Here is a 46698-nt window from a genome sequence, read left to right as displayed (position 1 = left end):
GCCTGTTTCAAAACTTCCCTCACACCTTTTTCCAGCATAGGATGAAACATGCAATATCTAATAGTCCTTTGAAAACCACATTAAGTCTTTCATATCTACTTGCCAGTTTTCTGAATCCCATCTTCAACCATGCAAAGAATCGTTCGATAGTTCCTCTTTTTGAATAAGAATCTGGATCAAATCTAGTAGGTCTTCCTTTTTTTCTTCTTTTACTGTTCCTAGTATTGATCGGTATACTGCTTTTGATAGCTCTGGATCTTAAATACTGCCTTATGGCAGTATTATCATAAGCTGAGTCTGCTAATACCTCAAAGGGTCTTGTTCTTGGTTTAGCTGTTGTATTGATCTTAATAAGTTCCATTACTTGAATGAAAGGCTTGGTATCATATTCATTTCCAGGAGAAATGATGATCGGAAGAGGGAATCCATTACAACTTACACTAGCATGGATCTTTACACCTTTTCTTTTTTTGTGACCGTTGTAATAGGAGTCTTCTCCCCTTTTTTTGTTTCAACGAAACTGCTATCAATACACACAGTATCTATTGAAAACTTACCTTTATGATAAGCAAAATCTCTAAGAGATTCCATTATCTTATCCCATATTCCGGCTTCTGACCATCTTTTTAATCTTCTCCAAGATGTAATCCCAGAATCATAAGAAGGTGGTAGATCCCTCCATCTACAACCTGTTATCAGGACATAGAGAATACCGTTGATGATCTTACGGTCATCAACTCTCTTTCTTCCGGTTATCGGTTGTGGAGGCAGGAATGTTTTAATAAACTTCCATTTTTCATCAGAGAGTTCTTTAAAACCCATTCAAATCCCCATACAATTATTGGATAAAGGTCTATTTATACTTATGAAACCAGCTCATTTATAATCGTAATAATATGACTTTGCTAATTCTGAAGGTCAAGATATGATCAGTAAATCAGAACACTTTTTTATTCTGGATCCCATACGAATTTATCCTCTCAATGTTGTCTACATACAAAAAATTTTAAGTATTAATTTGACAAAACAAAATCATTATTTTGTGATTTAGTGAAAGTAATATGCAGGTTTTACCATTTTTAAATCACTAGGTAACAATAAAGTGTGAAGTACTTTTCTGCAAAATCCAATTTTTTATATGTGGAATAAAGTTTCTACCGGGCACACAGTTGGCTTTGATATCCTGAAAATGCAATCCTTAGTCAATCGTCAAGTTTTAATAATTTGTCATAATTTCTCATATACAGAAGTAGGTGTCTCAATTGCCGGTCAAAATCAATTATCCAAAAGTGATGTGTACACAACATCCTGACTCAATATCCAGGTACATGTCAACCCAGGAAGAAACAAACGAGTCCATAGAGGCCGCCATAAGATACGGCTGTGACGAGTATATGCCGGATTACGAGGGTAAAACTACTCCATACCATCAGAGTGCCCAGATCGTATCAAAGTTCATAGAGGAAACAGACCTGATTCCTGGTAAAGATATATTCATCACACCCAGAGTGCCAAGCGCAGTCCATGAAAACCTTTTCAGACAACTGATGGTCATGATGGCTGCTGCGGAAGCGAACTATATTTCCCATAAAAGGTTGGGTATTCAGGCAATAAACGAATTAGTTCACCCAATGACCAGTTCCGTTCAGCAGATCATAGAGTCACAGCAGCATATGATAGATGTGAATGAACTTGCAAAAAAGGAGTTCAAGTTTGAGATGACACCCCCTCGCATAATACCACTTATCGAGGAGGTGCCTAAGCTGCTGAATGCAAAGGATATCATAAGCAAAACCATCACTGCCTATCAGGAACAATTGAAAGAAACACCTGATAGTTACAGGGTATTTCTTGGAAAATCTGATTCAGCACTGACCTTTGGACATGTTGCAAGTACTCTTTCATGTAAATACGCAATAAGTGAGCTTCATGAATTAGAAGAAAGTATTGACACACAAATCGGTATTATCTTTGGGGCAGGTTGTCTACCTTTTAGAGGGCATATGACCTTTGAGAACAAAGACAATTTTTTCAATGAATATCGGGGCATTGACACGATCACATTGCAATCAGCACTGAGGTTCGATCATGAAAAAGGTGATGCTGAAAAGTTTGTAAAGTATGCAAAAAAAGAAATGTCCAAGTTTCCTGATAAATTATCTGATGAGGAAAAAACAGAGATCATCAATATCGTAGGGATATTGGGTGCAAGATATAACAGAGCAATACAGCATTTATCATCAACTATAAACAATATTGCCGATTTTTTACCCCAGCAGCGTGACCGTCTGATGCGCGAAGGCAGTACAGGCTATGCAAGAGAAATACCTGATGTCACATGTGTGTCTTGTCTATGTAACCGGGATGTTGGAGCAGAGTTAAAAGCGAGCATACCACAGGAAAACATAAATTTGCCCAGAGCAATAAAATTCACGGGTGCACTTTATTCGATCGGTATACCCCCTGAGATCATCGGCACTGGTTCAGGTATAGTGGAAGTAAGAGATAAATTGGGTGAAGAAGTCTGCGAGCGGCTGCTTACTAAATATTTCCCATCCCTTCAAGCAGATCTTAGGTTCGCATTTCAGTATCTTGACATAAATACAGCATCAAGGTTCATTCCGGCCACATTCCACAGGTCTATTCGGCAGGAGGTTGATATATTAAGAGACATATTCGATATCCAAACCCAATGTGAACCTTCATACCGGATGTTGCTGGAAATGGTACATCCTCATCTTCTGTGTGCAACAGATACTGGTTGCATCATGGATGAAGATCTGTTGCAACTCACACGCTCAATACTAATCAAAATGGGTAGTATCCGCAGATCATTGGGGTGAGTATGAAAACAGTAAAATAAAAATTATATGGATTTTTGAGATATAGAACGATTTTTATCCATTTACTGAAGCATAAGGCATAACCGGGGAGTCGATTATTGCAAAGGTTTTAAAGAACAAGAGTCGTATAATAACAGAATTCGCACACTGTCGTCATTTCTTTAATTTTTAAACAAATCAGCATGAAAGATGGCATTCACTTTTTTCATTTATGAGGATACAAAACAAAATTTTACAAAAATCACCATCAAAAGAATCAGAATCCTTTGATGGGCCCGCTGAGGTCCGCAACCCCGATGACGCTTCGGGAGCGCGGATCGAGGTATTTCGCTTCGCTCAATACCTCAATGATGACAAAAGAATATCAGTCTATTATAATGATCAATCTCAGCAGAATCAGAATCCTTTGATGGGCCCGCTGAGATTCGAACTCAGGATCCCCGCCGTGTAAAGGCGATGTCATGACCGGCTAGACCACGGGCCCTTATTTTCTAACTGAGTAGTGTTGTGCGGTACCCTAAATGTAACTAGGGGTATATAGCCTTTTTTGATGGGTTATGAACATTTTCCATAGAACAGTGTTTTAATATAAAGATGCAGATAATAGATACTATGCTTCACCGTGCACATCCTGAAGAAGAGGATGAGATCGGGATAGTCGAAGAGTACATTGGCGACTATGCCAGCATCTCGTCGATAGTACGTGAAGCGTTGCCCTTTGAGATCATAGCCACCATGGGAGGGGTGATAGCAGGTATCATTCTTTCCGGTATGACAGAAGAACTGCAGCTCATTCCCGGCCTGATAGTCATCTCGCCTGCCGTGCTTGGTATGCGCGGCAATATTTCCTGTACCCTGGGTTCACGTCTGGGAAGCGCCATACACATGGGTCTTATCACCAAGATCGAGAAAAATCCCGAACTTACCAATAACATTGGAGGTTCATTGTTGCTGAGTTTTATCATTTCAGCTATCCTCGGGCTGATGGGGCATTTTGTGACCATCGCATTCGGTCTGGAAAGTGCCGGTGCCCTGACGCTCATGTTCATAGCGGTGCTGGCCGGAGTATCCTCAGGGCTCATACTGGTAGTAGTAGCCGTTTTCCTGGCCCTCGGAATGTTCCGGTTCGGTTTCGATCCCGATAATGTCGTCACTCCGGCCATTGCTACCATAGGGGACATCGTTTCCATGTTAATGCTTTTCCTGGCTGCGAAGGTGGTGCTTCTCCTATGACCTACTATACAATAAGAGGCATCGTAGGAAGAGGGTTCCCGATCCTGGTGACCACCTCGTTCATCGGGCTTATCACCGGACAGATCCTGAACTACAGGCTTGACCAGCTCGTTTCCATGCCCATCATTCTGTTGCTCATTCCCTCGCTCATCAAAATAGGAGGAGACACAGGCAGCATGCTGGGTGCCAGGATCTCCTCTGCCCTGCACATGGGTCTTGGCGGGCATATCACAAAGAACCCCGTCGTAAGGAACAGCGTGCTGGCGGCTCTGATAGTGGGTCTCACAGCCAGCGCGGTGTTAAGTTTCATAGTCTGGCTTACAGGACATCTGATGGGAATAGGGATCGGCATGTTCTTGCTTTTCAAGATATGCATGATAGCAGGCGGCATTGAGCTTACAGTTGTTTTCTTTATGACCGTGCTGATATCCTTTATGTCCCACAGGTTCGGACTGGACCCCGACGATACTGTGATCCCTATCATTGCGACCATGGGAGATCTGGTGGGTGTCGCAGGCATATTTATTACCCTGCGCATGTTCAGCATGCTATAATATAATAAACCCGAAAACTATATCCTAAAATGAAAATAGATCAGAGCTGATAGAACATTATGAGTCCGAAAGAGATACGATATACACCACGAAACCTTAAGGATATGCTCATTGAGATGAAAGACACCTCGGAACTGATGGTGGACCTGGCATATTCTGCCATGATCTATGACAATGAGGACATTGCTGAAGAGGTGGTGCGTCTTGAAGACAAGATGGATACCCTCTATTATCACATGAAGATCACTGCCATGCTAAGTACAAGGCGTGTGGAGGAGGCCGAAGAGATGGCCGGTGTCCTGCAGGTTGCCCAGGCGTCAGAAGGTATCGCCGATGCTGCCGGAGATATTGCAAAGATAGTGCTCATGGAAATGGGTATACCAATGGAGTTGAAGCTTGCTCTAAGAGAAGCGGCTGAGACCATAGTGAGAGCTACGGTCAGTCCGGAGTCCAAAGTTGCAGGTCATACTCTGGGGGACATTGAACTCGATACCGAGACAGGCATGTGGGTGATAGCCATCCGCAGGCAGAATGACTGGATCTACAATCCGAATCATGAAACAAGGGTCAGAGCAGATGATGTGCTGTTTGCGAGAGGACACGATGAAGGTGTTTTACTTTTCGCAGAGCTTGTGACCAATGAGAAGTACATTCCAAAGGAAGTGAAGCACGAAAAAATGTTGCAGGACCTTGAAAAGGCGGTAGATATCATTGTGGATATGAAGGATATGGCTGAAATGTCCGTGGGCCTTGCATATTCCGCATTGCTCTTCAATAATGAGGATATCGCCGAAGAGGTCAAGGCCATAGAATATAAGATGGATTGCATGAAGCACGAACTGCAGCATTGGGTCCTGGAGACCGCCAAGCATGTTTCCGATGTCAATCAGCTGCGTGGGCTTTTACACCTTGCCAATGCCTCCGAGTCCATCTCAGATGCAGCATATGCTATAGCTGACATTGTACTAAGGGATATAGAACTGCATCCGGTCGTAACTATAGCTGTACGTCAATCAGATGAAGTGATAACACGCCTGACCGTGGAAAGCTGCTCGCCCATTGTGGGAAAGACCTTCGGCCAACTCAAACTTGAGACAGAGACAGGGGTCTATGTCATGGCTGTAAAAAGAGGTGAAAAATGGCTGTACAGTCCTAAAAAGAACACGCAGGTGCAGGCGGGAGATATCCTTATAGCCCGTGGTTCACACACCGGCGAAGAAGCGCTTATAGAAATGTGTGCCTGCCCTCTTGACGTGAATAAATGATACCCTTTTTATCTAAGGGTATCCAGCCTTTTTACGGTCCCATCCTTATTTCCGATGAATACCATATCTGTCACATCGGTGAAAATACCATGCTCAACCACTCCGGGACACATTGACAGGGAAATGGAAAGAGCTTCCACATTAGTTATAGTTCCAAATGCTGCATCTATTACGAAGTTCCCGTTGTCAGTGATCACAGGTCCATCTTTTCGTGAAGCCAGGCGCAATTGTGGCTCTCCGCCAAGTTCACGCACGCATCTCATGACCAGTTCCTTTGCGTAAGGCAGCACTTCTATTGGTACGAAATGATCAAGTTGTTCCTTCATTTTCGAATCATCGACCACTACCACGAATTGATCAGAAGAGAATGCAACGACCTTTTCCCTTGTGTGCGCAGCTCCCCCTCCTTTGATCACATTCAGATCCGCATCTACCTGGTCAGCGCCATCAATGGCGATATCAAGTTCGGGGTGTTCGGCCAGTGTTGTAAGGGGTATGCCTGCTTCAATGGCCAGCATTTCAGACTGGTATGATGTGACAACGGCCAGCACGTCGAGCCCCTCATCGATCCTTCTGCCTATTGCTTTTATAGCAAAGGCCGTGGTGGAGCCTGTACCAAGGCCTATCACGCTGCCGTCTTTCACAAGCCAGGCAGCAGCTTCTCCAGCGGCCTGTTTACCTGTACTTCCCGATGTAGCGTTCCTTTCCTGCATGTTCTCACTCACCTCACGGGGATAATCTGCGCCTGTCCCTTGGGAACAGTACTACGTCACGTATGTTCTCAACACCCAGCATTGTCATTACAAGACGTTCACAGCCGACACCCCATCCGGCATGCGGAGGCATTCCATATCTGAAAGCCTTCAGGTAGAAATCGAAGCCCTCAGGATCCAATCCCTGGGACTCGATCCTTTTCTTAAGCATGTCATGGATATGTATACGCTGGGCACCGGATGACAGCTCCATGGTCCTGTGCATCATGTCGAAGGACTTGCTGAACTCTGACCTGTCCTCGTATGGCATTGCATAGAAAGGCTTGATATCAGTGGGCCAGTCGATAATGAAATAGTGGGACACGCCCATTTCTTTGAAAACATGCGCACCGATCGTATGCTCGGAAAGGGTGCTCAGATCGTCTCCCCATTTGAGTGTCTCTTCTCCATGTGCATTCACTATTTCCAGTGCTTCATCGTAGGTTATCTTCGGGAATGGCACTGCAGGAACCTGCAGGTCTATGCCGAGTGCTTCAAGTGACCGTGCTGCGTGCTCTTTTACGTGAGCATAAACATACGCGATCATGTTCTCAAGGATCGACATAACATCGAAATGGTCACAGAAGCTTGCTTCTATATCGATAGAGGTGGCCTCATTGAGATGTTTTCTCGTATCATGTTCCTCAGCCCTGAATATGGGGCCTATCTCAAAGACCCTGTCAAGTCCTCCTGACATGAGGATCTGCTTGAAAAGCTGTGGGCTCTGGTTAAGGAAAGCCTCTCTGTCAAAGTATGTTATGGGGAACAGAGATGTTCCGCCTTCAGTTGCAGTTGCCACGACCTTTGGACTTGTCACATCGATGAATCCATTGTCACTAAGATATTTTCGGACCGCTTGTAAAGTTTCATGGCGTATCTTGAAGATAGCTGTGGTCCTGTCCCTTCGGAGGTCCATGAACCTCGAATCCAGGCGTGTGTCCAGCTCAGCTTCCACTTTGCCTGTCGTATCCATGGGCAGCGGTGATTCTGCTTCGTTGAGGAGCCTGATCTCCTTGGGTATGAGCTCGTATCCTCCGGGAGCTTTTGCTTCGGCTTTGACCGTGGCAGTGACAGTGATCACGGATTCTCTCACAAGCTTTCTTGCATTTTCAAGAAGTTCGGGGTCCGTTCTCTTTTTGACCAGGGTCACCTGTGCACGGCCTTCCCGGTCACGCAGCACGACAAAACAAATGCCTCCAAGGTCTCTTACTTCGTACACCCAGCCAGCCAGGGTCACTTCCGCACCATTCATAGCTTCCGGGTCTATCTGGGACGTATAATGTGTCCTTAAGTTCAATGACATATATTCACCTGTATATGAGTAGTGATCTTTTTCCTCACTAACGATCCTTGCGGTATAAAAGTAATTGCTTTTATATAACGATGATTTATTCCAGACTTCTCTCGTTGATCTCAAATGCAATGTTCTGAGTCATCAGTTTTTTCACAGTATCGAGGTCATCAGACAGTTTCAGCGTCCACATGAGCTTTACCAGGGCTACTTCAGGAAGCATGTCCTCTTCCTCAATAGCCCCGGCTTTTAACATATCCCTGCCGGTATCATAAACGCGGTCACAGACCCGGCCATGCAGGCATTGGGAAGTTATTACTACAGGAACGTTCATGGTTGTTGCGTGTTCTATCATGGGCACCCATTCAGATGACACATGTCCCAGTCCCGTACCCTCTATTACAATACCTTTGTATCCTGCATCAAGATAATATGAAATAATATCGGGACTTGCGCCGGGTGTGAACTTGACAAGTGCACATTTTGGCTCGAAACCTCCTATAAGTTCGAGTTGATGTGAGGACCTTTTAGTATATTCCAGGTGAGTGTGGATCTCCCCGGTAAGATAGTCCACAAAGCCTATAGGTTCCGAGTTAATGGACCTGAACGCATCTCTTCTCGATGTATGCATCTTTCTTACCTTGGTGGCTCTGTGGATATCACATATATCATCTGATTCACTGCCATGCATCACCACACATACTTCAGCGATGTCGCTTACTGCGACTTTGGCTGCACATATCGCATTCATGGCGTTGTCACTGCTTGGCCGGTCAGCACTGCGCTGTGAACCCACGAACACGATGGGCACCGGAGTGCGGACCATGAAGGCCAGTGCAGCAGCAGTGTACATCATTGTATCCGTACCATGTGCAATGATTATCCCGTCTGCACCGCTCCTGATCTCTTCTGCCACCGCCCTGGCAAGCTCTTCCCAATATTCGGTCCTCATGTTCTCGGAAAGTATATTATATATAGCTCTCCCGGAAATATCTGCAATTTCCGTAAGTTCAGGGATGGCTTTTAATATGTCATCAGCGGAGAACCTCGCTGTAACTGCACCGGTCCTGTAGTCGATCTTGCTTGCAATGGTACCTCCGGTGGAGAGTATGGAAACCTTAGGCAGTTTGTTTTTAGTTGCCTTTTTTGCCCCGGAGGCGCCGGTGGCACTAACATCCTCGGCCTTTACAGCTTTCTGAAGCAAGGTTATATTTGCGTTCTTGGGAGAGATACCTGCATTATAGCCATTAGACATCTTAAGGACAATATGGTGTGTAGTACTTGGCATCACTATGCCCTCGTACTCAGCACCGTCCTTCTCTATCTTTATCCTGTCACCCTGTTGGAATTCCATGAAGATCACATCTGTTGGTCACATTGATCATGCTTAATATATCGTTTCACAAGTTCTACAAGAGCATTCAAAGAAGCTTCCGAGCCATTTTTCAATGCACTTATCTCTTTATCTTCCTGCTGCATAGTCCTTTTTCTTCTCATGATGGCCTGCTCCATTTCCTCGAACGCAGGACCACCTATGACCTTTCTCTTCTTTATATTAGAGATCGGGTCCAGAGCCTCACATATCATTTCTTCTGTAAGTCCCTTGCTGCTGAGTTTAACGCCCAGTACCTTGTCTGCCACAGCATCTATCTGTTGCATAAGGACGTCTTCTTCTCCTCTTGCAAGTACTCCTACTATCTGATGAGCCGTCCTGAAGGGTATCCCTGTTACCCTTACCAGCGTGTCTGCAAGCTCAGTGGCTGTGGTAAATCCCATTACGGATTTTGAAGCCGTGACTTCCTTGTTGATCTTCATGGTCCTTATCATGCCTTCCATCATGCGCACCGAGCTTCTTGCAGTTTCCATTGCCTTCCACATGTTAGGCGTGGCTTCCTGCAGATCACGGTTATAACTTAAGGGAAGGGCCTTGCAAGTGGTAACAAGAGCCATCAGTGATCCCACCACCACACCGCTCTTTCCTCTCAGCAGTTCTGCAGTATCTGGATTCTTTTTCTGCGGCATGATCGACGAGGTGGATGCATAGCGGTCATCCAGTTCGATGAAAGCGAATTCTGAGGTGGACCAGATAACAAGTTCTTCTGCCATCTTGCTCAGGTTAATGACGAGATTTGTGAGCACAGCAGTACCTTCTATCAGAAAATCCCTGCTGCTGACCGCATCCATGGAATTTTCAACAAGGCCGTCAAAGCCCAGCAGTTGTCGGGTACGTTCCCGGTCTATGTTAAAGCCAGTGGAAGCAAAAGCTGCGGCTCCCAGAGGACAGAGGTTCACCCGTGAGTAGGCACTCCTCAGACGGTCCATATCCCTGCCCAAAGCGTCCATGTGGGCTATAAGATGATGGGCCAGTGTAGTGGGCTGTGCATGTTGCAGGTGTGTGAATCCAGGCATCAGGGTCTCTATATTTTCAGCTGCAAGTGAACATAAAGTGTTGCGAAGAACATGCAATTCTTCCATGAGCGCAAGCATCTCTTCACGCAGGGTGAGACGGATGCATGTTGCAACTTCATCGTTGCGCGACCTGCCGGAGTGCATCCTGCCTCCCACATCCTCGCCAACCATATCAATAAGCCTTGATTCCAGGGAAATGTGAATGTCTTCGTAGGTATGGTCCAGTTTTTCAATACCTTCTTCCCTGATGCGCAATAATCCCCTGAGGATCCTGGAACAGTCCTCTTCCTTTATTATTCCCTGTTCCTTCAACATGATGGTATGGGCAAAGTCCACCATTATGTCCGCATCGAATATCCATTTGTCCGACTTCATTGAAGAAGTGAACTCCATTATGTCCTCATCAGGCGTGCTGGCCAAACGCCCTCTGCGCAGAATGTTACTCATGTGTTACCTCTTTCATTTCATTGAGAATCAGGTTGTAGCGTGGTTACGGTCTGTACACTTAAAAAAGAATCGGTATTGATCATGTACCACCTTGCAGGACAGGGAGCAGGATATGCACGGTAGTACCCTTTTTCTCCTCGCTTTCTATCCAGATCTTTCCTTTATGTGCTTCCACGATGTTCTTGGAAATGAACAATCCAAGGCCTGTACCCCCGTATTTGCGCCTTATGGACGGGTCGATCTGGTAGAATTTCTGGAACAAATGAGGCAGCAATTCTGCAGGTATGCCTATTCCACTGTCTTCTATGCTGATATGTACCATTTTTCCCTCTTTTTTAGCAACAATACTGATCTTACCTTGTGAAGGTGTGAATTTAACTGCATTGTCCAGCACATTGGTCAGCATATCCGTGATCTTTTTGGCATCGGCTTCTATCTGCGGAATGCCTTCCTGCACATGTCGAAGAACATCTATTTTCTTCTCCGCGATCGGCATTGCCATGTCCGTCACAGCATTATCGATGACCTCAAGGATGTCGATCTTACTAAGATCATACTTTATGGCCTCAACTTCAGCCATGCTTACATACAGCAGAGAATCAACGAGTCTCCGAAGTCTCTCTGTATTGCGGATGACAGTACTAACAGCTTTGAGCTGCTGGTAGTTCATTTTACCCAGGGTGCCTTCCATAAGGAGGTCACTGTATCCTTTGATGGAAGTGAGAGGCGTTCTCAGCTCATGGCTCACATTTGACAGGAGTTCGTTCTTCATCCTGTCCACGGACTGTAATTCCTTGTTGGCGTTGCTGAGTTCATTGGCATATTCCCTTAATTTCTCTTCGGCGATCTTGCGCTCGCCGATATCCTCAACGATGCCCACTCCTCCCAGCAACGTACCGTCATCTGATGTGTTTGGACTGTAATCAACTTTTATAAATGCTGTTCTGCCATTTCCCTGAGCCCTGTATTCTCCCTCGAAGTGTCCCTGCCTTAGTAAAAGCACTTCTTTGAAGGCTGCTTTCATCTTTTCATCCCTCAACGATAAGTTCATGTTGAAACCTATTATCTTTTCTTTAGGTATGCCCAGGATATCCGATATCTTATCGTTGCAATGGGTAACAGTGCCATCCTTATCAAAGTTGAAAATGCCAAGCGGGGAATTCTCAAATATCAGCCTGTATTTGTTTTCAGATTCCTTGAGTGCGATATCCATCTCTTTGATATGTGTGATATCAATAATGATACCCTGATAATAGCTAGGTCCTCCCACCTCATCTCTTGCCAGCATTGACCTTTCTGTGACCCACTTTATTTCTCCATTGTGCGTTAAGATGCGATATTCTTTTATAAAGTATGGTTGTCCATGCCTTTCGAAATCCGATACTTCGGCAGTAAGGCCACTGAGGTCTTCAGGATACACTATGTCACTATAGAGCAGTTTACCGGATGTGAACTCCTCCGCCTGGTATCCGAACCTGGATATATTCTCGGAAACAAAAACTACCGGCCATCCAGGTTCCGGTCTCCAGAGAAAAGCAACAACAGGACTATTCCTGTAGATAACATCCAGTTTTCTTTCTGATGATCCATCTTCTCCGACAGATGCACCTATTTTCTTTCTACTGAAGTGTTCCACAGTCCCAATCATACCATCATAGGCACCATTCTCATCCAAAAGAGGCAACAATTGGCCGCTTTGTTCCATAAGTTCCCCCCCGGAGGTGATAATGGGCAGCAGGGAATAGTTTACTGGTGTCAGTTTTTCTCTGGCTGTATGGAACAGTTCCCTAAAATGCACTTCATCTATGATCTCCTGGTCGGGAAGTAATAGCATCAGGTCCTTACCCATCAGATCATCTGACCTCAGGCCGGAAATATCCTCCATTCCTCTATTGAAAAATGTGAACCGGTTCTCCCTGTCAACAGCCCAGACCCCCTTCCAGGCGCGTGCAAGAATATTTATGCAAATATTATCCACATGGTTTTTTGGCTCATTATGGATTAAATATCTTTTCAGCCATTGCAGGGAAACATTAGCATAATATAAAGGACAGGTTTTTCCAGATAGGAAAAAAAGCCAATTATAATGATCAGCTCTTACTTTTTATTTCTTCAACCCTATGTATGGGGGAGCAGTATATGTACTGTAGTACCCTGGCCTTCCTTGCTATTGATCCAGATCTTGCCTTTATGCTCTTCGATTATGATCTTGCACATAAATAGCCCCAATCCGTTACCTCCGTAATTACGGGTTGAAGATCCATCTAACTGGAAGAACATCTGAAAAACTTTTCCAATATCCGCTTCAGCTATACCAATGCCCGTATCATTGATGATCAAATGGACAGATCCTTTTTCTTCAGTGAGGGATACTGTGACCTTTCCGCCTCTATCTGTGAATTTGATCGCATTATCAAGAATGTGAACAAAGACCCGGGGCAAATAATCGATATCACCAATAATTTCAGGTAGCTTTGAGGGTATACTTGCTTCCAGTTCAAGACCTTTATGTTTCAGCTTCTCACTTACTATATTCAAAGAAATATGTAGCATATTGGTTATCGATAAATGTTCAAAATTATACTTGATAGCACCATGGGTTGCAGAACTGACGAACAGCAGGGAATCCAGGACCGTTTGTAGTTGTTTTGTTTTCTCAACAACTCTATTCATTGCTTTTTTCTGTTCGGCGTTCAATGGTCCAAGATCTTCGTCATGTACAAGTTCACTGAAGCCTTTGATACTCGTAAGGGGCGTATTGATCTCGTGCTGAAGATTAGAAAGGAATTCATTTTTGAGCCTTTCCAGGGATTTCAGGCTCTCATATGCATTTGCCAGCTCTTGATTGGCCTTCATGAGGTTTTCTTCCGAGCGCTTTATTTCAGTTATGTCCCTCAGATGTTCAACGATCATTATTGCCTCCCCCTCTTCATCGAAGATAGGGTAAGCTTTCATCTCTTTGATGCTTCCATCTGCGGGATTTGTCCAAAATGCCTCTTTAGGAATACCTGTAGCAAAAGCTTCAAGAATATGGGAACTTTCACATGGATCTGCGTTGGGTGTAAGGACCTCATTACGATAGGGGTGTTTTTGGCGTTCTTCTTCGGATATGTCCTCAAGACCTTTCCAGTTACTGCTCACGATCCTTAGGTCCCTGTCGAGGACCAGTATCAGATCATTGATCGCGTTAAAAGTATTGACCAGGAGTTTCTTTTGTTGCTGCTGGACCTGTTCTGCTTCCTCTATCCTTGTTATGTCTTCTATTATTCCAAGGCCGCCCTTTAATTCACCTTCGGGTGTCAGTTCCGGCAGGTATATGGAACGAAGTTTTACAGGCCCTTTTTTCAGATCTACCTCGTGCTCGGTCTTAACAGGTTCTGGAGACAGCTTATGTGAGGAGAACAGCTTCCAGATCATTTCATTGTCTATTATATCAGTAACTTGGAGCCCTATTATCTTGTTCTCGGGCATGTCCAGTATTTGTGTAAGTTTATGGTTGCAATGAACGATATTACCTTTCTTGTCCGTGAAAAGCCCTACCGGGCAATTGTGGAAAAGGGCACTGTAGCGTCGGGTGCTTTCCAGAGATATTCTTTCAAGCTCTTTCTTTTCGATCAGATTGCTTAGAGAGCCGGAAAGAATATTGAGGATCTCATGTGCCTGTGTCCATTGTTCAGAATTTTGTCTCTCTTTATTGTACAATGCTGATATGTAGCCACGGATCTTTCCATGTACTGCCACATCCACGGATATAGATGGGTACTGGCCGTTTTCCGGGTATCCGTAGATCTTTCCATCCATTTTTACAGTGATGCCGTATACCTGAAGAGGTAGCATTGCTTCAGGCAACGACCTTACAAGCATACTTATAAGAGAATGTACCGGCAGGCTGGAGTTAAGTAGACTGATTATCTTCAGCAATGCAAATGAATTGTCTGTGGCTTTTTCTTGAATGTTCGACGCACATTCTCCTAAGACGCAGGTGTCGTTTGTCAAGGTCATTTATTATATTTATATAATTATAATATTTGTATAAAAGGATTTCCACAGATACATGTGGCACAATAACCAATAGCCATATTTATTAAATATGCGCAAAGTATAACGTGCAGGTCCTTCAGAGGAACCTTCTACAGGTGAAAAGATGTACGCAGACAGAATCAATGCTCTACCACCTTACCTCTTTGCAGCGATCGATGAATCCAAAGCCAGGATGTTGGCAAAAGGAGTAGATGTGATAGATCTTGGTATAGGTGATCCTGATCAGCCCACCCCTTCGCATATAGTGGAATCCATGTGCCAGGCGGTCAGGGATCCTGCCACACACAGATACCCATCGTATACTGGTATGTTAGAGTTCAGGAAAGCTGCTGCCAGGTGGTGCCGTGAAACAAAGGATATTAACATAGATCCTGTGAACCAGACACTTACACTTATAGGCTCCAAGGAAGGTGTTGCTCATATTCCTCTGGCTTTCATCAACCCGGGTGACGTGGTGTTGTGTCCTGATCCGGCTTATCCGGTATATAAGATAGGCACACAGTTCGCAGGGGGGGAACCTTTTATAATGCCGCTTCTGGAAGAGAACGGGTTCCTGCCAGACCTTGATGCCATACCAGCGGATATGCTGGCAAGGGCGAAACTGATGTTCATCAATTATCCGAACAATCCTACATCGGCAACAGCTGACAGATCTTTTTTTGAAGAGGTTGTGGAATTCTCAAAGGACAATGATCTGATTGTGGTACATGACAATGCATATTCCGAAATGGTCTATGAAGGATATCAGGCATCAAGCTTCCTGAGCGTGGATGGTGCCATGGATGTTGGCATTGAACTTTTTTCTCTTTCGAAGACCTATAATATGACCGGATGGCGCCTGGGTTTTGCAGTAGGTAACGAAAAACTTATTAAAGGGCTTGGAAAGGTAAAATCGAACATAGATTCCGGTGCATTTGATGCTATACAGAAGGCAGGGATCACCGCACTTACAAGTTCCCAGCAGTGTGTAAGCGACATGAACCGTATATATGAAAAGAGAAGGGATGCGCTGCTCAAAGGTCTGCAGGGTATAGGCCTAGATGTTAAACCTCCGAAAGCGACATTCTATATGTGGGTTCCGGTTCCTAAGGGTTACGATTCTATGGGATTCTCACAGCTGCTGCTTGAAAAGGCCGGGATAGTGGCTACTCCCGGAGTGGGTTTCGGCCAATACGGCGAAGGCTACATCAGGTTCGCCCTGACACAATCCGTGGAAAGGATCAATGAAGCAGTTGCAAGAATGGAAAAGCTCAGATTATGAAGTTGATCAGAAGAGACGAGTGTGGATCTTATTTTCCCCTGTCTCTTTCTGAGCTCATGTTAATGGACATTTCAGCTATATCGGCACTATATTCAGAAATCCTTTTGAGGCTCTCGATTATGGAGCCCATTTGCTCGGATATGCAGCGTGATGTTACCTGCTCATTGCGCATAATGGTGTAATCCTCGAACTTCCTCGCGTAATTGACGACCTTGTTCGAGTACTTGGTGTCCTTTTCTTCCAAGGCCTTTATGGAGTCAGCAAAAACCTTCTGGGCCAGGTTTCCCATGGCAAAGACGGCATCCTTTTCAGGGACCACGGTATCCATTAAAATGATCTGCCGTGCTATCCTTTCCACATGGTCCCCTATGCGCTCGATGATCTTCGTAACAAGCCTGTATCCCAGGCACTGACGGGGTCTTTCTATTCCTATTTTCTCAGCAAGTTTCGGATCTTCTACAGCGGATTTTAATTGCCTTACGGTCAGAAGATAGAATCTGTCCACTTCATTATCCCTGTTGACTATATCTTTGGCAAGTTCCAGATCATGTTCCCTCAGGGCAAGCATCACATCCTCGAGCATCGAAGTGATGAGCCGGGACATGTTCTGCAAGGCTTTGTCCAGTGGTAGTTCCTGGTAGTTCATAAGGCTTTGCAGCACTATCTCATTTCTTGATTCCTCAATAACCTCGATACCAATGAGGCGCTGGCGGGTAACATCCTTGAAGAACTTACGGTCCATTGCATGGAATCCTTTGCTTGAGACCAGTCGGATAAGATCAGATCCTGCAAGATAATGGGACACAAGTACCCTGAAATTATCTTCTAGCGTATCCTCCTGAGATATCTCGATCACAGATTCCTGTTTCCTGTTATCCATCTTTGAATCGGCAGATAACAAAAGAGTGCAATCGCTTTGTGGAATAAGCGTTAAGGTGTCCCCAGAGTTAAGACCGCAGTCGCGTACCCATTTGATGGGTAAAGAAACAATATATGTGGAACCACCTGTCAATTGGATCTTTCTTTGCTCATAATTTATAACAACACACCCTATATTTTGGTATATTTGCATATACTTATTCAGAATACATAAACATGATGGATTTCCCATATATCTATCTATATTTAATGTTGATACAATAATAGCATTGTATCAACCAATAAAAAGATTTCATTTATAAGCTTTTATTAAACTATATAGATTACTCCTAATATCCTTCTTCCTCGGAGATATCATATCTATAAGTCAATAACATGCTTATTCTACCTTCCCATGGGAAAAGTTACAGGTCGTATCAACCATGTGATTCCGGCTCTGTAGAAATGCTTATTTGGGCTTTGTAGAATTCAGAGATGCTTGAGATGGCTCTGAGAAGCTATCATAACCGTTACATAGAAGTTGCTCAGGTTATTAAGGAACGCATCGATCTTGGCAGGCAAATGAACGTGAAGAAGCATTGGACCTGACCGAAGATGAGATAGCGTTCTATTATGTCCTTGAAACGAATGACAGTGCTGTCAAAGTGATACCCTTCGGACTATTGCAGGGGAATTTACTGAATCGTTCGAGAGAATGTTCATACACAGATGCTTGTAAAGCGTATCCTGCGTTACCGGCAAGCAGGAGAAGGCCACTCAAACCGTGTTGATGCAGTCAGAAGTGTTATCACAGGAATGGGTGGCGGTGGGTTGAAAGGTAATTGTAGTTTTCCTTCCTTTTATGATATTGGCATTACTGTCAATAAGGCATGATTTCAAAACTCATAAGTTACAAACCAAAGGTGTTTAACTTTATTTTACAGTTGTTAAAGAATCGAATAAATTGCATACTGGAACAAGTATTGATTTCATGAAATTCGGTCATACATTATGGCAGACATCTGGTGTAAAATCAATAGCTTCAAGCAAGAATTCTCCTTAACCGGAAACTAATAGTAAGATATCTAAAAAGTTCCCATCATCTGGCTTCTAAGCATTTATTAAGTTTATTCAAGCAAAATAAAGCATATTGATCCTTAGAAAACTCTTCACATGAAGGAAATGTGACCATAAAGTAAAGTATGTATTTATCTGCATATCCCAATGGGTCTCTGATGAAAAACGTGTAAAACATGTAATCCAAACTAAAGGAGAAATATAGATGAGAGGTCTACGAACAATTGCTTATGTTTCTATTGCAGTCCTTGTTGTTAGCATGCTGGCAATAGGAGCAGTATCTGCAAAAGCCGGATATGGCGTAAATGGTAAGATGCAGAATGATAATGGTGTCTGCTTGTATGTGAGTACACCAGGTACAACTGTACAGGCTACTGGTTTGACTGATGAAGAAATAGAGGATCTCCAATACTTGCGAGAGGAAGAGAAGTTAGCAAGAGATGTGTATAGCTGCCTCTACAAAGAATGGAATATGCCCATCTTCAACAATATTGCTATGAGTGAGCAGAAACACACAGATGCAGTGAAATCATTGCTAGATAGATACGGCGTGGCGGATCCGGCAGCTGAAACAGAGCCGGGAGTATTCACTAATGATGAGTTACAGAAACTCTATGACCAGTTGATCATACAGGGAAAAGAATCCAGGCAGAAGGCACTTAACGTAGGTGTATTAATTGAAAAAACGGACATTAAGGATTTAAACAACGCCATTCCTACTACTACACACAAAGATATCAAGACTGTCTATAGCAACCTGCTGCAAGGCTCCTATAATCATCTCTCTGCTTTCACAAAGCTGGGTGGAGTGTAACATCAGCAATGCTTTTCTTTTCCTATTTTTTCTGGGAAAAATACGATACTTCAAGTGTAACCTTCTTTTTTCCAAGCAACTCATAGTTTTTTGTGTAATTCATAGATTATCAATAAACTAACAGAATTAGAAACTAATAGAATGTTCCACCCTATGTAGAGTTGCAACCATCTCGGGTTAGTTTGCATCTACATACGCTAGGTATTAAATATCTCAACCCCATTCTGTTCAATAAGACACGAGAAATAGACTACGAGCAATGAAAATCATTGTATTGGTAAGGGAAATGAGTATCTTGAGGGTGTATAAGGATGCTTTTCAGATACTACCTCCAACATTCCTACGAAACTACCTGGATTATATTTCCCTATGTAAATAATAGTCAATGACTGAGGAAGCCTCAACGATTTCAGTAGAGCTATGTAGAAACCCTACCTTATAATCAACGCAAAGGCGCAAAGAATTATATCCTTGCGTCTTGACGGCCTTGCGCCTTTGCGTTCCTTTTAGAGAAGTAGAATGTTGATTGTAGACTTTGATCAAGTTGGATTTCTACAGAGCCAGTCTTGATACATAACATATTTGTGCATGAGGGACCATAGGATTTTAACACCAATTAATATATACTAAATACGTAATTGTGATGGGAAGACCATGACAGAGATTGCAATGGATGAACTGCTCAAATGGATAATTAGTGTGGACAGGCGACTTATACTCATGGAATATATGAATAAGCATAAAGTTGCCAATGCTTCTGATATTGCACATGAGAACAACAGGTCTACCCAGAATATCAGCCGCGCTTTGAAAGAACTGGAGGACATGGGACTAATAGAATGCCTTACCCCCACAAAGACCACGTGGAAAAAGTATATGCTTACGGATAAGGGGAAAACTGTAATGGATAAAATGGAAGGGAAATATATCTGATCTATATCCTCCTTCCTCTTATCTTAAAAGATGTTCGCAAGCTTTCCTGATCATTTACTTTATACTTCCATTTCAAGTGCCTGGTAACCCTGCACCAGGTCGATGTTGGCCCTGACAACTGACCCTTTGAACTCTGTCAGGTCAGGCGTAACGTCACCCAGGTCTTCCACAGCAGCCTGCCTGTTAATGGCCATACCGTCTGGTATCACTTTTCCATCCGGGACGATGATCTTGCGCACCGTGGCATTATGCATTACCAGAGTATCATCTCCGATGATACAGTCAAAGACCACTGAACCAAATCCGACGAAACATCTCGTTCCGATCTTGCAAGGACCGTGTACTATGCAGCCATGGGCAAGGGATGTCTCAGGACCGATGAGGACCTGAGAATGTGACAGAGCATGTATGATCACATTATCCTGCACATTGCAACCATCGCTGATGACGATAGAAGAACAAGGTTCATCTGCCCTGATGATAGCATTGTGCGCCACAAACACATTGTCACCGATATGGACATTTCCAATGATGATGGCGGTTTCAGAGATCCATGCTTTTTTACTTATCTTTGGTCGTTGTTTCTGTGGGTTTTCCAATTGCATATCATCACCTCTCTTCTTTAAGGGTCGTAAATATCTGAAGCACCTGTAATGTGCCTACAGCAATATAATATGAGAATTTATGAGAACTTATTTAAATCTGTTGCTCGGAAGTTTTTCAAGCCTGCAATACCACTAACAATAGATGTTACAGGCCCGGATCGCACAGAAAGTTAGGATCGCATGCAGGTGCACTATTCAAGTATAATGATAATTTAAGATGGATATATTTATATTTAAAGACGGACAAATCCAGAGTCCGGCATTAAGATTGTGTTGGAATTCACATCATATGTTTCAAACAAATATCTCTTAACTGTGAGTCAAAAACTGTGATATAAATGATCAGATCGAAGGATGACTACAAGTATTATCTGGAAGCAGACAGGGTTGCATTGTCAAGAAAGGGTAAAAAGCCTAAACATTTCGACTATGATCATATCTGGACGTTTGAACGTCTATTAAGGAAAGTCGAATACTATCAGAATTGTAAAAGATCACCTATTTGGAAGCCATATCTTCTGCTTTTAAAAAGGAGATATTACTCATTGAGCACTAAACTGGGATTTACCATACCTTTGAATGTTTTTGGCCCGGGATTGAGCATTGCCCACAGGGGCACTATAGTGGTCAATACTGCCACACGGGTGGGAGCGAATTGCCGGTTGCATGCCTGTGTGAACATTGGGACAAAAGCTGGCTACGAGGACGTAGCACCAAAAATAGGGGACAATGTTTACATTGGTCCCGGGGCCAAGATATTCGGAGAAATAGAAATAGCAAATGGAATAGCCATCGGTGCAAATGCTGTCGTGAACAGGTCCTTTTTGGAGCCCAACGTCTCGATCGCAGGAGTGCCTGCTAAAAAGATAAGTGATAAGGGCTCTGAAGGCATGCTTGTAAAGGCAACGGAACGTATGACGCAATGATGGTAGTTGATAAGGATCTAAAACGGAAAGAGGATCAGAGCAGGGTCTTATATATATCCACTATATTCTTTCCGATCTCCGCCCACGTGAATTGCGCAGAATATGCTTTGATCTTCGCTGTGTCCCAGGTTTTATCCAATGCCATCAAAATGGTCTCTGCCAGTTTTTCTGAATTTGCCGGCTCAACCAGCAATCCATAGTCATCCGACACAATGATCTCCGGAACTCCGCCTACTTTTGTTCCTATGAAAGGCTTGCCACAGCCCAGGCACTCGAACATGACCGTCGGGTTACCTTCGTTCAAACTTGGCAATACGAATATATCACAAGAGTTCACCCACATGGGGATCTCATTGTGCAATTTACTTCCCGGCAGCTTTACATGATCCTCTAAGCCCGCATTTTTGATCTGTTTTCTGAGCCTGTTCTCTGTTTCCCCGCCGCCAACTATGAAGCAAAGCACATCTTTTCTAAGCTTCACCACTTCTTCCATAGCTCCGATCAGGTAATTGTGGCCTTTGATCTCCACAAGGTTCCCGACTGCGAGTATTATTTTCTTATCCAGAGGTAAACCTAAGGCCTTCCTGCATTTTTCCATATCCATAGGATGGAACTGATCAGGCCTGTACCCGTTAGGCAAAATATGAACAGGGGTTTTTACGTTCAATTTCTTGATATAGGATAAATTGCTATTGCTCACAGTTATTATCCTGTCTGCCGAATTGAGCACATATTCGATTCTCTCTTTCCATTCTTCATCTTTAAAGGGCAATCCATAAATATCATATCCGTGCCCCGTTACCACAAAAGGAACATCGTATTTTTCCTTAAGTTTTGCACTTGCATATCCGGAAGACCATGTGAAATGAGAATGGATCAGATCGAACTTTATATTATGTTTCCCGATAGATCTTTCAGCAGCTTTGAAATGTTTCTCCCCAAGCTTCTTATACTGGGAATTAAGGGGAGCATATAAGATCGGGGTCGGATGAACAGATAGATTTGAAGGAATATTGTTCAGGTCTATCTTGTAGTCCAGCTTGAACGTTTCCAAAAATGGCGTCTTAACGTATTTATAAAACTCTGAGATAGGATTGGACCTAACTAACACTGAACATTCCTTAAAATAATGGCATGTACTGTTAATAGATTCTTTTTGGAAATTATTGTAAGCCTGTATTATGAACAATGCTTTTTTGTCAGTCTGATTCAAGAAAACACCTACTGTTGATCTTTTTCAATGATTGTGACCTTTTACAGCTTGCAGCTGTTCCAGAATGCATTTTTGATCGTGGACCGGAGATCCACGGTTGATAAGGACCAGTTTTCAGGATGGATAAAATTGCACTTTGCTTTCATTCGTCCACCAGTTGTAAATTTCTTCACCGCTGGTCATCCATGCATTTTTATCATAACAATATTTAAGTATTTTCTCATATAATAATTTCCAATTCTTCCTGATAGGCCAGCTGAACGGACCATTATGCCACAGCAGAGTGATGACACCATTATACTTCTCTACGGTATCAATGAGCCTTTTCGAATATTCAAATGCCTCATCTAAAGACCTTGCGTAGGAGAACAGGGCGCCGTCCATAATGACCAGCGGCAGTTCCAGTATATCTATAGCCTCATTTTTATCTAAATTATATGGCTTAAATGGATGACACGTGCCATTCCTGAATCCTATCATGTCATCGTATCCCAGTGTGGAATCATACTTAAAACCGGCTTTTGCCAGTAACTCCCAGGTATCCGGAGCCTTGAACCTCAAATAATGGTTCCTGTATCCTATGACCTTTTTCCCCAATGTGTTTTCCAATCTCTCTTTTTCTTCTTTCATGCTCTTCAGACTATTATAGGTATAATAACCGCCATGTACCCCTACTTCACATCCGTTATCCAGAATATTCCCCAGCTCATGTCCTATCTCTTCAATGTCGTATCTGAACCTGACCGGATCTTCCTTTGCAGTGATAAAATAGAAAGAGGATCTTGCACCATATCTCTTTTCTATGTCCATGATCTCGCTAAAGTTCAGGTATGGAGAATGCTCCTTTCCTTTTATTTTCCATGCTATCTGTGGTTTGAACGCATTATGGTCCAGTGTCTTCAAACAATATAAAAAAGAGGACAGGATGTGACTGGAAGGGGGATAGATATCATCAATATCATGGGTCAGACAAACTGCAAACCTTTTATTATCCGGATATTCCACCTTCAGACCCTCAGATACCAAAAACTCGGAAACCACTGGTTCAAAAGCGTTTTTATTTTTGCTGTTGGCATAATTGAATCTCTGATGCTTATCCAGTTTAACCGGAGAGTACTCTTCTTTGATGGTAAATATATCCCATAGTTCAGAACTCTGATCCAGCATCAACTGAGGCCTCCAATGATAGAAGCGATCTTTTCAGCAGCATCTCCGTTTCCAAACCTGTTCCTGTGCAGCTTTAATGATGGACGGAACGAGCTGACCGCCTGGAATATCTTTGCTTTGTCAGTTCCTACAAGAACATTCCAGCCATCCTCAATGGTTTCACCCCATTCAGAGTTCTCTCTGAGCGTTATACATGGGATCTTCAGAATATACGCCTCTTTTTGTATCCCGCCTGAATCAGTTAGTATCAGTTTTGAATGATCCATAAGCTTTATGAAATCCAGGAAGCCAAGAGGTTCCACCAGTTTCACGGCTGAGTTCAGCCTTTCATAGAGGCCATACTCTTTCAGCAGTTTCCGGGTCCTTGGATGCACCGGAAATACAATGGTTTCGTCCAGTTGAGAGAACGCATCAACAATATTTTGGAGATTTTCCTTAATATCTGTATTACTTGCTCTATGGATTGTAGCTACTGCATATTCTTTGCTCTTTAAGTTAAGATCAGATAAGATCGTTGATCTTGTTTCTGCTATTTCCTTATTGTGCAAAAGGGAATCAGCCATCACATCGCCGGTCAAATACACATTATCCTTTATTCCTTCCATTTTCAGATTCTCAACTGCATTTTCAGTGGGACAGAACAACAGGTCAGAACAGTGATCGGTCAAAACCCGGTTGATCTCTTCAGGCATGGATCGGTCAAAACTCCTTAAGCCGGATTCCACATGTGCATTCCTAATATGCAGTTTTGCAGCTGCAAGAGCACCGGCAAGCGTGGAATTAGTATCACCGTATGTCAAAACGATCTCAGGTTCTTCTTTGATCAGCACCTCTTCTATTTTCTTCAGCATTTCTCCTGTCTGATATCCATGTGAACCTGAGCCGATCCCGAGAAAATATTCGGGTTCAGGAATATTTAGCTCAGTGAAGAAAACGTCATTCATTTTATAGTCATAGTGCTGGCCCGTATGGATCAATACCTCTTCATGGTCTTTTCGTAGCTGTTTGGAAACAACAGATGCCTTTACGAACTGAGGTCTCACACCGACTATGCTTGCTATCTTCATGATCTCACCTTAATTTGAATTAAAGGGAACGCCTGATCTTGTTTCCTTTAAACTTTCCGGATAATTTTCAATGAACCACACTATAAATGCGGTGACATCAATTTTGTCATGCAGCAGCTTTTCTCTTTTCTTGCTCCACTCTTCCTTGAGCGTAGGTACTTTTACAAGTTCAAGTGCTTTGTTCAATGCTGCTTCGGAGTCACTGTAATTAAAGATCAGATCATATTTCTCTTCAAGTTCGATGAAATTGGACATATCATCTTTTCCCACAAAAGAATTGCAACGGATGGCAGGCACGCCCAATACGGCAGCTTCCGTTGTCATGGTCTGGCTATCGCCTACGAACATCTGTGCATAGTACAGCAGATCATGTATCTTTTCCGGAGAAACCCTGACCCTGTATTTTTCCAGCTCCGGCTCCAGCTTACCTTCTGAAGTGATCAGTACACGTCCATGTTTCTCGAGCTCTTGAGCGAACTTTATTTTGTTTTCTATACCATGATGGCCAATGTCATGATCTGCATTCCATGTAACAAACCTGAAAATTACGTATCTATCCTCTGTGGTCAGACCAAGCTCATTAAGAGCAGCTTCTGAGGGATGAAAATAATCCGGATGCAAGTAAGCCAGCTCTTTGTACCCGTTCAAGTATAATTGATTATCCCCTATCTTCTTTTTGTATGAGGAAGGAGTAAAGATAACAGTAGCAAAACGATCTGTCAAAAGGTGTTCTATGGTACCTTTTTCCGAGTCCTCGAAAACAATAGAGGGCTTGTGTATAAGTTTGCCCACATGAGCACTATATGCATTACCTGAGCCGCCTATAAGAATATCAGGTTTGAACGAACGGGCAATTTTGTAGAGTCTTTTCTCGATCTTCAATAATTCAACGGCCTTTGAAAACAAAGTGGGGTAAGCACTTCCCACAATATCATATTCAAATCCATAAGCATCCAGCAGGTCCAAAGACACATCTTTAGCAACTGCTGTCATTTTACATATATGGCCTTTGCTTTCAAGGATCCTTATTGCGTTCCTGAAGAAATGAACTTGAGCAGGATGACCAACATTAAAAAGTACTCTCATTTTTTCACCGTTATAAGATTTCTGCATGATGATTACTTGCCGTTCTTACTTTTACTCACAATGAAAACTATTGCACAGGGCAATTTCGTTATTTTAGATATAAGAATATGCATTTTCGTGGATGGACCAGTAATGGCGAAACGACGTAAGATCTTTATAGTGATATGCCTGTCGTAAAAATATATTTTTTCAATATTGCTTCCTACACTTTCAAAGAAAGATCTGAGCTCTTCAATCGTATGATTTTTCCAGTTCGTTTTCCTGACAAGCCCGGTTAGATTCGAATTATGTACCAGGACCAATATACCTCCTTCATTCAGCATTGAAAGATATTTTGTCATTATTGGTTTATTTAGATCAATGCCAAATATTGAGAAGCCCGCCATAAATATAATATCATATTTCTCAGTGAAATATTTTTCCGGATATCTGCCATCAGCAACCAGAAATGTGACTTTTGAGTTATGTTTCATCCGATTTTCTTTTGCTTTATCGATGGCACTTTCATCATAATCGAAGGCAGTTACCTTTGCCCCGTATTTCTCAAATAAAAGAGAGTGATGCCCGGTCCCACAGCCAACATCAAGGACACTTGGATTATTCTTATTAGAACATTTTATACATTTTTGGATAAGGTACTTATCCTCATCGTAATATTTAAATCCCATTTTTACGATGAGCTTATTCTGGATGCTGTCAATGATCTTCACTTTCTCATCATCCTCAGTGCTTTCTTTGCGGAATTGAATGCCAGGTCCTGGACCCAGAATAAAGCCCACCTGAAAGTGGTCGATGTCCAGCGATCCGGATGCAGCGTGATGTATAGATTTTCCATCTTACCGCTCCCAATCAATCTGATAAGGTCATCAGTTGTTTCAGCGACGAACTTTTGCGTCCTTCCCGGAATAAAATCTCTCAGGTTATTCTTTGAGTTCCAGCCCCTTCCGGTATCAGTAAAATAATTAAGATCCTCGCCGAGTGACAAATACGCTTCGCCAATAATTCCAAAATCCTTGAAATCATATCGGTTCCAAAGGTCCCGGTTATCATACTTTGATAGAGAGGCTCCATGCATACTAATGGTTTTCAGGGTACATATGCTTCTGAACCTCTGTACTTCTTCCCCGAACAGCTTTATCGCTTTTTCATAGTCACCATTGGAGTCACTCAAGGTCTCATAATGATACCCGATCTCATGGCCCATTGCTTCGATCTGCTGTATGACCTCAGGGACATAGATATTCCTTTTCGCTCTGAAATAATAGGTTGCACGTATGCCAAATTCCTTTTCGATGAGCGCAGTCCTCAGCGAAGGGATCGCTTTTCCATCGACATCGTGGCGCATCAGAACAAAACGCTCTGGCAAATCATTGCCGGCGGTCAGATATTGCTCAATGGTTACAGAAGTATAGTTCTCAGCTAAGGCAGAACAGAGCTCACGAAACTTCTCAGTGGTAAAATCAAGGTCCTGAAAATCTAACACTCAGAATCACCCACTGACCTCACACCATCTACCAGATCCCTCAATGGCACTACATTCACGTCGTCTAAGTTCTGCAGGATATAGCGTATCCTCTGCTCAACGATATCTCCTTTAATGATCCAATAGAAGGGACGGCCTTTCCCAACTTTCGGAAACTCCTCCCTGCAAATATCTATCGGATGGAAGTAAAATATAGTGTGGCCCCTGTTCAAGCTCTGTCTGATACCTTTCAGGATAAGGTTAGCACCAAGGAATCTCAGCATTGGTCCGCCAGACGTAGGTATTTTGATCCCTACTTCATAATAGGACCAAGGGAATTCAATAAGGTCTCCGGTAGGCGCAGGTTCAAGGCTGCCCTTCGCCGGATAATAAGGAACTGTTGAAACAGAATTCAACGAAGAATCTGTTTTATTGTACAAAGAGTTCACAGCCACTGAGGAATCATACTTAAAACCCATTTTTCTAAGCGAATCGAGCATTTGTCCGGTTACTGCCGCGTTGGGCGCTCGGAAACCAATTACTTCTTGTCCCGAGGCCTTTTCCAGTATCCTCTTTGCTTCCATTGTGCTCTGTTCGAACTCTTCGATGGTCAGTAAAGGCTTTTTTGTGTTAGGATTGATACTGCACCTGTGATCAGCTCCATGGCATGCTATCTCATGGCCTCTTGCAGCAATGGACTCGATCAGCCCTGGATAATGTTCTGCAACATCCGCCACTATAAAGAACGTGGCTGTCATGTTAAATTCATCGAGTATGTCAAGGACCCTTTTTGTAGGCTCACTTAAATAGTCGTATCTTCCTTCCCATTTTTCAAAGAACTCTTTGACATCTTTATATACTGAGAAATCTGATCCGCAAACAGAAGGGATATGATACCAGTCTTCAATGTCAACTGTTATTGATAAACTACGATTCACATGCAGCCGGTTCTTTCTTCCCCCGTACTCTATCAGGATGTTCTTTCCAAAATTTACAGCAAGGTCCATGGAATAGTATGCACTCCATGAAAAGATATTTGATGACCATCGTTCGGGGTGCGTCAGAATATAAAGATTATTAAGCTCTTTGCTTTCGATAAGTTCTATCAGCTCGCTGGTACTATCAATGTCGATCTGCTGAGCATTTCCTGGAATGTAATCCCTCATGTTATCCTTTAGGCCCCAGCATCTGCCGGTATCAGAAAAGTAGTTAAGCTCATCTCCTACCGATAAGTATGCTTCACCCACGATCCCATAATCTTCATACCTATAGATCTTCCAGAGATCGCGGTTATCGAAATTTGACAGGGGTCTTCCGTGCATGCAGATCGTTCTAACATCACATATCTGTCTTAACTTTTCCAGATTAGAACGGAAAAGCTCGATAGCTTTTTCCGGATCACCATTGGTCTCGCTCAGCACTTCATAGTGATACCCGATCTCATGGCCCATGTCTCTGATCTGCTTTATTATATTCGTGTGGAATTCACCACGATTGGACCTGAAATAATAGGTTGCCTTGATCCCAAGTTCATTTTCTATCTTGGCGGTCTTCAGAGCATTTCCTGGAAATCGGTCTATATCATGACGCATGATGACGAATTTATCAGGATGAGGTTTATCAAAATACTCCAATACTGTTATAGTTGAGTAGTTCCTGGATATTGCTTCGCATATATCCCGAAACCGGGGAAGAGAAAAATCGAGGTTGTCAAGATAAGACATCAGATATCACCACTAGCAAAGATTTCGACGGAATTGATTTTGTTTGCCCACGGGCCCTATATGATCGCCCTATGACCTGCTGTCCGGGAGCACATTTACCCATTTGATCGGAATGATAAGTTTTAGGTGTCATCATCTCTTTTTTTGAATGAACTGATATCTGCCCTAAAGACCATTCTACTGTAAATAAGATGGATAAGTTAGTTCCAGACCACACCCCGGACATCTGTTTCACTATCCTGCATAGCTTTGTCAGATTCCTGCATGTCGAACAGCATAGCAAACAAAGTGAACTGTATCCCAGTGATCAGCAATAGAGCGTCCAGCAATGGGGAATTCGGAGACACTGGCCAGCCAAGGAACAACTTGGCGGCAAAAATGTAAGCTCCAAAGAGCAGGCCAATAGGCACCAGTATCATTCCCAGGGTATAGAAGAACACCAGAGGATGGAAGCTCAATATCATGTACTTCATCTTAAGGCGCCACAGGAATTTCCTGAAAAGCATACCAGAAACACGGAACATGAACTTACTGTATTTGATAGAAGATTTTTCCTGACCGTAGCGGGCAGGCATCGTAATATCCATGGTGCGGAAACCAAATGTGTTGAGTTTGACAAGCATATCATTGCAGTATCCGTAATAAGTGAAGAGGGTATCTATATCAATGCCAGAGAGGGCTCTTCGGGAGATCGCTGTGTAACCGTTCTGAGGGTCCATGATATGCCAGTATCCGCTGCTGATCTTATTGATCATTGTCAGGATAGAGTTACCAAACAGGCGCCACTTGCTCATGCCACCCCTGAACTCCTTGCTGAGGAGACGATTCCCTTTGGTATAATCTGCTTTGCCCTGGATGATCGGCATGAGAAGCTTAGGAAGCTGGTCAGGGTTCATCTGGTTATCCCCGCCCATGACCACAATAAGGTCCATGTTCTCTTTCAAAGCGCGTTTGTACCCATGCAGAATAGCTGCACCAACACCCTGATTGATCTCATGTGTGATCACATGTAATCTCGGATCTTTAATGGATTCCAGCACCTGTGCAGTTGAGTCGGTGCTTGCATCATTGATAACAAATATCCTGGAAACATAGGGAGGAATACCGTCAACTGTGATCCTTATGAGTTTTTCCTCGTTGTAGGCAGGAATGACCACACCGATCTTGCGTTCATGCAGAACAGCATGTTCGTCACTGACGAAAATAGATACTTCTACTCCTTTTACATCAAGCCCCGCATCTTGTACGTCCTTAAGCAGAGAATATTCCACAGGGACGTGTGTTCCATCGAACTTAAGAACAGCAAAAGTATTGGATGAAAAAGCACTGAAACCAGCATATCTGCTTTCCGAAAGGTAAAATGCTTCCTCCACAACGGTCTGCTGTTCTTTTCCATTTTTATCGATGAGGATCACAGGCATAGCTTCATGGCCTTTTAACTCACCCGTGACAACATCAGATTGTAACCAGAAGATAGGCTCCAGAAGTTTGGGGATCTCATCGGGATTATGGCATCCGTTCGGATAAAGCGTTACAATGATCTTGGGCTTAAGTATATATGCCTCCCGAAAACCTGTTTTTAGAGCCTCAGCCCTACCAAGGGGCTTATCGTGCCTGACAAGGGTGACATCCATACTGGTGGCAATGAATGCTGTGGCATCATCACTACAATCATCCACAACTATGATCTCATCAACATAAGACCTTGCTTTTTTGATGATATCCCTTAGATACACTTCTTCATTATAAGCAGGAATTACAGCAACTATGGTCAACTATTTAGCCCCCGCATTAAAAGCCGGAAGGTGGCATACTTATCGTAAATCTCACATTCGCTTAGTATCGCTATGTGCATGTTATCTAAATATCTATCCATACAAAGCAATATAAATGTTTCTTTATATTTAAGTCGCGTTTAAGTAAATAATACATAAGGCTCTCATTAATTAAGTAAGTTATTGTTTTTTATATAAAAGAATCTGATATAGCAATAAAAAATACAGACATATTTTGAATACAGGTATTACTTACCAACATCTGTGATGATGGAAGCATCAGTATAGCCACAACGATTTAATCCAATGATACAAATTGTAGTTCAATGAAATTACCTTGTCAAACTATAGTGTGGGATGTACTCCCAGCGATCAGAGCAGCTATAGCGGAGGAACTAGTACAACTTGGGGTGTCACAGCAGGAAGCCGCGCGTCTGCTGGACATGGCCCCGTCTGCAATTTCCCAGTACCTTTCAAAGAAAAGAGGATATAGAATAGAGTTCGAAGACGATGTTAAAGTAGCTATCAGATCCATTGCCCAGGACTTGAGCAATGGTGAAACTGAGAGTCTTCCTCAACGCATTTGCGGCATTTGTACAATGCTGCGTGAGCCTGGACCAGGCTGCGGCCACAATTGCAAAAGCGATAGCAAGAACTGAGATACTGTAGGTCAATAACCGCTATTGTCACCGCAGTTGCCTTCGTCTTTCAAATACTCTTCGGCATCAGTATTATTCCAGACCTTATTACGTGGCCCACTAAAACGATCGGCTTGATTCCCTTCTTTTTTTATAAGAATCAATTTGTTGTCTTCAACTTCCAGAATGACCTCATCGTCTGTTGACAAATCCATTTTTTGGACAACATCTTCCGGAAGTTGTATTTTGCGATCACTGGTGAGCCTGACACTTACACTCATATTTTTATCCGTAGTATTAATAGGCTATAACCGTTTAAATGCTTTACTGACAGCATTCTTTCCGTATATTCAATGATCTGCCATAGTTTACTGAGCATTATTTGATCCGAACATTATGCCATAGCCTGAAGAAGTGATCTTGCAGTCACTCTTACGCTCTCCTCACTGCCCACGCCGGGTTTCCATCCCAGTGCTTTTAATTTTTCTATAGAGAGCATCATTTTTGGCACATCGCCTTTCCAGCCCTGAGAACCTCCCGTGTATTTGAACTCAGGATCCTGTGCCATCTCTTCAGCTACTATTTCACCGATACGGGTGGCTGAAATGGTATCTTCGGAGCCGATGTTGAAGATATTGACCTGGTCGTTGCCTTTGAGAACAACGAGCATCATGGCATCCACGCATTCTCTTACGTGCAGATAGGATTTGGATTGTTTCCCGTCACCCAGTATCTCCAGGTGAGCAGGGTCCCTTTTGAGCTTATGGATAAAGTCAACTATGATACCATGGGTTCCGCGGTCACCTATTATATTGGCAAATCTGAAGATCCACGATCTCATATCAAAAGTATGGCAGTAGGCCGTGATCATCGCCTCGCAGGCAAGCTTGGACGCCCCGTACATGGAAATTGGAACTAATGGACCATAGTCCTCAGGGGTTGGAACGATATTGGCTTGCCCATATATAGTGGATGAAGAAGTGAAAGCTATCTCTTTCACATGCTGCCTGTGCATGGCATCCAGAAGATTGTATGTGGCCAGAACGTTCTGGTCGAAATGCATCCGGGTATTAGAAGCTCCGATCCTTACATCCGGGTTAGCCGCCAGGTGAAAGACCTGACCCACATCATTGCAGGCCTTGAGGACCTGATCCGGCTGGAGCAGATCCCCATTGATCAACTTGAAATGCGGATCATTTAAGTGATGAGCAATGAACTCCATTTTACCGGAGGTCATGTTATCAAATACCACCACCTCGTGTCCATCGGCCAGAAGCCTGTCCACAACATGACTGCCAATAAATCCGGCACCGCCTGTAACGAGCACTTTTTCAGATGAACCTGATCTCATCCTTCCACCATTCCAAAAAACATTACATCATCCCAAACATAACATAAAAACATATATAAGTGTTTTGAATAACCTTTACAGAAGATCAGGGATCGTAAGATCACAAAAAGAAAAAGTGGAAAACGTCCGAGAGATCGGAACTGCTCAGATCATTCCCTTCAATCTCTCAACAAGCTCCTGCCGGATACATGCAGTACGGTCCCCACCACATACCATACCACGGATACCAATGATGTCGGGCTGGATGCGCTTGAGCACAGGGAGGTCCTCGAACTTGAGAGTACCTGCAAGGGCAGATTCCAGACCAAATTCACGAATAGAACTGGTGAATCGAATGAGCTCTTCCTCGGACATGAATTCAAAGGTGGAGCGGCCATCCTTGATACCCGTATCTACCATTACCACATCCACACCGGCTTTTGCACCGATGGCCGGAAGCAGGAAAGGAGAGATGGAGTTTATGCGCTTGTGATCAGAATAACCTGATGCTACTACCTTTTTGGAAGGGTCGAAATCCTTGACCGCTCTGTTGATGTTGGTAAGCATCTCCAGAGCCTGATCCTCTGTCTGCACATCGAACAGACCGACCTTTACATACTGAGCACCTGCAACCGCAGCACCCAGAGCTGCCAGAGATGCTGTTCCGGGCTTGTAATTAAAATCACCGATCGTTGCACTTATAGGCTTCTTGGAACCTATAGCCTCTTTCACTGATCTGATGACCCAGGGGAAGTTGGCGCCCAGAGAACCTTCTTTGGGGTTCTTCACATCAATGATGTCAGCACCACCCTTGTATGCAGCGATAGCCTCTTCTTCGTTTATTGGGCTGACTAGCACTTTCATGTTAATGACCTCTATTTTATAGCATGAGAATGTCTATCAGTTAATATATGTTTCGTATCGTTTTTGTACTTGATATATATAATATGAATGTGGTCCACGCTCAGGGTGGAAACCGGAAGAAATACCGACCTGTGCATCTGGCAAGCCACATCTGCAGCACCTCAGAACCCATAAAGCTCATAGAAGAAGTGAAACCAAAAGAGGTCTACATCGCGGACCTTAATATCCTGCAGGGAGAGGGACCTCACAATACCAACTTCGCGACGATCAGGCAAATTTCCTGCAGGGTCAGCACGATGCTTGATCCCGGCATATCCTCACTTAAAGAGGCGATGGAAGCAAGTCCTCTTGCAGATACCATCATCATTGGAACCGAGACCGCATCCCTTCAGACCATAAAAGAAGTTGCTGCTGCTCTGCCTGGGAAAGTGAATGTCAGCATTGATAAAAAGCACGGAAAAGTGCTTACATCCGATCCCCTCATGCCTCAAGAACCTGCTGACATCGTGCATGAGCTCAATGCTCTCGATATCCGTAATATCATCATCCTTGACATGGACAGGGTGGGAACATCCAGCGGAGTGGATTCACAATTCTTAAGTAACATTGTCTCCATCTCCCATCACCATGTGCTGCTTGGCGGCGGTGTGAAAGATATCGCTGATATCGAAAAGCTTGAAAGCATAGGCGTAAAGGGCGCTCTTGTGGCAACTGCGCTGCACAATGGTTCGATACCGCTGCACATGGCACAGCAATGACGAGAATAAAGGTGACGTACTTGGAAGAGATCGATACCACATCTGATACAAGATCGGAAATTACTATAGAAGAAGGCTTCGCAGAGATCAAAATGGGAGGCGGATGGTTCCTCACTATCAGCCTTGCTACAAGTGAGAAATATGACAATGAATATGTAGAGATAGCAAAAGAACGAGCCGGCCAGAAAAGGGGCCGTTTCAACCTCAATCCCAAATATATACGGGACCTAGGTGAAACCCTCATCAAGTTCGCCGATGCGAACGATCTGTGATCCTTAGGGCCGGGAGAATAGAAAATAGATTTAAAAAATCAGTTCTTTATTCCCGGCCTTCTAACTCATGCGCAATAATTTTGAAGACTTCGTCTTTTACTTCATTCAAGGGCCTGTCAGCATTGACCACAACAAACCTTGAGGGCTCTTCTGCTGCAAGGCGCAGGTAATTGCTGCGTACTTTATTCAGGAATTCCATCTTCTCGAACTTCGAGCGTTCTCCGCGGTCACCGCAGCGCTTTACAGCAACCAGGGGGTCAATATCAAAAAGAAGTATCAGGTCCGGATCTATGGTCCAGCCTTTATGCAGGGAACGTACCCAATCCAGTGGCTCGTCAAATAAGCCTGCAAGGGTAGCGCCCTGATAGGCACACCTGCTCGCAGAATAACGGTCTGATAGAACATTTGACCCGCTTTCAAGGGAAGGGCGAATAAGCCTGGAAATATGGTCGGCATGGTCTGCCAGAAAGAGCATGAGTTCCGCTATGTGGTCCGTATCGCTGCGAAGGGCACGGTTCACGGCATCTCCAAGCCAGCTAGTAGTAGGCTCCCGGGTAAAGACACACCCTGAAAACCTTTTTTCATCCTGCAGTAACCGGCATATAGTAGACTTGCCGGAGCCATCGATACCCTCTAAAGTGATCAGTTTGCCTCTCATTCAATGAGTATCAATAAAGACAGGACTTATTAATACATAACCGCTCAGATACGATAAGTATTCCCGCTTCCGCACTGTGGACAGGTTACCTCCAAGAATTCAGGGTCCGACTCAAAGACATGATCGCATGAGCCACATTTGAAATACACCATAGACTGGTTGATCTCGACCATTATTTCACCACTTAAAAATATAAATAAAAAATATATGAATATGTCGGTTACCCTTTATGAGATATAGTGCTGCTTGTACAGATATTTTTCAAGCTCTATGAGGAAGAACACTGTACTGGAAACCACTATGATCATCAGCCAGTCCACGGCACTAAGAGGTGCTGTGGAAAAGACAGAGTTCAAAGCACCATTATAAGTTATCAGCAGCTGGAGCAACATAACTATACCGATACCCAGCAGCATGTACTTGTTAGACAGCAGATCCTTGTAGACATACTCATACATGGACTTGGAATTGAACAGATAGAAGATCTGGAAGAACACTATCGTATTCAAAGCAACCGTGCGTGCTGCAGTAAGGTCCCCATCCCTCCCCATTTTCAGGAAGAATGTAAGATAGGCCCCTGCAACGATCAGCAGGGATACGAACACGATCCTTCTCTTGATCAGAGGAACGAGGATAGATTCCTTAGGCGGCCTTGGCGGTCTTTTCAGGATGCCCCTTTCCTTTGGCTCCATAGTGATGGGAACACCAAGCCCGATAGCAGTTACCGTATTGAGCCATAGGATCTGCAAAGGCACCAGAGGCAATGTAATTCCCAGTAAGACTGCAAGCACTATAGATAAGCCCTGTCCGCCGTTCGTGGGCAGTGTCCATAATATGATCTTCTGGATCTTGCTGTAGACATCCCGTCCTTCTTCGATAGCTGCTACAATGGAAGAGAAGTGATCATCGGCTAATACCATATCAGAAGCCTCTTTTGCCACCTCTGTGCCTGTAAGGCCCATGGCTACTCCGATATCCGCTGTTTTAAGGGCAGGAGCATCGTTGATCCCGTCCCCTGTCACAGCCACTACCTCTCCTTTTTTCTGTAGCAACTTCACTATTCTCAGCTTATCCTCAGGAGAGGTGCGTGCAAACACAGAAACATGATCCAGTTTTTCGCCCAGATGCTCATCTGACATTTTCTCCATATCACTTCCTGACAGAGCATCTGCGGATTCTATCCCAATTTTCGTTGCAATGGCATAGGCAGTTTTCAGATGGTCCCCTGTGATCATTATTACCCGAATGCCTGCTGTTTTGCATTTTGCTATGGCCTCCATCACATCATCCCTTGGGGGGTCCATCATACCTTGCAGTCCCACAAATACAAGGTCCCCTATATCCTCTGCTTCAATGCCCGCTACATCCTTAGGAACATCCCTGTACGCCATTGCCAGGACCCTCAAAGCCTCTGAGGCCATCTGCTCGGCAGCCTGCATAATACCTTCCGTATCTACAGGAACAAGGTCATTTCCGTCAAACTGTGAGACGCACATGTCAAGGACCGTTTCAGGGGAACCTTTTACATAGATCATCCGTGAACCATCTTCCTTTTCATGCAGTGTGGCCATGAACCTTTGTTCCGGCTCAAAGGGGACCACGTCCTTGCGGGGGAGATAGAACTTACCGGCCTTAAGGCCGGAAACAAGAAGTGCGCCTTCCGTAGGGTCACCATCTATGTTATCTGTCCCTTTGAAAGAAGCGTCGTTGCAGAGCACACCAGCCTTTAATGTTTCCATAAGAGCTTTATCCTGAAGCGGATCGACCTTGGACCCATTAAGCAGAAAATCACCTTCAGGTGAATAACCCGCACCTGTTACAGTGTAGGTCTTGCCTGCTGCGTACACCTGTGTCACTGTCATCTGGTTCCTGGTGAGAGTACCGGTCTTGTCAGTACAGATCACAGTGGCACTTCCCAGGGTCTCCACCGCAGGTACCGTACGAATGATCGTGTTCCTCGCCGCCATCCTGTTGACACCTATTGCCATGGAGATGGTAATGACCGCAGGCAGCCCTTCTGGGATAGCTGCGACTGCAAGGCTTACTGAAGCCATGAATACCTCTACGGTATCATATCCTTGCAAAAGACCAATAGCAAAGGTAAGTGCCGCAATAACTACGATGACAACAGAGAGGATGACGCTGAGCCGTGCCATCTTACGCAGCAGGGGGGTAGAGATCTCCTTGCTTTCCCTGATGAATTCGGATATCCTGCCTATCTGTGTGTCATTACCCGTTGCCACAACGATACCCCTTCCCTGGCCCTGCGAAATGAGAGTCCCGGCAAAGGATATGTTCTTCTGGTCCCCAAAAGAGGCACAGCCAGTGTTAATGGTGGCAATGTTCTTTTCCACGGGTACGGATTCCCCTGTGAGTATCGATTCATCTGCCCTCAGGTTCTTCACATAGAACAGGCGCAGGTCTGCAGGCACCCTGTCCCCGGCTTCCAGCAGCACCACATCCCCTACAACAAGCTCCCTGCTTGGCAAAACCTTGCTTACACCTTCCCTCAATACCCGTGCTTCAGGTACCAGTAGCTTAGATAGCGATTCCAGAGCATTTTGCGCCTTGCCTTCCTGTATGAAACCGATGATAGCATTTGCCAGTACCACCAATGCAATGACCACTGCATCTGCATACTTCCCAAAGAAGAGAGTGATGACAGCAGCTATCAGCAGCAGGTAGATAAGAGGGCTCGCGAACTGCTTAAGAAAACGATGAACAGGTCCATGTTCTTTCCTGGCCGATACCTCATTATATCCATCCCTCGCAAGCCTTATACTGGCTTCTTCGTTGCTCAGGCCATCCTGGTCACTTCCAAACAATGAAAAGACATTCTCGGCTGGAATACCACACCATTTTTCTTCTCCCATAAAACAAAGAGCACGTCCAAAAGATAAATAATTTACTTGATATTATATGCAATACCTTTCCTGTTTGGGGAAAATGTACATGACGAACATTGGCGTGATCACAAGAGGCAAGTATGGCAAGAGGCTGATAGATACCATACTTCGCAAGACCGATCTGAGAGTTCTCTCTGCAGAGGTTCCCGAACATCTCCCAGAGTTCATAGATGAGCCGGATGAATTCCTTGAGGAGCTGCACCTGGATGAAAAAGTGTTCAACTCAGAGATCCTGGTAACATATTCCCTGCACCCGGACCTCACGCCTGCCATAGCCAGGCTTGCCGGCAGACACGGAGTCAGCAGCCTAATCGTACCCGGTGGTGCATCAAAAGCGCCTGTGCAGGAACTTGAGCAGATCGCACAAGAATATGGCATGTACATAGAAGTGGAGGATATCTGCTGCACCCTCAGCGCAGATCCCGCTATATGTGAATTCACTGAAAAACTGTCACGTCCTCTCCTTGAGATCATTGTTCGTGAAGGAAAAGTGGATCAAGTTAAAGTTATCCGTGGAGCACCCTGCGGAAGTACCTGGCACATGGCAGAGGGACTGAAGGGTACGTCTATAATAGATGCACCTGCCAAAGCCGGACTGCTGATACAACAATACCCATGCCGTGCAGTAAGAGGCAACAAAGGCGGTATCCATGAATCTGCACAACTGCATAAGGATGCTGTTGCCAGGGCCATTGAAAAGGCCGACCTGGAAAAAGAACATTAGATTTTTGTGCTACTCCCTCATTATATATCAATGATGGATAACGCTGAAGTTGCAAAGCGCCTGTATGAAATGGCAGAGATGCTGGAGTTCAAAGGGGAGAACGTTTTCAAGATAAAGGCATACCAGAAAGCTGCACGACATATTGAGGAGCTGGAAGAGGATATAAATGTCCTGCGCAAAAAAGATGAACTTGCCAATATTCCCGGTGTTGGAGAGGCAATAGAGGCAAAAATAAAGGAAATGCTTGATACGGGGTCATTCAGGGCCTATGAAGAGATCAGGCACACGATACCGGAAGAAATAGAAGAGATCACTGCCGTGCAGGGAATTGGCCCCAGGACCGCACATCTGCTGTACACAAAACTAGGCGTAAAAGACCTGAAAGGATTGCTCAGAGCTGCAGAGGAACACAGGATACGCAGGATCCCTGGAATGGGTGTGAAAATGGAAGAGAATATCCTCATTGCCGCTAAACGCCAGCTTGCAGAAGGTAACATAGGAAGGCTCCCTCTGGGTGTGGCGTTGCCTGTAGCCGAAGAAATATCCAGAAAGCTCGTTGATGGAAAATCGATCAGAGAGGTCAGGATAGCCGGAAGCATAAGAAGATGTAAAGAAACAGTAGGGGATATCGATCTGATAGCCCGCTCAGATGAGCCGGAAAAGGCCATAGAAGCCTTTTTCCGTATGGACAACGTGCAGGAGGTTCTGGAGAAGGGAAATACCAAGGGCTCGGTGATATATCAGGGAAACATCCAGGTAGACCTGAGGATCGTTAAGGACGATGCATTCGGTTCCCTGCTTCAGCATTTCACAGGCTCGAAGGACCATAACGTAAAATTGCGCAAGATAGCCCTTGCAAAGGGCTTGCACCTCAGTGAATATGGATCAAAGGATGCTGAAACCGGAGAACAAATACCTTTCTCTGCGGAAGAGCAACAGTATGAGATGCTCGGACTGCAGTTCATTCCGCCTGAACTGCGTGAGGACAGGGGAGAAATAGAAGCGGCAATGGAAAGGAAGATCCCCAGGCTTTTAGAGATCGGTGACATCAAAGGTGATCTGCATGTCCATTCCAACTGGAGCGACGGTAAGAACACAATGGAGGAAATGGCTCTTGCAGCAAGGGCTTTTGGATATGAATATATAGCTATCACTGATCACTCCGGATCTTCTAGGATCGCAAACGGCCTTTCGGAAAAAAGGTTGCTGGAGCACATCAAAGAGGTAGAGGAACTTAACGAAAGCATTGAAGGCATACGGATACTTTCAGGTACAGAGTGCGATATACTTCCCAATGGAACACTTGACTACAGTGATGATTTGCTGGAACAGCTTGACATTGTTGTAGCTGCTGTGCATGGTGCTGTAGAACAGGATAGCAAGACCATGACAAAGAGGATAGTATCTGCACTGGAAAATGAACATGTACATATCCTTGCGCACCCCACCGGCCGAAAATTCGGAAAGAGGCTACCCTTTGAGATGGATATGGAAAAGATCATGGACACAGCTCTTGAATTCGGAAAAGTCCTGGAGATCAATTCCTCTCCCCAGAGACTTGACCTTAATGACAACTATGCGATGATAGCCATGCAGATGGGGATAAAACTTGCCATCAATACAGATGCCCATTCGCCCGATCAGTTTGCCAACATAAGATATGGAATTGGCACTGCAAGAAGAGCCTGGATAAAACCTGCAGATGTAGTGAACACTTTAGATCTAAAAGAACTCTGCAAGCTCTTAGGCATTCCCTAGGACGGAATGAAGGATAATAACAGCTTCTTTATATACATGTACATAAATATGAAATGCATAAGCAATGTTCCTTAAAATGCTCATTATTAGTTGTAATATATCAACTCATCCACGGAACGTGTCTAAATGTTCTATCGTTCCGGTTCTGCTCAACTATCACAGGAGATAGCCACATGTATGCAAAATATGACTATTCACAGGTGGTCGTATGAATAACAGAAAGCCTAACAGACATGAAAGAGCAATGGTTAAGCACCAGATGGAGTTCAAAAAAGAGAAGATGAGACAGGAAAAGAGGAACGGCAGTTATTACTGACTAAAAGTGAACTGAATAATTCTGGTACGTATTGTCTGGTATTTCTGGTCATTTATAAATGTTCACAGGGAAGTTACTTACTTCCCAACTACTTATTTTCCTGACTGGAGTTTTACACGCTGGGCAAGGATACATTTCCCGCCTCTTCTGCCTCCAAGAGGATTGAATGTGGTTCCCAGGGAGTTCATACACCGCGCCATGACAGCAGCACCCCTTGCCAGACCATCGTCCACGAATACAACGTGTTCATCTATTTTGCCATTGATGCCCAGCTCTTCAAGGTATTTCAGGATGAGCTTTGGCTTATCACCAGTGATCCCTGCACGTCCGGTGACACCTATAGCTGTGTTCTCGAAAACAAGTTCATATTCCTGTGCCACTTTTACAAGCCTCTGTACAACACGGGCCATTACGTCATCTATTACAGCGAACAGGAAGTTAAGGCCGTGTTTCTCGTTTATCTCAGCACCTATTGCCATGAGCTTGTCCATATCTGAGCCATTAACACCTACATCACAGCCTATGAGCACAACACCTATCTCTTCTGCAGCCTGAGGGTTCACTGGCACGCTGCCATATCTTTTAAAGCCTGAAGGCACTTTCTCGATACGTATATACTGCTGGATCTTTTCTGAGTACTCCTTTATCTGTTTACCTTTCAGCATGAGCGAAACTTTACCAAGGGAGATGTTCTGAGCGACCTCAAGAGCTGTACCTTTTTTGGCATCGACCTTACCTGTGCCTTTGATAAGTGCATCCGGTATAGCACCAGCATAACCGCAGAAGTTGCCGATGGTCCTTGCATAGGGCAGTTCCTGTCCTATGATCCTGCCGTCCAGTGTGGTACCAAAGTCCATGGAGATACAAGGATTACGGAAATCCACATCCACCCATTTTGCACCTTCCTTGATGCCTGCTGTTGCAAGTTCTCCTTCCATTTCGTTGGCCACGATCTCCACGCCGGTAGCTCCTTTGGGAGGTGTGACACTGGCAACTGCACCATCAAATACGACCTTTTCCAGTTTGGTATATTTGCGGAACTTCTCATGCATATTGAATACTGACATTGGTGGTGTCATACGATTCGGAGGCACACCCGCCAGGAGGCAACCTTCAGCCAGTGCCTTTATGAACTCGCCCACTTCCTCTGGTGCGTCAAAACCGGCCACGACACCTGTGGAACGTACCACGAAATGAATGTCTGTCTTTATGTCAAGATTTGCCGCATCCACTGCTTTGAGAAGCGTATCTCTTACAAGTTCGGCAATGGATTGTCGCGTAAGTTCCACACCGCTGAGGGTCCGGCCAAATATCTCCTCTCCGGGCTTAGGTGCTCTCACATCACGGGTCATGGTGACCGTCTTGTTTATAAGACGTGTTTTCCCGTCCTCAAGGTTCGTGGCTGTGAGGATACATTTGGTAGTTGTGTTACCTACTTCCACCGAAGCTACAATGAAATAGGCAGTGGAACCTGACTTCAGTTCTATAAGACGTACTGAAGGACTCTCGACGATTCTTGGTCTATAACCCATATTACAAGCTCCTGTCCATGATCAATATATCAACTAATGAATGGCTTTAATCTTTGTAAAAGCAACTGTTTAGGCAATGCCCCTGAAACACGGTCAACTAAATTACCCTGTTTGAAGACCAGTAATGTGGGAATGCTTGATATTCCCATATCCTGTGCAGTCCTGGGATTCTGGTCAGTATCAAGCTTGCCAAAGACGATCTTGCCCTGCAGTTCTGAGGCAAGCTGGTCGATGATGGGAGATAACATGCGACAGGGACCGCACCACTGTGCCCAGCAATCTACCACTGTAAGAGGATATTGCGATATGAACTGATCAAAACTGATATCAGTGACAACCACTGGTTCTGCCGGATATTGACGTGCTTCAAGGGAACGCTGCAGTTCCTGAAGCCTTTTTTTCCTGATAGCTTCCAGATCGTCCATCTTACTCATCTTTGAATGATTTGTTCCATTGTATTAAAAACATGATCCTGTAGTGTTCATCCGGAGGAACAATGCCTCAAGGAAGTAAATATTATTTTTCCCTTCTTGTCTAAATCCATCCATTTGAATGAACATAATAGCTAAATAACATTATGGTAATGTTATGCGTAATAATAGAAAAGAGGGTGCAAGGATGCCATTATTGCAGGAAAATTGTAAAGGACAATTTACTATGACCATACCTAAGAACATCGTAGACATGGAAGAACTGAAGAAGGAAGATAAGTTCAGGATAGTCAAGGTACAGAGCCATCTATAATTGGAACCAATCTGATAAAAGCTAATTTTATAGCGTTCTTGTGCAGTGACCTTAGACGAAAGTTTAAGATCAGGTAAAGGGTGTAAGGTACTCCCGAATGTCCTAGAGGCTCCTGTTGGCTTGTAGCTGGGACGAGTTTACCAGGATAGGACCATTAACTACTGTTATTACTATAAGTTTTACAGTGTACGGCTACTTTAGAAATTAATTGGAAAAGGTTTAATGTGCCAAAAGGCAAAATTAACCGTCGGCAAAATGGATCCCTACATGCAGTCAGCCCAACAATTAACCAACTATCCTATCCGAGTTTTCAGACATATTTTCTCTGCAGGCCTACAATTATTAAGAACCCTACAACTGCAAATATAACTTCAAATCCAGGGGACCTCGGTGTCTCTGTTGTATTGTTTACTGGTATTTGAACAGTTGGTTTTTCCTGAGTTGTGTTGTTCACTAAACCTTCGGTAGTTGTTTTCTCCGGAGTTCCATTGCTGACATGTACTTCAGCGGTCGTTTGCTGTTCCTGAGTTACGTTAGAGGTTGTTGCAGCTGGAGTGGCAAGTGTTGTTTGTGGATAGTCATTGGCATTTCCAGGGAAAGTAAGGGCTTTGATTTCCTCGATATTAGTAAAGCCATCTTTGTCTGAATCAAGGGCCTCGATTGATGCAAAGTTTCTTCCACTTCCTGAATATGCCATACTATAAAGATTAAAAGAACCTCCAGAACTGGAGCCATGACAGATATTACATGTATCTAGCTTTGTACCACTAGTGTTATAGTGTTGATTGAAAGACGACAAATAGTTAGATTTTGCCGAAACCATAGGTGCTCCAATCAAAACTACCACTGCTAGGAACAATACGATAGTTAGTTTATAGTTCACATCTATCACCACAGCTTTTCCGATTATTTCAACTAATGAATAGTGGTCATGAAGTATTTAAGTACTCTGAACCTAGTTGAGTGATAAATATTACACTGGTTATATTGCACTTAAATTCGTATTTCCTTTTCTCCTTCCTGCCCAGCCCTCCAATATTTACAACAAGATATAAGAACCACATCAAGAGATACACTTACATATCAGCCGTAAAGTTGTGGAAGGATTAAATATGGACGATAAAGCAAATAATAAAATGTATATTATGCTTGTTGTACTCGCAATTGCTGTAGCACTGATGGCGGCTATAATATATGCTGGTTCGGTAGCATCATCGGGACAGAATGGGGAACACACTCTTTCCATCTCGGGTTCTGCTGAAAAGAAGATGACTCCAGATACAGCTTCATTAAGTATTGGAGTTGTTTTCCAAGCACCGACTGCAAACGAATCTTCGACTCAAAATGCAGCTTTGATGAATGCTGTTATCAGTGAACTTAAGAATATAGGATTACAGGATAATGAGATACAGACATCCTACGTTTCAATAGAGCCTGTATACGATTATAATGGTACTCCTACCATAGTAGCTTACTCGGCTTCTAACACAGTACAGGTCACTACAAAGGATCTAGGTAATGTGAGTGTTATCATTGACAGGTCAACAGCTGCAGGTGCTAATCAGATTGGAGGCATAACCTTTTCCGTATCTGATGAACAGCAGGAATCTGTTCGTAATGAGTTATTCCAGGCAGCTGTAACTGATGCCCGGTCTAAGGCTGATGAACTTGCTTCAAATCTGGGTATCAAAATAGTAGGTGTGCAGACTGCTTCCGCAAGTGAGGGAGGTAATGTACAGCCGCTATATTCACCAACAGCAGCCGGAGCAGCAGTTGCCACACCAATTCAGCCAGGTGAAACGACAGTTTCCATGTCCGTACAAGTGACATACATTACCAAATGATGGGATTAATCGATTAACCGTTGCAAGTAACATTAGTGTATACTTGCAATTTCGTTTTTTGGTCTACTCTACTTTTTCTTTAAGATGCCGATTCAATTGAAACTGGTTCTATGTGTATGACCACGTCTTGAACTCCATCAAAGTGTTCTTTTAATTTATTTTCAACTAAATGGGAAATTGTATGTGATTCTGTAATGGATATGTCATGACGTACTCCGAGTCTCATATCCATAAATATATTCCCTGCTACTCCTCTTGTCCGTATCGTGGTACATTGCAAAACCCCTTCTACAGAATATGCGACCTTACATATATCCTCCGGGTCAAGTTGTGATTGGTCACATAGCACAGATGCACTTTGCTTGATGATAGAATAACCTGCGTGTATGATCACTCCAGCAATCACAACAGCAATCAAAGGATCTAGTATCGGAAAACCTGCTTTAATGGCAATGAGACCAACAATAACAGAAAGTGAAACATATATGTCGCTTTTAGTGTGCATTGAATCAGCAATAAGTACTTCACTTTGAAGTTTCTTTCCGCTTCTATATTCATATGTTGTGACAAAATAATTCACGATCATTGTGCCTATCATTATCAAGAAGCTGATTAAAGTCACTTCAGGCACGTCATTACTGCCAAACCTGGAAAAGGCAGAACTTACGATTTTGAAAGCCACGGATATGAGCAACACTGCAATAAAAATTGATGCCAATGTTTCGAACTTGCGGTGCCCGTATGGATGTTCTGCATCTGGAGGTTTGCAAGCCACTTGAATACCAACTATACCTACTATATTGGAAACACCATCAAACAAAGAATGATAACCATCGGATTGCATACTTAGCGTATTTGTCAGCATTCCGTAGCTAATTTTTGCAACCGAAACTGCCAGATTGAGAAACAGAATGAGAATCATTATATTTCGGATTTTTCTGTAGCGTATATCCATCTGTATCTCTCAAGAGAGTGATACAGTAATATATAAAACAGTATGATTTTTATATCGAAAAAGTGATGCTGCGCCTATCTTTTTTACTGAAGGCTATGATGTAACTTCATATCTAATTTTTGTAAATAGCCTTATTACATGACAGCAATTCTTGTTAAACCACGAATTATGACCGAAATGCTTCTTCTCAAAAGTCAACATGATCAGGTTATGTATCCATTATGAGTAGCGATGCAAACTGTCTGCTTGATGGCAATGATCCATTTTAACCGCAATTAATAAATTAAAGTAATCTTTAAAAGAGGAACTCTGATCAAAGTTGTGGAATTTCTTTACACTCTACAAGTGTTCTATTTTTTCTGAAGAAAAAAATATAAGTAATATCATGTGTATTAATATTGTTCAAGATATCTGATATGTCGCTTAACTTCAGAGGGAAGTGAATTTCTTTTGCAATAACATGAGGCTTTCATGCTTAATATTTACAAGTCAACGGAAAATGAGATAGTCAGTCTCGATAGAGTTGAAAAAGGAGCATGGATAAATCTTGTAAACCCTACTGAAGATGAAATTGCTACTATTTCTGAAAGTCTGAA

Annotated in this window: 45 protein-coding genes and 1 tRNA gene; 17 read left to right on the top strand and 29 right to left on the bottom strand. The window is 43.7% G+C overall.

The annotated features are described in order from the left end of the window. Nucleotides 1-19 precede the first annotated feature (19 nt). Nucleotides 20-451: a transposase gene (locus tag A4E24_RS00420; RefSeq protein ID WP_292350726.1), complete on the bottom strand. Its 432-nt coding sequence runs from the start codon at nt 449-451 to the stop codon at nt 20-22. A gap of 2 nt (nt 452-453) precedes the next feature. Beyond that, complete coding sequence (locus A4E24_RS00415; RefSeq protein ID WP_292350718.1) at nt 454-822, bottom strand: transposase; 369 nt, start codon at nt 820-822, stop codon at nt 454-456. Between the two features lie 440 nt (nt 823-1262). Here A4E24_RS00415 and ppcA point away from each other — a divergent pair, with 440 nt between their 5' ends. Beyond that, on the top strand, nt 1263-2843 hold the full coding sequence (gene ppcA, locus A4E24_RS00410) for a phosphoenolpyruvate carboxylase (protein ID WP_292350716.1): 1581 nt from the start codon (nt 1263-1265) through the stop codon (nt 2841-2843). Nucleotides 2844-3253: 410 nt separating this feature from the next. On the opposite strand, the gene A4E24_RS00405 is transcribed toward ppcA, so the two are convergent. After that, nucleotides 3254-3327: transfer RNA gene (locus A4E24_RS00405), tRNA-Val, on the bottom strand. Between the two features lie 128 nt (nt 3328-3455). Between A4E24_RS00405 and A4E24_RS00400 the strand changes: the two genes are divergently transcribed. From A4E24_RS00400 to A4E24_RS00390, 3 genes are read left to right on the top strand one after another with little or no spacing between them, the layout of a single operon-like run. Continuing rightward, on the top strand, nt 3456-4076 hold the full coding sequence (locus A4E24_RS00400; RefSeq protein WP_292350724.1) for a magnesium transporter: 621 nt from the start codon (nt 3456-3458) through the stop codon (nt 4074-4076). Beyond that, a complete protein-coding gene (locus tag A4E24_RS00395; RefSeq protein WP_292350714.1) occupies nt 4073-4630 on the top strand; it encodes a magnesium transporter in 558 nt (185 codons plus the stop codon). The genes A4E24_RS00400 and A4E24_RS00395 overlap by 4 nt, the downstream gene beginning before the upstream one ends. A gap of 59 nt (nt 4631-4689) precedes the next feature. Next, nucleotides 4690-5895 (top strand): potassium channel family protein, encoded by a 1206-nt coding sequence (locus tag A4E24_RS00390; RefSeq protein ID WP_292350712.1) that lies wholly within the window; start codon nt 4690-4692, stop codon nt 5893-5895. Nucleotides 5896-5903: 8 nt separating this feature from the next. Here the strand turns inward: A4E24_RS00390 and rpiA are convergent, their stop codons facing one another. The 6 genes from rpiA to A4E24_RS00360 all read right to left on the bottom strand — a co-directional run bounded on the left by rpiA (nt 5904) and on the right by A4E24_RS00360 (nt 14790). After that, nucleotides 5904-6608 carry a ribose-5-phosphate isomerase RpiA gene (gene rpiA, locus A4E24_RS00385; RefSeq protein WP_292350710.1) on the bottom strand — a complete coding sequence of 235 codons (705 nt, stop codon included), beginning with the start codon at nt 6606-6608 and terminating at the stop codon, nt 5904-5906. Nucleotides 6609-6621: 13 nt separating this feature from the next. After that, nucleotides 6622-7950, bottom strand: coding sequence for an aspartate--tRNA(Asn) ligase (aspS, locus tag A4E24_RS00380; protein WP_292350708.1), 1329 nt, complete (start codon nt 7948-7950; stop codon nt 6622-6624). An 85-nt stretch (nt 7951-8035) separates the two neighbouring features. Continuing rightward, on the bottom strand, nt 8036-9292 hold the full coding sequence (gatD, locus tag A4E24_RS00375; RefSeq protein ID WP_292350706.1) for a Glu-tRNA(Gln) amidotransferase subunit GatD: 1257 nt from the start codon (nt 9290-9292) through the stop codon (nt 8036-8038). A 5-nt stretch (nt 9293-9297) separates the two neighbouring features. Next, nucleotides 9298-10794 carry an argininosuccinate lyase gene (argH, locus tag A4E24_RS00370; RefSeq protein ID WP_292350704.1) on the bottom strand — a complete coding sequence of 499 codons (1497 nt, stop codon included), beginning with the start codon at nt 10792-10794 and terminating at the stop codon, nt 9298-9300. Nucleotides 10795-10873: 79 nt separating this feature from the next. Next, the gene (locus A4E24_RS00365) at nt 10874-12772 is read right to left on the bottom strand and encodes a PAS domain S-box protein (RefSeq protein WP_292350702.1); all 1899 of its coding nucleotides are present in this window, start codon (nt 12770-12772) and stop codon (nt 10874-10876) included. Nucleotides 12773-12912: 140 nt separating this feature from the next. Continuing rightward, complete coding sequence (locus A4E24_RS00360; protein WP_292350700.1) at nt 12913-14790, bottom strand: PAS domain-containing sensor histidine kinase; 1878 nt, start codon at nt 14788-14790, stop codon at nt 12913-12915. Nucleotides 14791-14938: 148 nt separating this feature from the next. On the opposite strand from A4E24_RS00360, the gene A4E24_RS00355 reads away from it, so the two are divergent. Then, nucleotides 14939-16096, top strand: coding sequence for an LL-diaminopimelate aminotransferase (locus A4E24_RS00355; RefSeq protein WP_292350698.1), 1158 nt, complete (start codon nt 14939-14941; stop codon nt 16094-16096). 28 nt (nt 16097-16124) lie between these two features. Here A4E24_RS00355 and A4E24_RS00350 read toward each other — a convergent pair whose 3' ends face one another. After that, nucleotides 16125-17168 carry a phosphate uptake regulator PhoU gene (locus A4E24_RS00350; protein WP_292350696.1) on the bottom strand — a complete coding sequence of 348 codons (1044 nt, stop codon included), beginning with the start codon at nt 17166-17168 and terminating at the stop codon, nt 16125-16127. A gap of 385 nt (nt 17169-17553) precedes the next feature. On the opposite strand from A4E24_RS00350, the gene A4E24_RS10740 reads away from it, so the two are divergent. The 4 genes from A4E24_RS10740 (at nt 17554) to A4E24_RS00335 (ending at nt 19778) form a co-directional block, all read left to right on the top strand. Then, entirely contained in the window at nt 17554-17745 is a 192-nt protein-coding gene (locus A4E24_RS10740; protein ID WP_367121119.1) for a hypothetical protein, read from the top strand. Next, the gene (locus A4E24_RS00345) at nt 17684-17848 is read left to right on the top strand and encodes a hypothetical protein (RefSeq protein ID WP_292350694.1); all 165 of its coding nucleotides are present in this window, start codon (nt 17684-17686) and stop codon (nt 17846-17848) included. The genes A4E24_RS10740 and A4E24_RS00345 overlap by 62 nt, the downstream gene beginning before the upstream one ends. A gap of 388 nt (nt 17849-18236) precedes the next feature. Next, nucleotides 18237-18845: a DUF2202 domain-containing protein gene (locus A4E24_RS00340; protein ID WP_292350692.1), complete on the top strand. Its 609-nt coding sequence runs from the start codon at nt 18237-18239 to the stop codon at nt 18843-18845. A gap of 654 nt (nt 18846-19499) precedes the next feature. Continuing rightward, nucleotides 19500-19778 (top strand): winged helix-turn-helix domain-containing protein, encoded by a 279-nt coding sequence (locus A4E24_RS00335; RefSeq protein ID WP_292350690.1) that lies wholly within the window; start codon nt 19500-19502, stop codon nt 19776-19778. Between the two features lie 59 nt (nt 19779-19837). On the opposite strand, the gene A4E24_RS00330 is transcribed toward A4E24_RS00335, so the two are convergent. Beyond that, complete coding sequence (locus tag A4E24_RS00330) at nt 19838-20383, bottom strand: carbonate dehydratase (protein WP_292350688.1); 546 nt, start codon at nt 20381-20383, stop codon at nt 19838-19840. A 338-nt stretch (nt 20384-20721) separates the two neighbouring features. Between A4E24_RS00330 and A4E24_RS00325 the strand changes: the two genes are divergently transcribed. After that, the gene (locus A4E24_RS00325) at nt 20722-21309 is read left to right on the top strand and encodes a serine O-acetyltransferase (protein WP_292350686.1); all 588 of its coding nucleotides are present in this window, start codon (nt 20722-20724) and stop codon (nt 21307-21309) included. A 34-nt stretch (nt 21310-21343) separates the two neighbouring features. On the opposite strand, the gene A4E24_RS00320 is transcribed toward A4E24_RS00325, so the two are convergent. The 8 genes from A4E24_RS00320 to A4E24_RS00285 all read right to left on the bottom strand — a co-directional run bounded on the left by A4E24_RS00320 (nt 21344) and on the right by A4E24_RS00285 (nt 30803). Continuing rightward, nucleotides 21344-22363, bottom strand: coding sequence for a glycosyltransferase (locus A4E24_RS00320; protein WP_292350684.1), 1020 nt, complete (start codon nt 22361-22363; stop codon nt 21344-21346). A gap of 273 nt (nt 22364-22636) precedes the next feature. Then, complete coding sequence (locus A4E24_RS00315) at nt 22637-23689, bottom strand: polysaccharide deacetylase family protein (RefSeq protein WP_292350722.1); 1053 nt, start codon at nt 23687-23689, stop codon at nt 22637-22639. Continuing rightward, the gene (gene wecB / locus A4E24_RS00310) at nt 23689-24756 is read right to left on the bottom strand and encodes a non-hydrolyzing UDP-N-acetylglucosamine 2-epimerase (RefSeq protein ID WP_292350682.1); all 1068 of its coding nucleotides are present in this window, start codon (nt 24754-24756) and stop codon (nt 23689-23691) included. The genes A4E24_RS00315 and wecB overlap by 1 nt, the downstream gene beginning before the upstream one ends. 9 nt (nt 24757-24765) lie before the next feature. Beyond that, nucleotides 24766-25842, bottom strand: coding sequence for a DUF354 domain-containing protein (locus tag A4E24_RS00305; RefSeq protein WP_292350680.1), 1077 nt, complete (start codon nt 25840-25842; stop codon nt 24766-24768). Nucleotides 25843-25874: 32 nt separating this feature from the next. Next, nucleotides 25875-26552 carry a class I SAM-dependent methyltransferase gene (locus tag A4E24_RS00300; protein ID WP_292350678.1) on the bottom strand — a complete coding sequence of 226 codons (678 nt, stop codon included), beginning with the start codon at nt 26550-26552 and terminating at the stop codon, nt 25875-25877. Beyond that, nucleotides 26549-27325 (bottom strand): hypothetical protein, encoded by a 777-nt coding sequence (locus A4E24_RS00295; RefSeq protein WP_292350677.1) that lies wholly within the window; start codon nt 27323-27325, stop codon nt 26549-26551. The genes A4E24_RS00300 and A4E24_RS00295 overlap by 4 nt, the downstream gene beginning before the upstream one ends. Beyond that, complete coding sequence (locus A4E24_RS00290; RefSeq protein ID WP_292350676.1) at nt 27319-29028, bottom strand: polysaccharide deacetylase family protein; 1710 nt, start codon at nt 29026-29028, stop codon at nt 27319-27321. Before A4E24_RS00290 ends, A4E24_RS00295 begins: the two co-directional genes overlap by 7 nt. Nucleotides 29029-29228: 200 nt before the next feature. Then, entirely contained in the window at nt 29229-30803 is a 1575-nt protein-coding gene (locus A4E24_RS00285) for a glycosyltransferase family 2 protein (RefSeq protein WP_292350674.1), read from the bottom strand. A gap of 326 nt (nt 30804-31129) precedes the next feature. On the opposite strand from A4E24_RS00285, the gene A4E24_RS00280 reads away from it, so the two are divergent. After that, nucleotides 31130-31462 (top strand): transcriptional regulator, encoded by a 333-nt coding sequence (locus A4E24_RS00280; RefSeq protein ID WP_292350672.1) that lies wholly within the window; start codon nt 31130-31132, stop codon nt 31460-31462. 11 nt (nt 31463-31473) lie between these two features. Here A4E24_RS00280 and A4E24_RS00275 read toward each other — a convergent pair whose 3' ends face one another. The 3 genes from A4E24_RS00275 to A4E24_RS00265 all read right to left on the bottom strand — a co-directional run bounded on the left by A4E24_RS00275 (nt 31474) and on the right by A4E24_RS00265 (nt 33635). Further along, nucleotides 31474-31722 (bottom strand): AbrB/MazE/SpoVT family DNA-binding domain-containing protein, encoded by a 249-nt coding sequence (locus A4E24_RS00275; RefSeq protein WP_292350670.1) that lies wholly within the window; start codon nt 31720-31722, stop codon nt 31474-31476. Between the two features lie 113 nt (nt 31723-31835). Further along, nucleotides 31836-32792: an NAD-dependent epimerase/dehydratase family protein gene (locus A4E24_RS00270; RefSeq protein WP_292350669.1), complete on the bottom strand. Its 957-nt coding sequence runs from the start codon at nt 32790-32792 to the stop codon at nt 31836-31838. A gap of 144 nt (nt 32793-32936) precedes the next feature. Beyond that, nucleotides 32937-33635, bottom strand: coding sequence for a (5-formylfuran-3-yl)methyl phosphate synthase (locus A4E24_RS00265; RefSeq protein ID WP_292350667.1), 699 nt, complete (start codon nt 33633-33635; stop codon nt 32937-32939). A 47-nt stretch (nt 33636-33682) separates the two neighbouring features. On the opposite strand from A4E24_RS00265, the gene A4E24_RS00260 reads away from it, so the two are divergent. Both A4E24_RS00260 and A4E24_RS00255 read left to right on the top strand, forming a co-directional pair. Then, nucleotides 33683-34393, top strand: coding sequence for a HisA/HisF-related TIM barrel protein (locus A4E24_RS00260; protein WP_292350666.1), 711 nt, complete (start codon nt 33683-33685; stop codon nt 34391-34393). Next, a complete protein-coding gene (locus A4E24_RS00255; RefSeq protein WP_292350663.1) occupies nt 34390-34665 on the top strand; it encodes a hypothetical protein in 276 nt (91 codons plus the stop codon). Before A4E24_RS00260 ends, A4E24_RS00255 begins: the two co-directional genes overlap by 4 nt. A 46-nt stretch (nt 34666-34711) precedes the next feature. On the opposite strand, the gene tmk is transcribed toward A4E24_RS00255, so the two are convergent. The 3 genes from tmk to A4E24_RS00240 are packed head-to-tail and all read right to left on the bottom strand — an operon-like array spanning nt 34712 to nt 38196. Beyond that, a complete protein-coding gene (tmk, locus tag A4E24_RS00250) occupies nt 34712-35323 on the bottom strand; it encodes a dTMP kinase (protein ID WP_292350661.1) in 612 nt (203 codons plus the stop codon). 44 nt (nt 35324-35367) lie between these two features. Continuing rightward, a complete protein-coding gene (locus A4E24_RS00245) occupies nt 35368-35496 on the bottom strand; it encodes a hypothetical protein (RefSeq protein ID WP_292350660.1) in 129 nt (42 codons plus the stop codon). 54 nt (nt 35497-35550) lie between these two features. After that, nucleotides 35551-38196, bottom strand: a complete 2646-nt coding sequence (locus A4E24_RS00240; RefSeq protein ID WP_292350659.1) for an HAD-IC family P-type ATPase — start codon at nt 38194-38196, stop codon at nt 35551-35553. Between the two features lie 79 nt (nt 38197-38275). On the opposite strand from A4E24_RS00240, the gene A4E24_RS00235 reads away from it, so the two are divergent. Together A4E24_RS00235 and polX are read left to right on the top strand one after the other, a co-directional pair. After that, nucleotides 38276-38953: a DUF166 domain-containing protein gene (locus A4E24_RS00235; protein WP_292350658.1), complete on the top strand. Its 678-nt coding sequence runs from the start codon at nt 38276-38278 to the stop codon at nt 38951-38953. Between the two features lie 30 nt (nt 38954-38983). After that, on the top strand, nt 38984-40711 hold the full coding sequence (gene polX / locus A4E24_RS00230; RefSeq protein ID WP_292350656.1) for a DNA polymerase/3'-5' exonuclease PolX: 1728 nt from the start codon (nt 38984-38986) through the stop codon (nt 40709-40711). A 408-nt stretch (nt 40712-41119) separates the two neighbouring features. Here the strand turns inward: polX and A4E24_RS00225 are convergent, their stop codons facing one another. Both A4E24_RS00225 and trxA read right to left on the bottom strand, forming a co-directional pair. Next, complete coding sequence (locus A4E24_RS00225; protein ID WP_292350655.1) at nt 41120-42559, bottom strand: methanogenesis marker 14 protein; 1440 nt, start codon at nt 42557-42559, stop codon at nt 41120-41122. 29 nt (nt 42560-42588) lie between these two features. Next, complete coding sequence (trxA, locus tag A4E24_RS00220) at nt 42589-42984, bottom strand: thioredoxin (RefSeq protein WP_292350720.1); 396 nt, start codon at nt 42982-42984, stop codon at nt 42589-42591. A 163-nt stretch (nt 42985-43147) separates the two neighbouring features. On the opposite strand from trxA, the gene A4E24_RS00215 reads away from it, so the two are divergent. Then, complete coding sequence (locus tag A4E24_RS00215; protein ID WP_292350652.1) at nt 43148-43303, top strand: hypothetical protein; 156 nt, start codon at nt 43148-43150, stop codon at nt 43301-43303. A 310-nt stretch (nt 43304-43613) separates the two neighbouring features. Here A4E24_RS00215 and A4E24_RS00210 read toward each other — a convergent pair whose 3' ends face one another. Next, complete coding sequence (locus A4E24_RS00210) at nt 43614-44000, bottom strand: PGF-CTERM sorting domain-containing protein (RefSeq protein ID WP_292350650.1); 387 nt, start codon at nt 43998-44000, stop codon at nt 43614-43616. A gap of 415 nt (nt 44001-44415) precedes the next feature. Here A4E24_RS00210 and A4E24_RS00205 point away from each other — a divergent pair, with 415 nt between their 5' ends. After that, the gene (locus tag A4E24_RS00205; protein WP_292350649.1) at nt 44416-45147 is read left to right on the top strand and encodes an SIMPL domain-containing protein; all 732 of its coding nucleotides are present in this window, start codon (nt 44416-44418) and stop codon (nt 45145-45147) included. 79 nt (nt 45148-45226) lie between these two features. Here the strand turns inward: A4E24_RS00205 and A4E24_RS00200 are convergent, their stop codons facing one another. Continuing rightward, nucleotides 45227-46102, bottom strand: a complete 876-nt coding sequence (locus A4E24_RS00200) for a cation diffusion facilitator family transporter (protein ID WP_292350648.1) — start codon at nt 46100-46102, stop codon at nt 45227-45229. Nucleotides 46103-46698: the final 596 nt, after the last annotated feature.

Origin of the sequence: Methanomethylovorans sp. PtaU1.Bin093 (assembly GCF_002067275.1) — an archaeon.
Lineage (GTDB): Archaea > Halobacteriota > Methanosarcinia > Methanosarcinales > Methanosarcinaceae > Methanomethylovorans.
The sequence above is the reverse complement of the archived record's forward strand: the minus strand, read 5'-3'. Positions and strand labels throughout refer to the sequence as shown.

Excerpts from the sequence above, each read along its gene's own strand:
- A4E24_RS00415 (WP_292350718.1), bottom strand. The coding sequence starts at position 822 with ATGGGTTTTAAAGAACTCTCTGATGAAAAATGGAAGTTTATTAAAACA.
- A4E24_RS00400 (WP_292350724.1), top strand. The coding sequence starts at position 3,456 with ATGCTTCACCGTGCACATCCTGAAGAAGAGGATGAGATCGGGATAGTC.
- A4E24_RS00395 (WP_292350714.1), top strand. The coding sequence starts at position 4,073 with ATGACCTACTATACAATAAGAGGCATCGTAGGAAGAGGGTTCCCGATC.
- A4E24_RS00390 (WP_292350712.1), top strand. The coding sequence starts at position 4,690 with ATGAGTCCGAAAGAGATACGATATACACCACGAAACCTTAAGGATATG.
- rpiA (WP_292350710.1), bottom strand. The coding sequence starts at position 6,608 with ATGCAGGAAAGGAACGCTACATCGGGAAGTACAGGTAAACAGGCCGCT.
- aspS (WP_292350708.1), bottom strand. The coding sequence starts at position 7,950 with ATGTCATTGAACTTAAGGACACATTATACGTCCCAGATAGACCCGGAA.
- gatD (WP_292350706.1), bottom strand. The coding sequence starts at position 9,292 with ATGGAATTCCAACAGGGTGACAGGATAAAGATAGAGAAGGACGGTGCT.
- argH (WP_292350704.1), bottom strand. The coding sequence starts at position 10,794 with ATGAGTAACATTCTGCGCAGAGGGCGTTTGGCCAGCACGCCTGATGAG.
- A4E24_RS00355 (WP_292350698.1), top strand. The coding sequence starts at position 14,939 with ATGTACGCAGACAGAATCAATGCTCTACCACCTTACCTCTTTGCAGCG.
- A4E24_RS00350 (WP_292350696.1), bottom strand. The coding sequence starts at position 17,168 with ATGCAAATATACCAAAATATAGGGTGTGTTGTTATAAATTATGAGCAA.
- A4E24_RS00345 (WP_292350694.1), top strand. The coding sequence starts at position 17,684 with ATGCTTGTAAAGCGTATCCTGCGTTACCGGCAAGCAGGAGAAGGCCAC.
- A4E24_RS00340 (WP_292350692.1), top strand. The coding sequence starts at position 18,237 with ATGAGAGGTCTACGAACAATTGCTTATGTTTCTATTGCAGTCCTTGTT.
- A4E24_RS00335 (WP_292350690.1), top strand. The coding sequence starts at position 19,500 with ATGACAGAGATTGCAATGGATGAACTGCTCAAATGGATAATTAGTGTG.
- A4E24_RS00330 (WP_292350688.1), bottom strand. The coding sequence starts at position 20,383 with ATGCAATTGGAAAACCCACAGAAACAACGACCAAAGATAAGTAAAAAA.
- A4E24_RS00325 (WP_292350686.1), top strand. The coding sequence starts at position 20,722 with ATGATCAGATCGAAGGATGACTACAAGTATTATCTGGAAGCAGACAGG.
- A4E24_RS00315 (WP_292350722.1), bottom strand. The coding sequence starts at position 23,689 with ATGCTGGATCAGAGTTCTGAACTATGGGATATATTTACCATCAAAGAA.
- wecB (WP_292350682.1), bottom strand. The coding sequence starts at position 24,756 with ATGAAGATAGCAAGCATAGTCGGTGTGAGACCTCAGTTCGTAAAGGCA.
- A4E24_RS00305 (WP_292350680.1), bottom strand. The coding sequence starts at position 25,842 with ATGAGAGTACTTTTTAATGTTGGTCATCCTGCTCAAGTTCATTTCTTC.
- A4E24_RS00290 (WP_292350676.1), bottom strand. The coding sequence starts at position 29,028 with ATGTCTTATCTTGACAACCTCGATTTTTCTCTTCCCCGGTTTCGGGAT.
- A4E24_RS00280 (WP_292350672.1), top strand. The coding sequence starts at position 31,130 with ATGAAATTACCTTGTCAAACTATAGTGTGGGATGTACTCCCAGCGATC.
- A4E24_RS00275 (WP_292350670.1), bottom strand. The coding sequence starts at position 31,722 with ATGAGTGTAAGTGTCAGGCTCACCAGTGATCGCAAAATACAACTTCCG.
- A4E24_RS00270 (WP_292350669.1), bottom strand. The coding sequence starts at position 32,792 with ATGAGATCAGGTTCATCTGAAAAAGTGCTCGTTACAGGCGGTGCCGGA.
- A4E24_RS00265 (WP_292350667.1), bottom strand. The coding sequence starts at position 33,635 with ATGAAAGTGCTAGTCAGCCCAATAAACGAAGAAGAGGCTATCGCTGCA.
- A4E24_RS00260 (WP_292350666.1), top strand. The coding sequence starts at position 33,683 with ATGTTTCGTATCGTTTTTGTACTTGATATATATAATATGAATGTGGTC.
- A4E24_RS00255 (WP_292350663.1), top strand. The coding sequence starts at position 34,390 with ATGACGAGAATAAAGGTGACGTACTTGGAAGAGATCGATACCACATCT.
- tmk (WP_292350661.1), bottom strand. The coding sequence starts at position 35,323 with ATGAGAGGCAAACTGATCACTTTAGAGGGTATCGATGGCTCCGGCAAG.
- A4E24_RS00245 (WP_292350660.1), bottom strand. The coding sequence starts at position 35,496 with ATGGTCGAGATCAACCAGTCTATGGTGTATTTCAAATGTGGCTCATGC.
- A4E24_RS00240 (WP_292350659.1), bottom strand. The coding sequence starts at position 38,196 with ATGGGAGAAGAAAAATGGTGTGGTATTCCAGCCGAGAATGTCTTTTCA.
- A4E24_RS00235 (WP_292350658.1), top strand. The coding sequence starts at position 38,276 with ATGACGAACATTGGCGTGATCACAAGAGGCAAGTATGGCAAGAGGCTG.
- polX (WP_292350656.1), top strand. The coding sequence starts at position 38,984 with ATGATGGATAACGCTGAAGTTGCAAAGCGCCTGTATGAAATGGCAGAG.
- A4E24_RS00225 (WP_292350655.1), bottom strand. The coding sequence starts at position 42,559 with ATGGGTTATAGACCAAGAATCGTCGAGAGTCCTTCAGTACGTCTTATA.
- trxA (WP_292350720.1), bottom strand. The coding sequence starts at position 42,984 with ATGGACGATCTGGAAGCTATCAGGAAAAAAAGGCTTCAGGAACTGCAG.
- A4E24_RS00215 (WP_292350652.1), top strand. The coding sequence starts at position 43,148 with ATGCGTAATAATAGAAAAGAGGGTGCAAGGATGCCATTATTGCAGGAA.
- A4E24_RS00210 (WP_292350650.1), bottom strand. The coding sequence starts at position 44,000 with ATGGCATATTCAGGAAGTGGAAGAAACTTTGCATCAATCGAGGCCCTT.
- A4E24_RS00205 (WP_292350649.1), top strand. The coding sequence starts at position 44,416 with ATGGACGATAAAGCAAATAATAAAATGTATATTATGCTTGTTGTACTC.
- A4E24_RS00200 (WP_292350648.1), bottom strand. The coding sequence starts at position 46,102 with ATGGATATACGCTACAGAAAAATCCGAAATATAATGATTCTCATTCTG.